This is a genomic window from Mesorhizobium sp. 2RAF45, assembly GCF_052115225.1.
Classification (GTDB): domain Bacteria; phylum Pseudomonadota; class Alphaproteobacteria; order Rhizobiales; family Rhizobiaceae; genus Mesorhizobium; species Mesorhizobium jarvisii.
The window spans coordinates 57,262-112,692 of sequence record NZ_JBFRGG010000010.1; the positions used below are offsets into that span (position 1 = coordinate 57,262).

56 protein-coding genes (2 of these 56 cut by a window edge) are annotated in these 55,431 nt (G+C 64.5%); 19 read left to right on the forward strand and 37 right to left on the reverse strand.

Annotated elements, in window-relative coordinates; genetic code table 11:
* On the reverse strand, positions 1-134 hold the beginning of the coding sequence (locus AB4Z43_RS23190; protein WP_027046570.1) for a carbohydrate ABC transporter permease. 763 nt of this gene lie to the left of the window's left edge; 134 of the gene's 897 nt are visible here — the first part of the coding sequence; the start codon lies at positions 132-134; the stop codon falls past the left edge of the window.
* 126 nt (positions 135-260) lie between these two features.
* Positions 261-1,580, reverse strand: coding sequence for an ABC transporter substrate-binding protein (locus tag AB4Z43_RS23195; protein WP_441939034.1), 1,320 nt, complete (start codon positions 1,578-1,580; stop codon positions 261-263).
* 169 nt (positions 1,581-1,749) lie between these two features.
* On the opposite strand from AB4Z43_RS23195, the gene AB4Z43_RS23200 reads away from it, so the two are divergent.
* Positions 1,750-2,535: an IclR family transcriptional regulator gene (locus tag AB4Z43_RS23200; RefSeq protein WP_019856711.1), complete on the forward strand. Its 786-nt coding sequence runs from the start codon at positions 1,750-1,752 to the stop codon at positions 2,533-2,535.
* 65 nt (positions 2,536-2,600) lie between these two features.
* On the forward strand, positions 2,601-3,440 hold the full coding sequence (locus AB4Z43_RS23205; RefSeq protein ID WP_027046571.1) for an amidohydrolase family protein: 840 nt from the start codon (positions 2,601-2,603) through the stop codon (positions 3,438-3,440).
* Between the two features lie 63 nt (positions 3,441-3,503).
* On the opposite strand, the gene AB4Z43_RS23210 is transcribed toward AB4Z43_RS23205, so the two are convergent.
* From AB4Z43_RS23210 to AB4Z43_RS23235, 6 genes are all read right to left on the reverse strand, one after another.
* Positions 3,504-4,649 carry an extracellular solute-binding protein gene (locus tag AB4Z43_RS23210; RefSeq protein ID WP_032920986.1) on the reverse strand — a complete coding sequence of 382 codons (1,146 nt, stop codon included), beginning with the start codon at positions 4,647-4,649 and terminating at the stop codon, positions 3,504-3,506.
* A gap of 14 nt (positions 4,650-4,663) precedes the next feature.
* Positions 4,664-5,824, reverse strand: a complete 1,161-nt coding sequence (locus AB4Z43_RS23215) for a CaiB/BaiF CoA transferase family protein (RefSeq protein ID WP_027046572.1) — start codon at positions 5,822-5,824, stop codon at positions 4,664-4,666.
* 2 nt (positions 5,825-5,826) lie between these two features.
* Positions 5,827-6,378: a MaoC family dehydratase gene (locus AB4Z43_RS23220; protein WP_441939035.1), complete on the reverse strand. Its 552-nt coding sequence runs from the start codon at positions 6,376-6,378 to the stop codon at positions 5,827-5,829.
* Between the two features lie 363 nt (positions 6,379-6,741).
* A complete protein-coding gene (locus AB4Z43_RS23225; protein WP_019856715.1) occupies positions 6,742-7,725 on the reverse strand; it encodes a Tim44 domain-containing protein in 984 nt (327 codons plus the stop codon).
* A 62-nt stretch (positions 7,726-7,787) separates the two neighbouring features.
* Complete coding sequence (locus AB4Z43_RS23230; RefSeq protein WP_019856716.1) at positions 7,788-8,081, reverse strand: TFIIB-type zinc ribbon-containing protein; 294 nt, start codon at positions 8,079-8,081, stop codon at positions 7,788-7,790.
* Positions 8,082-8,278: 197 nt separating this feature from the next.
* Entirely contained in the window at positions 8,279-9,268 is a 990-nt protein-coding gene (locus tag AB4Z43_RS23235; protein WP_441939036.1) for a zinc-dependent alcohol dehydrogenase family protein, read from the reverse strand.
* Between the two features lie 102 nt (positions 9,269-9,370).
* On the opposite strand from AB4Z43_RS23235, the gene AB4Z43_RS23240 reads away from it, so the two are divergent.
* Both AB4Z43_RS23240 and AB4Z43_RS23245 read left to right on the forward strand, forming a co-directional pair.
* Positions 9,371-10,273 (forward strand): LysR family transcriptional regulator, encoded by a 903-nt coding sequence (locus tag AB4Z43_RS23240; protein ID WP_441939037.1) that lies wholly within the window; start codon positions 9,371-9,373, stop codon positions 10,271-10,273.
* Between the two features lie 87 nt (positions 10,274-10,360).
* Positions 10,361-12,007: an acetolactate synthase large subunit gene (locus AB4Z43_RS23245; protein WP_019856719.1), complete on the forward strand. Its 1,647-nt coding sequence runs from the start codon at positions 10,361-10,363 to the stop codon at positions 12,005-12,007.
* A 44-nt stretch (positions 12,008-12,051) separates the two neighbouring features.
* Here the strand turns inward: AB4Z43_RS23245 and AB4Z43_RS23250 are convergent, their stop codons facing one another.
* The 8 genes from AB4Z43_RS23250 to AB4Z43_RS23285 all read right to left on the reverse strand — a co-directional run bounded on the left by AB4Z43_RS23250 (position 12,052) and on the right by AB4Z43_RS23285 (position 21,116).
* Positions 12,052-13,221, reverse strand: a complete 1,170-nt coding sequence (locus tag AB4Z43_RS23250; RefSeq protein WP_019856720.1) for a substrate-binding protein — start codon at positions 13,219-13,221, stop codon at positions 12,052-12,054.
* Positions 13,222-13,301: 80 nt separating this feature from the next.
* The gene (locus tag AB4Z43_RS23255) at positions 13,302-14,003 is read right to left on the reverse strand and encodes an ABC transporter ATP-binding protein (protein WP_441939038.1); all 702 of its coding nucleotides are present in this window, start codon (positions 14,001-14,003) and stop codon (positions 13,302-13,304) included.
* Between the two features lie 2 nt (positions 14,004-14,005).
* On the reverse strand, positions 14,006-14,710 hold the full coding sequence (locus tag AB4Z43_RS23260; RefSeq protein WP_441939039.1) for an ATP-binding cassette domain-containing protein: 705 nt from the start codon (positions 14,708-14,710) through the stop codon (positions 14,006-14,008).
* Positions 14,707-15,693 carry a branched-chain amino acid ABC transporter permease gene (locus AB4Z43_RS23265; protein WP_019856723.1) on the reverse strand — a complete coding sequence of 329 codons (987 nt, stop codon included), beginning with the start codon at positions 15,691-15,693 and terminating at the stop codon, positions 14,707-14,709. Before AB4Z43_RS23265 ends, AB4Z43_RS23260 begins: the two co-directional genes overlap by 4 nt.
* Positions 15,690-16,607, reverse strand: coding sequence for an urea ABC transporter permease subunit UrtB (gene urtB, locus AB4Z43_RS23270; RefSeq protein ID WP_244839622.1), 918 nt, complete (start codon positions 16,605-16,607; stop codon positions 15,690-15,692). The genes AB4Z43_RS23265 and urtB overlap by 4 nt, the downstream gene beginning before the upstream one ends.
* Positions 16,552-17,673: a class II histone deacetylase gene (locus AB4Z43_RS23275; RefSeq protein ID WP_441939040.1), complete on the reverse strand. Its 1,122-nt coding sequence runs from the start codon at positions 17,671-17,673 to the stop codon at positions 16,552-16,554. The genes urtB and AB4Z43_RS23275 overlap by 56 nt, the downstream gene beginning before the upstream one ends.
* Before the next feature lie 84 nt (positions 17,674-17,757).
* Complete coding sequence (locus AB4Z43_RS23280; protein WP_441939041.1) at positions 17,758-20,472, reverse strand: LuxR C-terminal-related transcriptional regulator; 2,715 nt, start codon at positions 20,470-20,472, stop codon at positions 17,758-17,760.
* Positions 20,469-21,116 carry a GNAT family N-acetyltransferase gene (locus AB4Z43_RS23285; RefSeq protein WP_167626451.1) on the reverse strand — a complete coding sequence of 216 codons (648 nt, stop codon included), beginning with the start codon at positions 21,114-21,116 and terminating at the stop codon, positions 20,469-20,471. The genes AB4Z43_RS23280 and AB4Z43_RS23285 overlap by 4 nt, the downstream gene beginning before the upstream one ends.
* Before the next feature lie 177 nt (positions 21,117-21,293).
* Here AB4Z43_RS23285 and AB4Z43_RS23290 point away from each other — a divergent pair, with 177 nt between their 5' ends.
* Genes AB4Z43_RS23290 through AB4Z43_RS23305 form a run of 4 tightly spaced genes read left to right on the forward strand, consistent with a single transcriptional unit; the run spans position 21,294 to position 25,627 of the window.
* Positions 21,294-22,595: an ArgE/DapE family deacylase gene (locus tag AB4Z43_RS23290; RefSeq protein ID WP_038645119.1), complete on the forward strand. Its 1,302-nt coding sequence runs from the start codon at positions 21,294-21,296 to the stop codon at positions 22,593-22,595.
* On the forward strand, positions 22,592-23,650 hold the full coding sequence (locus tag AB4Z43_RS23295; protein WP_069091570.1) for a phosphotransferase: 1,059 nt from the start codon (positions 22,592-22,594) through the stop codon (positions 23,648-23,650). Before AB4Z43_RS23290 ends, AB4Z43_RS23295 begins: the two co-directional genes overlap by 4 nt.
* A complete protein-coding gene (locus AB4Z43_RS23300) occupies positions 23,651-24,961 on the forward strand; it encodes an aspartate aminotransferase family protein (protein WP_069091571.1) in 1,311 nt (436 codons plus the stop codon).
* Between the two features lie 9 nt (positions 24,962-24,970).
* A complete protein-coding gene (locus AB4Z43_RS23305) occupies positions 24,971-25,627 on the forward strand; it encodes a GntR family transcriptional regulator (RefSeq protein WP_069091572.1) in 657 nt (218 codons plus the stop codon).
* A 21-nt stretch (positions 25,628-25,648) separates the two neighbouring features.
* On the opposite strand, the gene AB4Z43_RS23310 is transcribed toward AB4Z43_RS23305, so the two are convergent.
* Genes AB4Z43_RS23310 through AB4Z43_RS23330 form a run of 5 tightly spaced genes read right to left on the reverse strand, consistent with a single transcriptional unit; the run spans position 25,649 to position 30,378 of the window.
* The gene (locus tag AB4Z43_RS23310; protein WP_069091573.1) at positions 25,649-26,953 is read right to left on the reverse strand and encodes an NAD(P)/FAD-dependent oxidoreductase; all 1,305 of its coding nucleotides are present in this window, start codon (positions 26,951-26,953) and stop codon (positions 25,649-25,651) included.
* Positions 26,950-27,930: a branched-chain amino acid ABC transporter permease gene (locus tag AB4Z43_RS23315; RefSeq protein ID WP_441939042.1), complete on the reverse strand. Its 981-nt coding sequence runs from the start codon at positions 27,928-27,930 to the stop codon at positions 26,950-26,952. The genes AB4Z43_RS23310 and AB4Z43_RS23315 overlap by 4 nt, the downstream gene beginning before the upstream one ends.
* Positions 27,927-28,835 carry a branched-chain amino acid ABC transporter permease gene (locus tag AB4Z43_RS23320; RefSeq protein ID WP_019856733.1) on the reverse strand — a complete coding sequence of 303 codons (909 nt, stop codon included), beginning with the start codon at positions 28,833-28,835 and terminating at the stop codon, positions 27,927-27,929. The genes AB4Z43_RS23315 and AB4Z43_RS23320 overlap by 4 nt, the downstream gene beginning before the upstream one ends.
* Positions 28,832-29,581 carry an ABC transporter ATP-binding protein gene (locus AB4Z43_RS23325; protein ID WP_202360500.1) on the reverse strand — a complete coding sequence of 250 codons (750 nt, stop codon included), beginning with the start codon at positions 29,579-29,581 and terminating at the stop codon, positions 28,832-28,834. Before AB4Z43_RS23325 ends, AB4Z43_RS23320 begins: the two co-directional genes overlap by 4 nt.
* Complete coding sequence (locus tag AB4Z43_RS23330) at positions 29,578-30,378, reverse strand: ABC transporter ATP-binding protein (RefSeq protein WP_441939043.1); 801 nt, start codon at positions 30,376-30,378, stop codon at positions 29,578-29,580. The genes AB4Z43_RS23325 and AB4Z43_RS23330 overlap by 4 nt, the downstream gene beginning before the upstream one ends.
* Positions 30,379-30,501: 123 nt before the next feature.
* On the opposite strand from AB4Z43_RS23330, the gene AB4Z43_RS23335 reads away from it, so the two are divergent.
* The 7 genes from AB4Z43_RS23335 to AB4Z43_RS23365 all read left to right on the forward strand — a co-directional run bounded on the left by AB4Z43_RS23335 (position 30,502) and on the right by AB4Z43_RS23365 (position 36,485).
* Positions 30,502-31,236, forward strand: a complete 735-nt coding sequence (locus tag AB4Z43_RS23335; protein ID WP_441939044.1) for a GntR family transcriptional regulator — start codon at positions 30,502-30,504, stop codon at positions 31,234-31,236.
* Positions 31,233-31,721, forward strand: a complete 489-nt coding sequence (locus AB4Z43_RS23340) for a DUF3830 family protein (protein WP_441939045.1) — start codon at positions 31,233-31,235, stop codon at positions 31,719-31,721. Before AB4Z43_RS23335 ends, AB4Z43_RS23340 begins: the two co-directional genes overlap by 4 nt.
* Before the next feature lies 1 nt (position 31,722).
* On the forward strand, positions 31,723-32,076 hold the full coding sequence (locus AB4Z43_RS23345) for a TIGR04076 family protein (protein ID WP_064983332.1): 354 nt from the start codon (positions 31,723-31,725) through the stop codon (positions 32,074-32,076).
* On the forward strand, positions 32,073-33,128 hold the full coding sequence (locus AB4Z43_RS23350; protein WP_441939046.1) for an aldo/keto reductase: 1,056 nt from the start codon (positions 32,073-32,075) through the stop codon (positions 33,126-33,128). The genes AB4Z43_RS23345 and AB4Z43_RS23350 overlap by 4 nt, the downstream gene beginning before the upstream one ends.
* The gene (locus AB4Z43_RS23355; protein ID WP_441939047.1) at positions 33,125-33,556 is read left to right on the forward strand and encodes a hypothetical protein; all 432 of its coding nucleotides are present in this window, start codon (positions 33,125-33,127) and stop codon (positions 33,554-33,556) included. Before AB4Z43_RS23350 ends, AB4Z43_RS23355 begins: the two co-directional genes overlap by 4 nt.
* A gap of 51 nt (positions 33,557-33,607) precedes the next feature.
* Positions 33,608-34,867, forward strand: coding sequence for an ABC transporter substrate-binding protein (locus AB4Z43_RS23360; protein WP_064983327.1), 1,260 nt, complete (start codon positions 33,608-33,610; stop codon positions 34,865-34,867).
* Between the two features lie 214 nt (positions 34,868-35,081).
* Complete coding sequence (locus tag AB4Z43_RS23365) at positions 35,082-36,485, forward strand: FAD-binding oxidoreductase (RefSeq protein WP_441939048.1); 1,404 nt, start codon at positions 35,082-35,084, stop codon at positions 36,483-36,485.
* Between the two features lie 15 nt (positions 36,486-36,500).
* Here the strand turns inward: AB4Z43_RS23365 and AB4Z43_RS23370 are convergent, their stop codons facing one another.
* From AB4Z43_RS23370 to AB4Z43_RS23405, 8 genes are all read right to left on the reverse strand, one after another.
* Entirely contained in the window at positions 36,501-37,301 is an 801-nt protein-coding gene (locus AB4Z43_RS23370; protein WP_019856743.1) for an ABC transporter permease, read from the reverse strand.
* The gene (locus tag AB4Z43_RS23375) at positions 37,298-38,170 is read right to left on the reverse strand and encodes an ABC transporter permease (RefSeq protein ID WP_019856744.1); all 873 of its coding nucleotides are present in this window, start codon (positions 38,168-38,170) and stop codon (positions 37,298-37,300) included. Before AB4Z43_RS23375 ends, AB4Z43_RS23370 begins: the two co-directional genes overlap by 4 nt.
* Positions 38,167-39,270 (reverse strand): ABC transporter ATP-binding protein, encoded by a 1,104-nt coding sequence (locus AB4Z43_RS23380; RefSeq protein WP_441939049.1) that lies wholly within the window; start codon positions 39,268-39,270, stop codon positions 38,167-38,169. Before AB4Z43_RS23380 ends, AB4Z43_RS23375 begins: the two co-directional genes overlap by 4 nt.
* 76 nt (positions 39,271-39,346) lie before the next feature.
* Positions 39,347-40,372: an ABC transporter substrate-binding protein gene (locus AB4Z43_RS23385; RefSeq protein ID WP_069091582.1), complete on the reverse strand. Its 1,026-nt coding sequence runs from the start codon at positions 40,370-40,372 to the stop codon at positions 39,347-39,349.
* A gap of 51 nt (positions 40,373-40,423) precedes the next feature.
* Positions 40,424-41,422, reverse strand: coding sequence for an AraD1 family protein (araD1, locus tag AB4Z43_RS23390; RefSeq protein ID WP_441939050.1), 999 nt, complete (start codon positions 41,420-41,422; stop codon positions 40,424-40,426).
* Between the two features lie 32 nt (positions 41,423-41,454).
* Positions 41,455-42,231, reverse strand: a complete 777-nt coding sequence (locus AB4Z43_RS23395; RefSeq protein WP_019856748.1) for an SDR family NAD(P)-dependent oxidoreductase — start codon at positions 42,229-42,231, stop codon at positions 41,455-41,457.
* A gap of 11 nt (positions 42,232-42,242) precedes the next feature.
* A complete protein-coding gene (locus AB4Z43_RS23400) occupies positions 42,243-43,970 on the reverse strand; it encodes an IlvD/Edd family dehydratase (protein WP_038645148.1) in 1,728 nt (575 codons plus the stop codon).
* Positions 43,967-44,710 (reverse strand): FadR/GntR family transcriptional regulator, encoded by a 744-nt coding sequence (locus AB4Z43_RS23405; protein WP_080643708.1) that lies wholly within the window; start codon positions 44,708-44,710, stop codon positions 43,967-43,969. The genes AB4Z43_RS23400 and AB4Z43_RS23405 overlap by 4 nt, the downstream gene beginning before the upstream one ends.
* 109 nt (positions 44,711-44,819) lie before the next feature.
* On the opposite strand from AB4Z43_RS23405, the gene AB4Z43_RS23410 reads away from it, so the two are divergent.
* Complete coding sequence (locus AB4Z43_RS23410; protein WP_441939051.1) at positions 44,820-45,746, forward strand: aldose 1-epimerase; 927 nt, start codon at positions 44,820-44,822, stop codon at positions 45,744-45,746.
* Between the two features lie 30 nt (positions 45,747-45,776).
* Here AB4Z43_RS23410 and AB4Z43_RS23415 read toward each other — a convergent pair whose 3' ends face one another.
* The 8 genes from AB4Z43_RS23415 to pcaQ form a co-directional block, all read right to left on the reverse strand.
* Positions 45,777-47,222 (reverse strand): aldehyde dehydrogenase, encoded by a 1,446-nt coding sequence (locus AB4Z43_RS23415; protein WP_069091588.1) that lies wholly within the window; start codon positions 47,220-47,222, stop codon positions 45,777-45,779.
* Between the two features lie 33 nt (positions 47,223-47,255).
* Positions 47,256-48,041 (reverse strand): coniferyl-alcohol dehydrogenase, encoded by a 786-nt coding sequence (locus AB4Z43_RS23420; protein WP_441939091.1) that lies wholly within the window; start codon positions 48,039-48,041, stop codon positions 47,256-47,258.
* Between the two features lie 2 nt (positions 48,042-48,043).
* The gene (locus tag AB4Z43_RS23425) at positions 48,044-49,102 is read right to left on the reverse strand and encodes a branched-chain amino acid ABC transporter permease (protein ID WP_019856754.1); all 1,059 of its coding nucleotides are present in this window, start codon (positions 49,100-49,102) and stop codon (positions 48,044-48,046) included.
* Positions 49,099-49,995: a branched-chain amino acid ABC transporter permease gene (locus AB4Z43_RS23430; protein ID WP_441939052.1), complete on the reverse strand. Its 897-nt coding sequence runs from the start codon at positions 49,993-49,995 to the stop codon at positions 49,099-49,101. The genes AB4Z43_RS23425 and AB4Z43_RS23430 overlap by 4 nt, the downstream gene beginning before the upstream one ends.
* Positions 49,992-50,720, reverse strand: coding sequence for an ABC transporter ATP-binding protein (locus tag AB4Z43_RS23435; RefSeq protein WP_441939053.1), 729 nt, complete (start codon positions 50,718-50,720; stop codon positions 49,992-49,994). Before AB4Z43_RS23435 ends, AB4Z43_RS23430 begins: the two co-directional genes overlap by 4 nt.
* Complete coding sequence (locus AB4Z43_RS23440; protein ID WP_027046577.1) at positions 50,717-51,460, reverse strand: ABC transporter ATP-binding protein; 744 nt, start codon at positions 51,458-51,460, stop codon at positions 50,717-50,719. The genes AB4Z43_RS23435 and AB4Z43_RS23440 overlap by 4 nt, the downstream gene beginning before the upstream one ends.
* 21 nt (positions 51,461-51,481) lie before the next feature.
* Positions 51,482-52,798 (reverse strand): ABC transporter substrate-binding protein, encoded by a 1,317-nt coding sequence (locus AB4Z43_RS23445; RefSeq protein WP_441939054.1) that lies wholly within the window; start codon positions 52,796-52,798, stop codon positions 51,482-51,484.
* Between the two features lie 141 nt (positions 52,799-52,939).
* On the reverse strand, positions 52,940-53,857 hold the full coding sequence (pcaQ, locus tag AB4Z43_RS23450) for a pca operon transcription factor PcaQ (RefSeq protein ID WP_441939055.1): 918 nt from the start codon (positions 53,855-53,857) through the stop codon (positions 52,940-52,942).
* Between the two features lie 94 nt (positions 53,858-53,951).
* Here pcaQ and pcaD point away from each other — a divergent pair, with 94 nt between their 5' ends.
* The 3 genes in view from pcaD to pcaH are tightly spaced (each overlapping or abutting the next) and all read left to right on the forward strand, a layout consistent with a single transcriptional unit that may run on beyond the window.
* Positions 53,952-54,761 (forward strand): 3-oxoadipate enol-lactonase, encoded by an 810-nt coding sequence (gene pcaD / locus AB4Z43_RS23455; RefSeq protein WP_441939056.1) that lies wholly within the window; start codon positions 53,952-53,954, stop codon positions 54,759-54,761.
* The gene (gene pcaC / locus AB4Z43_RS23460; protein ID WP_019856760.1) at positions 54,754-55,161 is read left to right on the forward strand and encodes a 4-carboxymuconolactone decarboxylase; all 408 of its coding nucleotides are present in this window, start codon (positions 54,754-54,756) and stop codon (positions 55,159-55,161) included. The genes pcaD and pcaC overlap by 8 nt, the downstream gene beginning before the upstream one ends.
* Positions 55,151-55,431, forward strand: partial view of a protocatechuate 3,4-dioxygenase subunit beta gene (gene pcaH / locus AB4Z43_RS23465; RefSeq protein ID WP_019856761.1) — the 5' portion only. Its footprint extends 475 nt past the window's final position; the window shows 281 of its 756 coding nt (coding positions 1-281); its start codon is at positions 55,151-55,153; its stop codon lies off the right edge, out of view. Before pcaC ends, pcaH begins: the two co-directional genes overlap by 11 nt.

The window sequence follows — 55,431 nt, forward strand, 5'->3', positions numbered from 1 at the left end:
TCGGGCTTGGTCAGGCGGAACGGTGTGAAGCTGGAATAGAGCGACAGAAGCAGCGGCACGACGACGACCGCCGCCAGCACGATGAAGGCTGGAAGCAGCAGCAGGAATGGCGCCGATGGCTTGAAGCCCTTCATCAGAATCCTGTTGGGTTTTGCATTGCGTGGGCGAGGCGCCGAAAGGCGGTGTGTATCGCGGGGCCTCCGGCGAGACGCGATCGCCTCCCCCATTCATTATGGGGGAGGCGGCCTTGGGAGACGGTTCTAGAGCTTGCCGGCATCCTGCAGGATTTGCGTCGCCTTGGCGGCGGCTTCGTCCAATGCCTGCTTGGGGGTCTTGTCGCCCAGGATCGCCGCCTGAAGTTCGGGATAGACGGCGTTCGAAATCTCGATCCACTCAGGCGTCTGCGGCACGGCGAAGGCGTGCTTGGCTTCTTCCTGGAAGGCAGAGAGAACCTCCTTCTTGTAAGGATCGTTTGCGGCCTGCTTCAGGTCCCAATCCCACACGGCCGGGCGTGTCGGCAGCGGGCCTGCGGCGGCTTCCAGTTTCTGGCTGTCCTCATTGGTCAGCCACCAAACGAGCGAAGCGGCGGCGGCCTTGTTCGGGCAGTTCTCGGTCACCGAGAAACCGTGGAAACCGGACCAGCCGGTACGCTTGCCGGAAGAACCCTTCGGCGCGACCTTCACGCCGACATTGCCCGCCACCTTGGACGATTTCGGGTCGTTAAAGAAGCCGGCCCAGCCCGGCCAGTCCAGATTGATGGCCACGGTGCCCGAGGCAAAGCCCTGGCCGAGATCGTCCCAGAGATAGTTGGTCGTTCCGGCCGGCACGGCCTTGGCCTTGTACAGATTGACGAACCAGTCGAGCGCCCGGATGCCGGCCTCCGAGTTGAAGACCGGCTTGCCGTCCTTGTCGAGATACTCGCCGCCCTCGGCGACCACCATCTCGTAGAAGCGGCCATTGATCGCCTCTTCCTTGCCGGCGAACTGCGTGCCGTAGAAATTGGGCGGGTTGGCGAAGAACTCGGCCTGGTCGGTGACTTCCTTCCAGCTGTCCGGCGGCACCAGGTCATAGCCGTATTTGGCCTTGAACTTGGTCTTGTTGTCTGCGTTCTCGTAGAGGCTCTTCTGGTAGTAGAGCGCCGAGACGTCGAACTGCGCGCGCGGCAGCATCTCCAGCTTGCCGTCGATGGTTGCCGCCTTGATCGTCGACGGCACGAAGGCGTCGATCTCTTCCTTGGGCAGCAATTTACTGAGGTCTGTGTAGAGGCCGGTATATTGCGGCGCGAAGGACGAATGGTTCCAGCCGACGCACCAGTTGGTGCTGCCAGAGGCGATGTCGGACTTCAACTCCTTGTCGATGTCGAAGCCATTCTTCTTGGTCAGGATGTTGACCTTGGCGCCGGTGGCCTTTTCCCATTCGGGAATGCGCTCATAGAGCTTTTCATATTGCTGGCCGCCGATCAGTTTCACGTCGACGGTGACGCCTTCGAACTTGCCGGGCAGGTCGCCGGCAAGGGCCGTGCCTGCACCAAATGCAAGCACCAATGCGCCGGCGGAGACGCCGGAAAGCAGTCTGTTCATTGGTTTCCTCCCTGGGTGCGCCTTAGCGGCGACCGCAACTTGTCCGCGTGACAAGAAATGCTACATTCATATACAAACAAAACATTCATACGTACGTCAAGGCGAAATTTGTTTCCGCCGGGCGCATTCCTGCGTATATGAAGAATCGATTTCACTGGAGAAATGCCTCATGGATGACAGCGAAGACGAGCGCTACCGCGCGCCGGCGCTCGACAAGGGGCTCGACATTCTTGAGCTGCTGGCCGGCGTGGACGGCGGCCTTACCCAGGCCGAAATCGCCAAGAAACTTGACCGCAGCCCCAACGAATTCTACCGCATGCTCGACCGGCTGGTGCGGCGCGGCTATGTCACAAGGCTGGACGGCGACCGCTATTCACTGACGCTGAAACTTTTCGGCCTGGCGCAGCTGCACGCTCCGGTGCGGCGGCTGGTGTCCTACGCCACACCACTAATGCGCGAACTGGCCGAGACCTCGCAGCAGGCCAACCAACTCGTTGTTTTTGATCGCGGTTCTGCCGTCGTCATCGCCCAGCAGGAGGCACCGAACTACTGGGGCATCTCGATCCGCGTCGGCTCCCACATCAGCCTGTTCGACACCGGTTCGGGCCATGTGCTGCTTGCCTTCCGCTCGCAGGAAGAGCGGCAGATGATGATCTCCGAACACGTCCGCAGCACCGACAAGACGGCGCAATCGGCCGAGTTCTTCACCCGGCTCGACCAGATCCGTGACCGTGGCTACGAGATGATGGCCTCGATGCAGACCGCCGGCGTCTTCAACCTCTCGGCTCCAGTACGCAGCTCCGACGGCAAGGCCATCGCCGCCCTGTCGATCCCTTACATCACCGTGGTCAATGCGCCGTCCGCGCCAGATATCACCAGGACAATCGAACTGCTGCTGGCGACGTGCGAGAAGCTGTCGCATCTGGCTGGCTCGGCTGTAGGGTCGGCCGCATAAATTCTTATTTGAATGAAGAATTCCTCCGTGAGATAATTTGACAAAGCCAACTTGGAGGAGCTCCAGTGATCATCGATACCCATCTGCATCTCATCGATCGCTCGGCCTTGCGCTATCCCTGGCTTGCCGGGGTGCCGCCGCTCAACCGCGATTTCTCCTACGAGGAATATGCCACCGAGGCGCTGCGTGTCGGCGTCGAGCGCGTGCTGCACATGGAGGTCGATGTCGATCCCGCTGACATTGAAGCCGAGACCGCACGGGTGGAAGGTCTGTCGCGACAGGCCGGCAGCATGCTGGTCGGGGCGATCGCGTCCTGCCGGCCGGAAGATGCTGACTTCCCGGTCTATCTCGAAAGGCAGCGGGCAAATCCTTTCGTCAGGGGTTTCCGCCGTGTGCTCCATGTCGTGCCCGACGATCTGTCGGAGGGCGCGGTGTTTCGCGACAACATCAAGCGGCTTGGCGGTGCCGGCCTGACCTTCGATCTCGTCGTGCTGCCGCACCAGATTCCGAAAGCAATAGCGCTGGCCGACCTCGCACCCGACGTCCAGTTCGTTCTCGACCATTGCGGCGTTCCCGACATCAAGGGCGGCGCCGAGCATCCCTGGCGCGAGCATATGAGCGAGATCGCGCTGCGTCCGAACGTCATGGCCAAGATCTCCGGCGTCGTCGCCTATGCCGATCCCGGCAGCTGGACGGTCGGGACGCTGCGGCCCTATGTCGAGCACACCATCGCTGCGTTCGGCTGGGACCGTGTCGTCTGGGGCAGCGACTGGCCGGTCTGCACGCTCGGTGGCGGCCTGTCGACCTGGGTCGCGGCGACCCACGCGCTGCTTTCCGGCTGCAGCATCGCGGAGCGCTACAGGTTGCTGTCGGGCAATGCCCGCAAGCTCTGGCGGCTGGAATAAGTTGGATTTGCCTCGGCATCTCGCCGGGGCGTAGCCCGGACGTTCTACGCCGTCCGGTTTCGTTCAGGCTCCTCTACCGGCAGCGCCGGACACCTGCGCGGGGGCACTCTCCCGGAACAGGCTGACGAGATCGGCAACCACCTCGGCGGCCCTGTGTCCGGAAGTCATGCCGGACAGGATGCGGTCGGAAGCTGCCTGCTGGAACGCCATGTAGCCGTCATGACGCGGCCGCACCCATGCGCCCTCCAGCGTCGCGCGCGTGTCGCGATAGAAATTGCCGGTCGCGGCATTGACGGTGTGGTCTTCCCAGGCGGCAGCATGGCCTGGTTGGCCACCGGCAGCGGCATAGGCGCCGCGCTGCACGTCGCCGCTGGCGACCCAATAGGCAAAGTCGGTCGCAGCCTCCTTCGCCTTGGAAAAGGCTGACACCGCTATGCCGGTGCCGCCGAGCGCCGAACCGACAGGGCCGTTGGCGCCAACGACCGGGATGTCGGTGAAGGCCAGCCGGCGCGCGCGAAACCCTGATAGCGCATAGGAAGCGTAGCCATAGATCAGCGGCGCGCAGACGATCTGGGAATCGGCCTCCGCCATGCGTTCGGAAACCGCGATCGGATCCATCTCCAAACAGGCCGGTTCGACCAGGCCGGCGATCTCTCGCATCATTTCGAAGACTTGGCTGCCGGCCTCGCTATCGATGAGATCGCGGGACGGATCGGTCGCGCAAGCATGCCCGAGATTGCCGGCAAGCGTGTAGAACACCATCAGCACATGTGGCGGGCGCAGCGGCAAAAGCACGCGTCCTTGCCGGGCGAGGTCGAGCACCTCGCTCCAGCGCGCCGGCGGCGCATCGAGCGCGTCCGGCCGCCATGCCTGGACCTGGCTGGCCGCATCGATCGGAAAGGCCCATTGTCGCCCTTGCCAGGCGTAGCTCGGATAGGACTGGCCGACGCTTCCCGATGCAAGTGCTGCGCGCTCGACCTCGCGGCCGGCGACATCCAGCGGCGCGAGGCAGCGTTCCGCGGTGATCTGGCCGACATGCGGATGGTCGATGACAATCAGATCATAGGCGCGCGCCAGTTCCTCGACCGGGAAGGATTCGAAATCCTGCAGCGAGCGCTTGTCCCAGTCGATGGCGGCGCCGGTCTTCTGCTGCCAGAGCGACGAGCAGGCGACCATCGGATCGTAGCCGCGCGGATGGCTCCAGGTCATGCCCTTGAGCGTGGTCACAGGCCGAACTCCTCGCGGATCGCGGCACTGTGCTCGCCGATGCGCGGTGCGGCGCGATCGACCTTGGCCCTGACACCGTCGACCCTGAGCGGCGAACTGGTGGTGAGGATCGAGACATCGTCGTCGCGCGTCACCGTCTGCAGCATGTCGAGCGACTGGAAACCTTCGCTGGCCAGCATCTCCGGCCAGGTCAGCACCTTGGCGCACCAGATGTCGGCCGGCTCGAGAATGGCGAGCCATTCGTCGATGGTTTTGCTGGCGATCCGCTGCGCGATGATCGCCTTGATGTCGTCGCGCGCGGTGAACCAGGAGGCCGGTCTGTCGCGATAAGGCGCCAACTCATTGAGCGACAGCAGGTCGGCAAGTCTGGGGATCGGCGTCATGGCGATGGCGAGATAGCCGTCCTTGGCCGGATAGACGCCATAGGGCGCCGAGAGATAGGCATGCGCGCTGCGGAAATTGGAGCGGCGCGGCAGCCGGCGGCCGTCATTGAGATGCGTGGTCAGCACCTCGAACTGGAAGTCGACCAACGCTTCCAGGAGGCTGGTTTCGATATGGCTGCCCTGGCCGGTGATGCCGCGCCGCACCAGCGCCGCCAGAATGCCTTGCGCGCAGGCCGCACCCGCCAGCATGTCACCGATCGCAAGGCCGAAGGGCACCGGCCCCTGGTCCTCGTCGCCGTTCAGCCACATCACGCCGGAGCGCGATTGGGCCAGGAGATCCTGGCCGGGCCGCTTGACCCATGGGCCGTCCTCGCCATAGCCGCTGATCGACGCGTAGACGAGCCGCGGGTTGATCTTGCGGACGGCTTCGTAGTCGAGGCCGAGCCGCTCGATGACGCCGGGCCGGAAATTCTGGATAAGCACATCGGCCTTGGCCAGAAGCCCGCGCAGCGCCTCGAGATCCGCCTCGTTTTTCAGGTCGATGTCAAAACTTTCCTTGGCGCGGTTGATGGCGTGGAAGATCGTGGAATCGCCGCCGATCTCGGTGTCGCTGAGATAGAGCCGGCGCGACAGGTCGCCGCCATCCGGACGCTCGATCTTGATGACACGGGCACCGAGATCGAGCAGGCGCAGCGAGCAATAGGGGCCGGACAGGAACTGGCTCATGTCGACGACGGTGAGACCGGCAAGCGGCAATTCGGCGGCTGCCGGCATTTTCATTTCTCCGTCTTGCCGACGAAATCGGCCGGGTTGCGATACTTCACCGTCTGCAGATGCTCGCAATAGAGGACCAGCTCGCCTTCGCCCTTGAACACTTCGTAGCTGGCACGGATCAGCCCCATCTCCTTATAGCGCGGCGTCTTGTCGAGGTTGGAGCGGATCGAATAGATCGTGTCGCCAATGAAGACGGGCTTTATGAAACGGAGCTTGTCATAGCCATAGGAAAAGGCGTTGACACAGTTGGTGGCGACCAGCCCCAGCCCCGCCGAAAAGACGAAAGCACCGGCGATCAGCCGCTTGCCGAAAATGCCTTCGCTTTCGGCGAACATCTGGTCCTGCACATAGGGGTGGATGTCGAGCACCAGCGTGTTGAAGAGATGGCTGTCGCCTTCCGCCATCGTGCGTCGCAACGACCGAATTTTCTGGCCGACCGGCCAGTCCTCGTAGAACCAGTTCTCAGCGTTCCACACTGGCAGTACCGCGTGCGCCTCAGGCATGTTTTTGGGGTAGGTCGATGCGATGCCGACGGTGGGCGCGAAGTCGTTCATGGCTGGCTCCGGCAGTCTCGCTGGAGGGTTAGGTCAGCCATTTGAACACGCCTCAAAGCGCCGGACTGCATGACGTCTCCTCCCGCCAATCTTCTTTTGTAAATAGTATTTTCACATATGGGATTACGTTGCAAGCGAGGGCGGGGCGAATTTTTCCCAATCCAGCGCGCTCACGCGCGGGCAGGCGGGGGGAAATCATGAAAAAGGATTGCCTGGTCTTTGTCGGCCGCCTGAACCGGGAGGCGCCTTATTTCAGCGCGCAGGCGTGCTGACGGACATCGGACGCACCATCGAGATCGGCACGCCGATTGCGTCAGGATCGTGCGCTGAGGCGCTACCGACGCACCCGTACGATGGTCGGGCTCAGGCTTGTTGGATTGCCGAGAGCTTCCAGTTCGAGCCATTCTGACGCGTAAATGTCCACAGCTCGGTCGTCTCCGTCGGATGGTTCTCGTCGCCCTCGACAACCTTGCCGCTGGCCCGCTCGCGCATCACGTCGCGAGACTCGTAGCGCAACGCGGCCGTGGCGTAGTCGCGGTCATCCTCGCGCCAGCTTTCCGCGATGTCGGCCTGCAGCAAGGTGATATCGGAGACCTCGTTCCTGAGACCTTTCTGGGCATTGTCGGCCAGCTCTTCCGAGAGATAGGACACCATCTCAGGCGTTGTCGCCCGGCGCAGGGCGGCATGGTCTTCACGCCCGAATGCTTCCTGGACGTCGGTCAACAGCTTCTGGAATGCGTCGAGGTCGCTCTGAGCCAGTGTGATCTCCTCCGAGACGTCAGCCGGCGAGCCTCCGCCCGAACCACCGCCAAAGCCGGGAATTGTGAACGAGCTTGCCTGCTGCTGCGCCGCAGCACGGTTCTCAAATCGCGACGCCTGGGCATTGCCGGCACCGGCCAGCGCCGGGGCAGGGCCCTGCGCCGACTGCGAGCGGAAGAAGCGGATGGCCAGCATGATCGCGCCACCGATGAGCAGTGCCTGGAGCAGGAAGCCGAACATGCCGGCCAGACCGCCGAAGCCTTGGCCCAGGAGCAGGCCGATCAGGCCGCCGATCAGCAGGCCGCGCATCATCGTTCCACCGAAGCCGCTCATGAAGCCGGGCCTCTGCAGGCCGGCCTGCGGCTGCCGGGCGGCAGAGTTCACACCGGTGTTGGGTGTCATCGAACGCTCGACCGGAGCGGTCGGCGCCGGCGCCGTCCTCGTTGGCGGTGCCGACTGGAACGTGCGCGTGCCGCGACTGCCGAAACTGCCGCCACGCCGAGCCTCGGCATGATCGATCGCGACCATGGAGAATGCGAGGAACAGTCCGGCGAACAGGGCTGCAAATCGGCTGGTGCGAGACATCATCGGAGATGAACCTTTATCGGTATGGTTTTGGAAATTTTAAGCAGGTGCCGGGCGCCATGCGGTCAATCGAACAATTCTTCGAAGAAGGATTTCTTCCGCTTGGGGTAGCGGTGGCCCTGCGAGCGCGAATAATCGTCATCGCGGCCGTGTTGCGGCTGGGAGAAGGCTGCCGGCTGTGGCTGCGCCGCAGGCGACGCTTCCCTGCCGGAACGCTCGATGATCTTGTCGAGTTCGCCTCGATCAAGCCAGACGCCACGGCACTGCGGACAATAGTCGATCTCGATACCCTGGCGTTCGCTCATCACGAGCGCGACGCGGCAGGAGGGGCAAACCAAACCAAGGAGGGAAGATGTCATACGGGGCTCCAAACCGAAAGGATTGAGCCCGCTTGACCGAAAAAGGCGGAAACGGGCCCGTTAAAGCGGTCCGACATCACAATCACCAGAAGCGATCGTCAGAGGGGCCCGGCCCGCACCAGACAGTTAGGAATGCCGATCCAGGCCTTCAAGGGCGATATTGCCGGCAAGTATGATTTGTCCGCCGCTGCCGTCGCTCAAACCGTTACGACGATCTTGCCGAATTGCTCGTTCGATTCGAGATAGCGGTGCGCCTCGATGATCTGGTCGAACGCAAAGATCCTGTCGATGATCGGCCTCAGCGTACCCGCTTCCAGGCCTTCGAGGATGAATGCCTTGGCGATCTCCAGCTTTTCCGGGGCGCCGGTGATTTCGTGCACGAGATAACCACGCAACGTCAGCATCTTCCCCAACACGGCAGCCAAGGGGAACGGCGTCGGCTCGGGGCTCAACCCGCCATATTCGATGAGAATGCCGCCCTTTGACATTGCCGCCGTCAGCGGCTCGAAGATCGGACCACCGATTGCATCGAGCACGACGCGCACGCCTTGCGGCCCCGCGATCTCGCTCAGCCGTGCGGCGAGATCCTCCTCGGCCAGGACGACAACCTGCGCCGCTCCGGCATCGAGCAGGGCCTGTTTCTTTACCGATGTTCGCGTCACCGCGATCGCTGTCGCGCCAATTTTGTTGGCGATCTGGAGCGCGGCAAGCCCGACGCTGCTTGAGGCCGCGGTGATGACGACAGCGTCTCCGCTGCTCAGTTTGGCGATATCGATCAGGGCGCCATAGGCGGTGAGATATTGCATCCAGATCGCCGCCGCCGTCTGCCAGTCGAGCGACGATGGGTGCTTGACGATGAGCCTGGCGGGATAGGTGACCAGCTCGCCGTAAGCGGGCCAGCGCACCATCGATTGCGGCGGGATGACGCTGACAGCGTCGCCCGGGGCGAAATCCTTCACGCCTTCGCCTACCGTTTCGACAATGCCTGCCGCTTCCAGCCCGAGCCCGGAGGGCAGGGGCGGAGTCTCGATATAGCTGCCCGCGCGCAGCAGCGCCTCGGCACGGTTGAGTCCGAGCGCCTTGACGCGGATTTGAACCTCACCCGGACGCGGTGGAGGGAGGTCGATATCCTCGATGCGCAGAACTTCGGGACCGCCATGCTGGTGGAAGCGGACAATACGAGCCATTCGGGTTACTCCTAATTATCTGAACCGAATGAGCTATGCAGGCAGAGGCTTCATGGATAAATGGGCGTAGGGATAAAGCAGTAGAAACCAGAGGTTTCGAATATGGATAGGCTCGAGAGCATGGCCGTGTTCGTCAAGGCGGTCGACCTTGGCTCGTTCGCGGCTGCGGCGGTGGCGCTCGACCTGTCCGGGCCGATGGTGGGCAAGCATATCCGCTCTCTCGAAGAGCGGCTCGGCGTACGCCTCATCAACCGCACCACGCGCCGCCAGAGCCTGACCGATTTCGGCCGCGCCTATTACGAACGCTGCCGCATCGTGCTGGCCGAGGCGGAAGCCGCCGATGCGCTGGCCGCCGACCAGTTTTCGGAACCGAGAGGCAGACTGCGCGTGACCATGCCGGCGCATTTCGGCCGCCACTGCGTCACCCCCGTGTTGCTGAAGCTGGCGCGGCACTATCCGATGCTGGAACTCGATCTGTCGCTCAGCGACCGCTTCGCCGATCTCGCGGAGGACGGCTTTGACCTTGCCATCCGCACCGGCGATCTTGAGGACAAGGCCGGCGTGATCGCGCGCCGCGTTGCACGCCAGGGCATGGTTGTCTGTGCCGCGCCTGCCTATCTCGGAATCCATGGCGAACCGCGGCGGATCGAAGATCTCGCCGACCATCAGGCAATCGTCTATCGCCGGCTCGGCCAGGTCGTTCAGCCCTGGCTGTTTGCGCGTGAAGGGCAATCCGTACAGGAGATCATCCGCAGCGGTCGGCTGCGGCTCGACGATCTCGACGCCATCGCCGATGCAGCGGCCGAAGGCATGGGGCTGGCGTGGCTACCGTGGTGGCTGGTCCGCGAGCGCATAGAGGCCGGTGCGTTGGTCGCGCTGTTGCCGGACCAGCCGCACTATCTCTACGACTGCCATGCGCTCTGGCTGCAGACGCCGCATCTGCCGCTCAAGGTTAGGCTCGCCATCGATGCGCTGGCAGCCGCCCTGCCGAAACTGATGGGCTGATCGCCGAGAGCAGGCTTGCGCTCTTTGAGGCGCCGCTTACCAATGCCATATGAAGGCGGAACGTGCGCATTGCAGGAGAGGCGGTTCATGACCAAAGGTTCGGATCTGTTCGTGGCGGCCCTCGAGAATGAAGGGGTCGACCGGATTTTCGGCATTCCCGGCGAGGAGAATCTCGACATCGTCGAATCGATCCGCCGCTCGTCGATCCAGCTGATCTTGACCCGACATGAGCAGGCCGCTGCTTTCATGGCTGCCACTTATGGCAGGCTCACCGGCAAGGCGGGCGTGTGCATCACCACGCTTGGCCCCGGCGCGCTCAATCTGACGACCGGGGCGGCCTATGCGCTGCTCGGCGCGATGCCGATGATCATGATCACCGGCCAGAAAGGCATATTGTCATCACGGCAGGCGCGCTTCCAGATCGTCGACATCGTCGCGGCGATGAAGCCGCTGACCAAGCTGTCGCGCCAGATCGTCTCGCCCAAGATGATCCCCTCGCTGGTGCGCGAGGCCTTCCGCGTTGCCCAGGAAGAGCGGCCCGGCCCGGTGCATCTGGAACTGCCGGAAGACATCGCGGCGGCCGAGTGCGAGCCGGTGGCGCTGGTGCCGACGCATCCGGTCGAGCTGCCGCTGGCCAGCGCGGACGCGCTCGATCGCGCCGCCCGCATGATCATGGAGGCCAAGCGTCCGCTGCTGATGTTCGGCGCGGCGGCGTCGCGGCCGCGCGTGACCCCCGATGTCGCCCAGTTCGTGCTGCGCACGCAAATACCCTATTTCACCACGCAGATGGGCAAGGGCACGGTGCCCGGCGGCACCGAACTCTATATGGGAACGGCGGCACTGTCGGAGCGCGACTATGTGCACGAGGCCATCGAACAGGCCGATCTGATCATCACCATCGGCCACGACACGGTGGAGAAACCGCCCTTCATCATGGGCGCCAACGGGCCGAAGGTCATCCATGTCGGCTACCACTCGGCCGATGTCGAGCAGGTCTATTTCCCGCAGGCCGAGATCGTCGGCGACCTTGGCCCGTCGCTGGCGCTGCTGGCGGACCGTATCGAGGGCAAGATCCCCAACGCACAGGCGCTGCTGCCACTCAGGGAAGGCATTTTGAGCCGGATCGCCGCGCGCGCCACCGAAGACCGCTTCACGCCGCAGCGCATCGTGCATGATGTGCGTGCCGTAATGCCGGCGGACGGAATCCTCGCCCTCGACAACGGCATGTACAAGATCTGGTTCGCGCGCAACTACCGCACGCGCATGGCAAACACGCTGCTGCTCGACAATGCGCTGGCCACGATGGGCGCCGGCCTGCCGTCGGCGATGATGGCGTCACTGCTCTATCCCACGCGCCGTGTCATGGCCATTTGCGGCGATGGTGGCTTCATGATGAACAGCCAGGAACTGGAGACCGCCGTCAGGCTGAAGCTCAACCTCGTCATCCTGCTGCTCGAAGACCATGCCTATGGCATGATCCGCTGGAAGCAGGCGGTCGACGAATTCCCGGATTTCGGCATGACCTTCGGCAATCCCGATTTCGTCAAATACGCCGAGGCCTATGGCGCCAAGGGAACCAGGGTTATGGAGATCGCCGATTTGCGGCCGGCGCTGGAGCGGGCCTTCACCGGCGGCGGCGTGCATCTCGTCGTCGTGCCCATCGACTATTCCGAAAACACCAGGGTGCTTGTCGACGAATTACGCGAGCGGCTGCCGGCGCCGCGTACGCCGTGACGGCGGCCGAAAAGCCGCCGTCAGGACCTCTCGGGTGTAAGATCCTACACCTTGCAGTAAGGCGTGACCGGCGTGATGGCGCCGAAATCCTTAGCGATCTCGTAGCTGATGCCGTCCGCCGCCGCCTTGCCGACATAGGAATGGCAGAGCGTGTGGTTGTTGGAGGCATCGACGCGGATCTTGCCTTGCGGCGCGTCGAACTCGATGGTGGGCAATGCCTTGAGCACATCGTCATCCCTGAGTGACCCGGCCTTCTCCGCGGCCAGCGCATAGAGATGCAGGCCGTTGTAGCCGGCTTCACCGATGCCGTTGACCATCTTCTCCTGGCCGAACTTTTCGCGGAAGCTTGCGATGAACTTCTTGTTGACCGGATTGTCGAGCGCCATCCAGTAAGGCTGCGGCGCATAGGTGCCGGCGGCGACGCCGGGCGGCAGCGCGTCCTTGTTGAAAACCTCGTCGAGCGGCGCGATCAGCGGCTGCTTGATGTCGAAAGAGCGATATTGCTTGAGCTGCGTGACGGCATCGTTGCCGACCACCATCGACCAGACGACATCGGGCTTCAGCGATTTGATCTTCTGGAAAGCCGGGCCGAAATCCGTGGTGCCGAACGGATAGTAGTCGGCGCCGATGATCTTGCCGCCGGCCTTCTCATAGGCCGCCGTGATCGCCTCGGTCATCTTCTGCGGCCAGGCGTAGTCCGAGGCCATGACATAGATCGTCTTACCGAGATTCTCGGCCACCCACGGCATCATCGGGTCGACCTGCTGCATCGGGATCGGCCCGGTGGCGACGAAGTAGCGGTTGCATTCGCCGCCCTCGAAATTGGTCGGGTAGAAGAACAGCTTCTTGGCTTTCGAGGTCACCGACAGCGTCGCGCTGCGCTCGGGCGAAATGATCGTGCCCATGACCACGTCGACCTTGTCTTCGTTGATGAGCTTGCGCGCCTTGTCGATCGAGCCCTTGGTCGTCGTCTGGTTGTCCTCGATGAACAGTTCGACCTGGCGACCGCCAATGCCGTTGGCGGCATTGAGCTCGGCGGCGGCGAGCTTGTAGCAATTGAGCAGCGTCTCACCGAGGATCGCCTGCAGTCCGGTGATCGGGATCGACAGGCCGACCTTGACGGTATCGGCGGCGCGCAGGATCGACGGCGCGCCGACCATGGCGAAGGCGGCGGCTGCGCCGCCGGATTTCAGTATCGTTCTTCTGCTTATCATTGTTATGTTCCCTTCCAGTCCAGGCGCGCCCCATGCACGCCTTACAAAGTCAGCAGGTCCAGATGCGCTTCAGGCGCGCCTCATAGGGCCAACAGGTCCTTCAGCAGGCTCTCGTCGGCGAACGCCTCCGGCGTGCCCTCGTGCACGATCCTGCCCTTTTCCATCACCAGGCAGCGGTCGGCCGCCTTCAGAACGAGATCGAGATTCTGCTCGACCAGAACGATCGCGATGCCGCGCTCGCGGGCGATGCGCGGCACCAGCTCGGCGATCGACTGCACGATGTTCGGCTGGATGCCTTCCGAGGGTTCGTCGAGCAGCAGCACCGACGGCAGGCCGCATAGCGCGCGGCCGATCGCCAGCATCTGCTGCTGGCCGCCCGACAGCGTGCCGGCGATTTGCGCCTCGCGTTCGCGCAGGATCGGAAAATAGCCGAAGATGTCGTCAGGAATGCCGCCGTCGCCACGGTCCATGGCTGCGCGCGTGCCGACCTCCAAATTCTGCCGCACGGTCAGCTGGTTGAAGATGCCGCGGCCCTGCGGCACATGCGCTATGCCCGCCCGCGCCCGGCGGAAGGCCGCCGCGTCGGTAAGGTCATGATCGCCGAGAACAACCGCGCCGCCGCTCGCCTTCAGGCCACCGGCGATGACGCGCAGCAGCGTCGTCTTGCCGGCGCCATTGCGGCCAAGCAGGCCGACGACTTCACCCGGTGCCACGCTGAGATCGATGCCGTTCAGCACAGGGAGCAGGCCGTAGCCGGCCGAGACCGCGAGTGTCCGCAGCATGGTCAGCGCCTCCCCAGATAGACATCGCGGACCATTTCGTCGGCCTCGATGTCGTGGAAAGGACCGCTGCGCAGCCGGCGTCCCTGGTGCAGCACCAGCGTCTCGCAGTTCAGCGCCCGCACGAAGCGGATGTCGTGCTCGACAGCGACGATCGAGAACTCGCCCTTGAGCCGCAACAGCATCTGCGCGGTCGCCAGCGTTTCCTGCGGCGTCATGCCGGCGGTCGGCTCGTCGAGCAGCAGCAGCCTTGGCTCAATCGCCAATGCCATGCCGATCTCCAGCCATTGCTTCTGGCCGTGCGCCAGTTCGCCGGCCAGCGTGGCCGCGCGGCTGCCAAGCGCGACCAGGTCCAGCAGCTCACCGACCGGACGCACCGGCGACGAGGTGCCCCACCGTGCGACCTTGAGATTGTCCTCGACCGAGAGGCTCGGAAAGACCGACGGGATCTGGAATTTTCGGGCGATGCCGAGCCGGGCGATGCGGTGCAGCGGCAGGCCGGCAACGTCGTGGCCGAGGAAGCGCACGCTGCCGCTGGTCGGGCGAAGTGTGCCGGTCAAAAGGTTGAGGAAGGTGCTCTTGCCGGCGCCGTTCGGCCCGATGATGCAGCAGAGCTCCCTGTCGCGCACCGTCAGGTTCAACCCTTCCAGCGCTTGCAGCCCGCCAAAGCGTATGCCGACATTCTCGGCCTGAAGCAGCACGTCGCTCATTGCGCTTGCCTCCGGCCCTTGAACAGGCTCTTCAGCCGCGCATAGATCGACAGGATGCCGTCCGGCAGCACGAAGACGATGACGACGAAGACGCAGCCGAGCAAAAGCGGCCACAGGCTCGGGTTGAAGCTGCTGATCGTCTGCTGCGCGCGCTGTATGGCGATGGCGCCCAGCACCGGACCAAGCAGCGTGCCGCGCCCGCCAACCGCTACCCAGACGATGACTTCCGTCGACAGCAGCAGCCCGGACAGGTCGGGTGCCACCAACCCGGCCATGCAGACATAGAGCGCGCCCGCGAGCCCGGCGATCGCCGCGGACAGGACGAAGGTGACGAGTAGCCTCAGCGGCGCATTGTGGCCAAGGGCGGCCGCCCGGACTTCATTGTCCTGGATGGCGGTCAGCACGGTGCCCCAGCGACCTCTGCTGAGCGACCACAGCACCAGCACGACCACCGCAACGATCGCCGCGACGAAGATGTAACTCGGCAGATCCTGGCTGAGATCGACATGTATTTCGCCAAGATCGAAGGCGATCGGCGGAATGCCGATCAGGCCGCTGTCGCCACCGGTGACCGAGCTCCAGGAGACGGCGGCCTGCTGGCAGATGACGCCCATGGCAAGCGTCACGATGGTGAAGTAGCTGCCGCGGATGCCGCCGAAGAACAGGAAGTAGCCGATGATGGCGGCGACGAAGGCAGCACCCGCAATCGCGCCCAGGATGCCGAGCAGGCTGCCCAAGGGGATGGCGTCGTTGAGCGTGACCAGCGCCATGATGTAGCCACCAATGCCGAAGAAGGCGGCGTGGCCGAAACACAGGATGCCGGTGCGGCCCCAGAAGAAGTCGAGGCTCGCCGCGAACAGGCCGAAGATCAGCGCGTCGCGGATCACCGTCAGCTGGTAGCCGTCGGCGATGAACGGATAGACGACGGCGAGCGCCGCGCAGACGGCGAAGATCAGCAGCCAGTTGCGGTCGCGGGCGATCATCGCGACGCTCCGTTGAACAGGCCGTTGGGCCGCAGCCGCACGGCGACGATGGCCGCCAGCAGCACGATCGCCTGCGCCAGCGATGGCGAGATCTGGTAGTTGAGCACACTGGTCAGCCCGCCGACGAAGACACTGCCGGCGACGAGACCGCCGATCGAGCCGACGCCGCCGACAATCACGACGAAGAAGGCATTGGCGAGGTAGTTCACCCCCATCTGCGGCAGCACGATCGCCAGCGGTGCGACCAGGCCGCCGGCGAGCCCGGCGATCGCCGCGCCAAAGGTGAAGGCGATGGCGTAGGTGCGCCGCGTGTTGATGCCGACGCCTTCGGCCATTTCGCGGTTCTGGATGACGGTGCGGATGTCGAGGCCGAACGACGTCCGGCTGATCAGCAGCACGACACCGAGCAAGGTCAGCATGGCGATGGCGATCAGGATCAGCCGATAGGCGGGATAGACGGTGAAGAACAGGTCGAACGTGCCCTCGATCGGCGGCGTCACCGGCTTGGCGCCGAGGCCAAAGGTTAGTTCCAGCCCCTGCTGCAGGATCAGGCTGACGCCCCAGGTGGCAAGCACGGTCGAGACCGGCCGCGAATAGAGATGGCGGATGATGGCGAACTCCAGGATGCAGCCGACCACCGCGCCGGCGATGGGTGCGGCGGCCAGCCCCAGCCAGAACGAGCCGCCCACGCTCTGGACGAAATAGACCGCGAAGGCGCCGACAGTGACGAATTCGCCATGCGCCAGATTGGTCACGTTCATCAGGCCGAAGCTGATCGCCAGCCCGAGCCCGACCAGCATCAGGATGCTGATCAGCGTCAGCGCGTTGAGGAGCGTGGTGACGACAAAATCCATCGTGTCAGCCAGCACTTGCGAGGCGTTGGCGCAGGCCTGCGAGCAGGCCTTCGGCCGCATCGATCACCGCGGCCTGATGCGGCTGCAAGTCCTGCCCGGCCCATTCGTCGATATGGTCCGACAGCGGATCGATCACTTCGGTGCGGTGATTGGCGAGCGTCTCGATGACGGCATGGCCGCAGAACGGCACATAGCCTTCGGAATAGCCGCCTTCATGGGTCATCATCAGCCGGCCCTTCGATGTCTCGGCTGCCAGCGCCACCATGCGCGCGGCAAGGCGCCGGAAGCATTCGCTGTTAAGCATCATGCGGCCGAGCGGATCGAAGCCCGACGCGTCGAAGCCGGAGGCAACAATGACGAGATCCGGTTTGTAGGCGCGCAGCGCGGGGGCGACGATGCGGTCGAAGGTGGCTTCATAGGCGCCGGTGCCGCTGCCGGCCGGCAGCGGTATGTTGATGTTGTAGCCTTCGCCTTCGCCCTTGCCATTGTCGGCCATCGCGCCGCGCCCGGTCGGATAGAGATTGTCCTGGTGCAGGGAAATGGTCAGCACCGACGGATCGGAATAAAACACCGTCTCGGTGCCGTTGCCATGATGCACGTCCCAGTCGACTATCGCCGCGCGGCCAAGCAGGCCTTCATGCTGCAGCCGGCGCACGGCAATGCCGATGTTGGAGAACAGGCAGTTGCCCATTGCTTGGTCGGGCTCGGCATGATGGCCCGGTGGCCGCGCCAGCGCATAGGCGTTGTCGACACGGCCGGTCAGCACCGCGCGCATCGCGGCATAGGTGGTGCCGGCCGAGAGCAGGGCGATGTCGAAACTGTTGAGGCCGATCGGTGCCTGGGGGCCGGCGAAGCCGCAGCCGCGTTCGCTGAGCATGCGGATGTCGTCGACATGGCGCTGCGTGTGCACGCGCAGCAGGTCCTCGACCGTCATCGGCTCGGCAAGGATCGGCACCAGATGGCGCGCCAGGCCACTGACCTGGATAAGGTTGTTCAGCCGGCGCTTCGACCCCGGCGATTCCAGGTGCCGTCCTGGTTCCACGAAACGGCCGGGAGGCATCATGTCGGCGCTGGGGCCGGTGTCATGCCACATCAGCTGTTCGTGAAAAACGTAACCTGTCGCCATAAGCAGCGTCCTCTAAAATCTGGACGACGCTAGCAGGCTAACGATCCCATGGCCCGACCCGAAAGAGGGGGGCACGCGGGATGTCTATGCCCCTCCTTTCGGAGGGGGGCGGAGGTTTGCGGCCGCCTGCGCGGCACGCACGGCCTGGACGCGATTCGAGACCGAGAGTTTGCCGAAAATATTCTTCAAATGCCATTTCACCGTCGTTTCGCTGACCGAAAGCGCGACCGCGATATCGCGGTTGGACATGCCTTCCGACAGGCAACGCAGCAGCTCGGACTCGCGCTGGGTGAGATGTTCCTTCTCGGCTGCAGGGGCGGCCAATTTGCGCGTCGCCATGGGCATCGTCTGCGCGGCATCGATGATACGCGTCGCATAGGCCGACAGGGACGGGTCGGTTTTTGCCTGCGCCGCGCGCAATCGCATCAACGCTTCGACCACGGGCCTGCCCTCGTCGACGAAGGAACGGATGAAGCCGGAAGGCTGGGCAAGGCGTAGCGCTTCGAGGAGATGACGGTCGGCCTCGCGCTGGTCATGGCCGGCGGCCTTGGAGCGCAGGATCAGCGCCAGTATGTGGCGGCGCATGCGGCCGCTGCTTTTCGTCCGCTCAAGCAGCGCGCCGAAAAGTGCCGTGGCCGCCGCGTAGGATTTTTCGGCCGTCAGCAGCCGGCCTTCGGCGAAGAACTCGAATTCGTTGGCGACGGTAGGGGCGGTTTCAGTGCTTTCGCGGCGATGATCGTCGAGCAGGCCGCGTGCCTCGGCGACACGGTTCTGGTCGATGAGCAGCCGGATGCGATCATGCACCAGCACCGACGCGAGGCGGCGGTAGACGGAGCCGCGCACGCGCTGGTAGACGCGCTCCAGCATGTCGAGTGCCGCGTCGCCGCGACCGGTCAGCTGCAGCACGCGGGCATAGGTCGGCACGCTGGCCAGCGGATAGACGATGACCGCGGCGCCTTCGATCAGCGGCCCGAGATTCTCGACCAGCGTCAGCGCCTCGCCGGATGCGTTGGTCTCATAGGCGAGTTCGGCCAGCAGCGTTCCGGCCAGCGCCTCGGCATAGGAGTTTGCGCCGATCCGCGTCCTGGCCTCGATGATCGTGTTGCGCAGCAGCCTTTCGGCGGCGGGCAGGTGGCCGGCCGAGCGTTCGATGACCGCCATGTAGCAATTGGCGATGGTGACGCCGAGCAGGCTGCCGCTTCGCTCATGCGCCTGGCGTGCTGCGTCCGCCGCCGCCCGCGCGCCCTCGAGGTCGCCCAGCGCATAGAGATTGTAGCCGATGACATTGGCGGTCGCCCCTTCCATGAACCAGGCATCGGGCGCGATGATGCGGAGCGCGGACTGTGCGGTGTCGCGCGCGTCCTCGAACCGCTCCAGCGTGCTGTGCACGGCGGCATCGAGGACGGCGATTTCGGCCTCGATCGTGGTGCCGGTCAGCGTGCCCGGATCCTTGCCGTCGGCCGGCCCGGTCTCGATCAGCTTGCGCGCATTGGCAAGTGTCTGCTGGGCAATCTCGGGCTGGCTTGAGTGCACCGCCAGCCATAGCACGATGAGCTGCAGCCGGATGCGCTGGTCGACCAGTTTCCTCGGCAACAGCGCCAGCAATTGGCGCACATAAAGCAGCTGGCACTGGGCGATGAGCTCGAGCGCGTTGTTCTCGACGAACACCGCTGCGCGGGCCTGGTCGCCGGCGGCGAGCGCATGCCCGATCGCCTCGGTCAGCATCTTGCGTTCGCCGAACCATTCGGCGGCGGCCAGGTGCAGCGGTGCGATCATCTCCGGCTCGCGCCGCTCCATTTCGCGGCTGAGGAAGTCATGGAACAGATGATGATAGCGGAACCAGCGCCGCTCCTCATCGAGCGGCACGAGGAAAAGATTGCGGGTCTCGATCTCGGTGATATCGGCCTCGGCATCCGCCGCCCGCAGGACCGCCCGGCACGCTTCGGCGCTGAAGCGCGCGAAGATCGAACTGTGGAGCAGGAACTTCGCCAGGGCCGGCGGCAGCCCCAGGAAGACTTCGCCCATCAGGAAATCGGCGACGTTGCGGTTGGCGCCGGTGAAATTGCCGATAACGGTTTCCGGTGCATGCTCGGCGCTGAGCGACAGCGAGGCGAGTTGCAGGCCGGCGGCCCAGCCCTCGGTCCGCGAGCACAAGGCCTCGACGGTACCGCTGCTGACGCTGAGGCCCAATTTGTCATTGAAGAAGGCTTCGGCTTCGGACGAGGCGAAGCGCAGATCGTCCGGGCCGATTTCGAAAACGTCGCCAAGCACTCTGAGCTTGCCGAGCTGCAGGTCGGGCAGGTTGCGCGAGCCGATGACGAAGGCGATGTTGGCGGGCGCCTGCCGCGTCAGGCGTTCCATGAAGCGCTTCACCGCCGCCGCCTCGATGACGTGGTAGTCGTCGAAGAACAGGGTGATTTCGGCGTCGCGCGCCGCAAAACCCATCACCAGTGCCGCGAGCACCACGTCGAGCTGGGGGATAGGGCTCGACTGGAAGGCGAGGTCGAGTTCGGCCGGGTTCTGGACCAGGTGGCGCAGCGCGCCCACCAGATGCGACAGGAAGGCGCCTTCGTCATTATCCGTCGCCTCGCAGGACAGCCATGCCGTCAAACGGCCGTGGCGCGCGACCTCGGCCGCCCATTGCGCCATCGTCGTCGACTTGCCGAAGCCGGCGGGCGCCGCGAACAGCACGATGCGCGTGTCGACATGCCGCTCCAGCCTCGACAGGATGCTCTCGCGCCGCACCCACCGGCGATGGTGAGACGATGACAGGCCGGCGGGTTGCGAAGATGGTCTCATCTGGCGACGGGCACCCATTCCGTTTCGATCAACGGGATTTGCGGGGCGGCATCGCGCGGCAGGGTTCCCTTGATCCGGGGATCGTCGGTGATTTCGAAACCGGTCGCATAGGGCTTAAACCCGCAAGCCTGGTAGAAACCGATGACGCTGTGATGGTCGATGCTGCTGGTGTGCAGCCAGATGCGTCCCGGCGCGAGGCGCCATGCCTGATCGAGCGCGCCAGCCATCAGCCGTTTGCCGAGGCCACGACCGGTCAAGCCGGGGAACAGGCCGAAATAGGTGATCTCGATCTCGTTGTCGTCGGCCATGCGGAACTCGACCATGCCGACATGGCCGCCACTCTCATCACGGCCATAATAGAGATGCTGGCACGGATCGGCGAAATGCGCTGATATTTCGGCATCCGACATTTCGGCGGCGCGGTCCCACAGCCAGGGAGCACCGATCTTGAGGAAGATCGCGCGGTAGGCGGCGCTGTCGGGTTTGGCGATCCGGGTCATCGCCAGGGGCTGGGCGAAACCCGGCACCGGGGCGCGCGCCTCCATCCACGTCACCGCATTGACGATCTTGCCGGCCGGCACGCGCCGGTAGCCTGACGTGAGATCGGTGATTTCATCCGGCAATGCGCCTTCGGTGACCAGCATCTGTCCTCGAACTCTGCCAAGCGGTTTCGCCAGCATGCAGTAAGCTGATGCCAACTCTGCGCCCGCCTGCCAAGAGCTTCCCGGGTTGGGCCATAGTTTTGGCCCGACCTGTCTCCTTGCCTTTCCACGATATGGCATATGAGATATGATACACCATTCACGAGAAAGCGAAATATTATGCCTGAGCGGATTGCCGACGAAGCCATTTTGCGCGCGATCGATAACGGCTTCGCGCGGCAAGTCGCGTTCCTGGCGGACCTCGTGCGCTTTCCATCCCAGCGCGGCGAGGAACACGCCGCGCAATCCTTCATGGCGGCCGCTTATGAGGCCGATGGCTACGCTGTCGATATGTGGCGCGTCGATGTCGACGCGATCCGTAACCTGCCTGGGTTTTCACCGGTTGCGGTCTCCTACGACGATGCTTTCAATGTCGTCGCTACCCACACGCCGAGAAACGCCACCGGCCGCTCGCTGATCCTCAACGGCCATATCGATGTGGTGCCGACGGGGCCGCTCGACCGCTGGGTGCGCGACCCCTACGATCCGGCCATCGAAGACGGCTGGATGCATGGTCGCGGCGCCGGCGACATGAAAGCCGGCCTGTCGGCCTGTCTCTACGCGCTCGCCGCCTTGCGCAGCCTCGGCTATCAGCCGGCCGCGAATGTTTACCTCCAGTCGGTGGTCGAGGAAGAGTGCACCGGCAATGGCGCGCTCGCCTGCCTGCAACGCGGCTATCGCGCCGACGCCGCCTTCATTCCCGAGCCCCTGGAACCGCGCTTAATGCGGGCGCAGGTGGGGCCGATCTGGTTCAGGGTCGAGGTCGACGGCGATCCGCAGCATGCGTCGGGCGCTTTCTCGGCCGGCGCCAATGCCATCGAAAAGGCCTTTCTCATCATCCAGGCGCTGAAGCAGCTCGAAATCGTGTGGAACGCGCGCAAGGTCGATGACAAGCATTTCTGCGATCACCCGCACCCGATCCGCTTCAACCTCGGCAAGATCGAGGGCGGCGAATGGACATCGAGCGTTCCGGCACGCTGCGTCTTCGAGATGCGGGTCGCGACCTATCCCGGGCAGAAGCTCGAGGATGCCAGGGCCGAGCTCGAAGCCTGCATCGCAGATGCGGCCCGTGCCGATCCCTTCCTGGCCAATCGTCCGCCCAAGATGACCTACAACGGCTTCATGGCCGAGGGCTATGTTTTGGAGGGCGCCGACGAGATGGAAGCCGTGCTGCGCCGCAGCCATACCGCCGTGTGGGGCGAGCCGCTGACGGAGCATGTCACCTCGGCGACCACGGATGCGCGCTTCTTCGGCCTCTACGCCGACACGCCGGCGATCGTCTATGGCCCGATCTGCCGCATGCCGCATGGCTATGACGAGGCCGTCGATCTGGACTCGGTGCGCAAGGTCACCCAGACCATAGCGCTGTTCATCGCCGACTGGTGTGGTCTCGAGCCGATCGATCCGGAGATGAGCTCATGAATGCGGCTGTGCCTGACGCTTTTGGCGAAACGCTGGCGCAGGATGCGCCTGACGTTTCGATCGCCGATGCGCTTGCCATCTTGCGCCGGCACTACGGCCTCACCGGCAGAGCGCGGCCGTTGCCGGGCGAACGTGACCACAATTTCCACATCCATACCGACGGCGAGGGCGAGTTCGTCCTCAAGATTTCCCATCCGGCGGAGGAAGCCGGCTTCACCGATTTCCAGAACAAGGCGCTCGACCACATCCTTGCTGTCGACCCGACCTTGCCGGTTCCTTCGGTGCGCAAGAGCCTTGAGGGCGACGCGCAGTTCACGGTCAGCGCCGGCGGATCGGCGCCGCGCATCATCCGGCTGGTCACCTATCTGCCCGGCCAGTTGCTGTCGCGCTGCCCCACGTCGGCGGCGCAGGATCGCAATCTCGGCATTTTCCTCGCCCGGCTTGGCCGGGCTCTGCGCGGCTTCTTCCATCCGGCCGCCGGCAGCGACCTGCTCTGGGACATCCGCAAGGTCGCCAAGACGCGGCCGATGCTGGCGTTTATAGCCGATGCCGGCCACCGTGCCATGGTCGAGCGCGTCATCGATGCCTTCGAGGCGCGTGCGGCGCCGGTCATTCCCAGCCTGCGCGCCCAGATCGTCCACAACGACATGAACTCCTACAATGTGGTGATGGATGCCTCGCGGCCGGAAATGGTCAGCGGCATCCTCGATTTCGGCGACATGATTCATTCGCCGCTGATCTGCGATCTCGCCATCGGCGCCGTCTACCGCTGGCCGGCAGAAGGCCATCCGCTGGCGCCGGCCGCGCGCTTCGTCGCCGGCTACCAGTCGGTGCAGGCATTGGAGGCCGAAGAGATCGGCATCCTTTTCGATCTGATCCGTGCTCGCCTCGCGCTCATCGCCAACATCGCCAGCTGGCAGGCGGAACGGTTCCCGGCCAAGCGCGACTATGTGCTGCGCCTCATCACCGAGGTCTGGGCGTCGCTCGAGCGACTGGACGGGCTGTCGTCCGATGAGGCCCGCCGTTATTTTCTCGACCATTCCAATCCGGAGTAGATGCCCGTGTCCCAGTCTTCGCCATATCCCGCAAATACCGACTCGACAGCATCCGAGCAGGCCCTGCTCGAACGCCGCGCCAGGCTGCTTGGGCCGACCTATCGCGCCTTCTACCGCAACCCGATCCATCTGGTGCGCGGCAGCGGCGTCTGGCTCTACGATGCGACAGGTCGCAAATTCCTCGACGCCTACAACAACGTCGCCTCGGTCGGGCACTGCCATCCGCGCGTCGTCGAGGCGCTGTCGGGACAGGCCGCAACGCTCAACACCCATACCCGCTACTTGAGCGAGATCATCCTCGATTATGCGGAAAAACTGCTCGGCACAGTTCCCTCCCATCTCGGCCATGCCATGTTCACCTGCACCGGCAGCGAGGCCAACGACCTCGCCATCCGCATCGCCCAGCATTCGAGCGGCGGCACCGGCGTCATCATCACCGATTTCGCTTATCACGGCGCCACGATCGCTACCGCGCAGCTGTCGCCTGCGGCGGTCGGCGCGAAGGGCGTGCCCGCGCACCATCGGACCGTGGCCGCGCCGGACACGCTCCGCGACCACGGCCGCGCCGCGAAGGACTTCGCCAGAAATGTCGCCGCCGCCATCGAGGACATGCGTGCGCAGAATATTCGTCCGGCGGCGCTGCTGCTTGACGCCGCCTTTTCCAGCGACGGCATTTTCTTTCCCGACGCGGCTGTCCTGCGCGAGGCGGCGGATCACGTCAGGAAGGCCGGCGGCATCGTCATATCAGATGAGGTCCAGTCCGGCTTCGGCCGCCTTGGCCAGGGCATGTGGGGTTTTGCCAATTATGGCATCGAGCCCGACATCGTCACCATGGGCAAGCCGATCGGCGACGGGCATCCGATGGGTGCGGTGCTGGTGCGCCCGCGGCTTGTCTCGTCCTTCGGCTCCAACACCGGTTATTTCAACACCTTCGGCGGCAATCCGGTCGCGGCCGCCGTCGGCATCACGGTTCTGGACGTGATCGAAGGCGAGGGGCTGATCGAGAACGCGCGCAATGTCGGCGCCTATACGGCTGATCTGCTGCGGGCGCTGCAGGGCCGGCACGGCATGGTCGGTGACGTCAGGCACAACGGCCTCTATTTCGGCGTCGAGTTGACAGCGGATGGCGACGAAGCGCTGGCCGCCAGCAAGACGTCTTCTGTCGTCGAAGCCATGCGCGAGAATGGCGTGCTGATCTCGTCCTGCGGTCCGCGCGGCAATGTGCTGAAGATCAGGCCGCCGCTGCCCTTTGCCAGGGACAATGCCGAGCAACTGGCCGAGACGCTCGATCGCGCTTTGTCGAACTGGTGATCGGAACGCATGCTGAAGCTCGAACATCAAACCCTCAACGACCGCGCCTATGGCGCGCTCAAGCAGGAATTGATTTCAGGCGGTTTCAGCCCAGGCCAGACGCTGGTCATCCGCAAGCTTGCCGAGACCTTCGGCATCTCGACGACGCCGATCCGTGAGGCGCTGCAAAGGCTGGTCGCCGAGCGGCTGCTCGAGATGCAGAACAACCGCTCTGTTATCGTGCCCTTGCTGTCGGCCCCGGCCTTCGAGGAATTGACCCATATCCGCATTGCCGTCGAAGGGCTGGCGGGTGAGATGGCCGCCACGCGGATGAGCGAAAGCGGGCTGGTCGAGATACAGGCGACGCTCGCCGGCATGCAGCGCGCGATCGAGGCCGGCGACGCCAGAGGCTATCTCGCGCTGAACGAGGCGTTTCACTTCGCCATCTACCAGCATGCCGGCGCGCCGATCCTGTTGAACATGATCCGCGATCTCTGGGGCCGCGTCGGGCCTTATCTCAAGCTGCTGATGCAGGCCGACCGCTATATTCCGCAGTCGAACGACGCGCATCGCGGGATTGTCGCGGCGTTGGAGCAGCGCAATGGCCCTGCTGTCCGAGTCTCCCTTGAACAGGACATCGCCGTGGCGGCCGCGGTTCTCTCCGAAAATCTTCGCACGACGACCTGATCGGACGGCGGCTGGATCAGCCTACGCTGTCTCGTCTAGCCGGTCGCGCAGCATGCTCCAGCCAAGCAGCATGTTGGGCGCGTGCCGCAGCAGCGCGTGGAAGGGGATCGGCGCCGGCGGTGCGAACGGCAGCGGCAAATCACGCACCTCGGTTCCGGCGGCCCAGTCGGCCAGCACTTTGCCCATCGCCGTCGTCATGGCGATGCCGCGCCCGTTGCAGGCGCGGCCGGCGATCAGCCCTGGCCCCAGATCCAGGAGGTGCGGCAGGAAATCCGGCTCGACCGCGGCCATTCCTGACCAGCCATAGGCAAGCGGTGGCAGGTCCGGCAGGTCGAGATGGCTGGCCAGCCGCCGCCAGATCGTGTGCGGCACGCGTGTGTCGGCGCCGGCGCTCAGAATATGCATGCCGCCGCTGATCAGCCGATTGTCGGCATCGAAGCGGAAGGTGAAGAGATTGCGCCTGGTGTCGCCCACGCCTTGCCCGCCGGGAAGCAAACGCGTCCGCACGTCGCGCGACAAAGGCTCTGTCGCGATCTGGAAAATCTTCAGCGGAAAATAGCTTCGTTGCAGCAGCGGATTGAGCGATCCGCCATAGGCGTTGGTGGCGATCAGCACCTTGCCGGCACGCGCCGAACCCGATGGCGTTTTCAGCGACCAGCCATCGACCACGCGATCGACCGAGGTAACCGGCGTGCGCTCGAAGATCTTGGCGCCAGCCTTCTGCGCCGCACCGGCCAGTCCATTCGCGTAGGCGACCGGATTGAGCACGCCGCCCGAACGGTCCATCCAGCCGCCGACATAGCCGCGTGCGCCCGTCAGCGCCTCGACGTCTTGCCGATCCAACGTGACAGCCGGTCGGTCACGCCACGCCCATTGCCCGGCGCGCGATTTGACCTTCTCGAGGGCGGCAGGCGAATGTGCAGGTTGGATCCATCCGTTCTGCACGGCGTCGCAGTCGATGCCGTGCCGTTTGATCAGGCCGAAGACCAGGTCGGCACTGCCGGCGGCAAAGTCGATCAGGCGTTCGCCGCGCTCCGGGCCGAGATGCGCGACGATGCTGTCAGGGTCCATCTTGGCGAAGTTCGGCACGACGAAACCGGCATTCCTCCCGGTCGCGCCCCAGGCGATGATTTCGGCTTCGAGAACAGCGACCGAGATGCCTTTTTCAGCGGCGTGCAGCGCGGTCGACAGGCCGGCAAATCCACCGCCGACGATGGCCAGATCGACATCCAGCCCGCCTTGCAGCGCCGGCCGTTCCCGGCGATTGCCGCTGACGGCATGCCAGAGCGAAGCGCCACGCGCTTCCTGCCCGATCGCAGCGGTCATGATCCGGAACTGCTCTTGATCGCCGCTTTTTCTCGCTTGCCGAAGCGTGGGCGACGCGGCCTGTCGCCGAACAGACCGTTCGGCCGGATCAGCAGGATGACGCAGAGCATGACGCCGATGGCGACGATCTGCAGCGAGGCCGCACGCGCCTGCTGCTCGGGCGCGAACAGAACGCTGGTCAATGTGCCCGACCCCGCCCATATCCCCCAGACAAGGATGCTGCCGATGACGGCGCCGAGATTGCTGCCCGAGCCGCCGACGATCAGCATCACCCAGATCTGGAAGGTCAGAATCGGCAAATAATTGTCCGGTGCGATGAAGCCGGTGAAATGCGCCTGCAACGCGCCGGCCAGCGCCATGATCGCGCCGCCGACGGCAAAGGCCTGGACGCGGTAGAAGCGCGCGCTCTTGCCCAGCGAGATCGCCGCCCGCTCATCCTCGCGCAAGGCCTTCAGCACGCGTCCCCAGGGGCTGCGCGACAGATGCTCCAGAGCGAGATAGGCGATCAGCGTGACCGCGCCGACGACGGCGAGGTTGGACAGGTTGAACAGCAGCGGCGTCTCCGCAAGGCTGCCGAAGGGACGCGGAATGAAGCCGATGCCGAACGGCCCGCCGGTCAGCTTCTGCGCATTGAGCGCGACCAGTTGCACGACGACGGCGACGCCGAATGTGGTGATCGCCAGATAGTCGGATCTCAGCCGCAGTGTCGCCATGCCGGTCAGTGCAGCGGCAATGCCGCCGACGACCATGGCACCCGCCCAGCCGACAAGGATCGGCAGGCCGAAGCCACCAAGTCGCGCAGCATCGTCCGGCGTGGTCAGCAAGGCCGAGGTGTAGGCACCAATGGCGACGAAACCGGCGAGGCCGACATTGAACAGGCCGGTCAGCCCCCACTGCAGATTGAGCCCGAGCGTGACCAGCGAAAAGATCAGCGCGGTGGTCAGGAAGAAGGCGCCGTAGCCGATGAGATCGATCATCTTTCCCGAACTCCGAAAAGGCCGATCGGCCGCACGAACAGCACCGCCATCAGGATGATGAAGGAGACGGCGGCGCGCCATTCGGCGCCGATCAGCTGCACCGCGCCGGCTTCGGCGAGCCCGATGATCAGGCCGCCGAGCACCGCACCCGGAATGCTGCCGATGCCGCCGAGGATGGCGGCGGCGAACATCGGCAGCAGCATGTCGAAACCCATGAACGGGCGGATCTGCACCAGGATGCCGATCATCACGCCGGCGACGCAGGCAAGCGCGCCGCCGATGATCCAGGTGACGCGCACGACGCCGGCGACGTCGATGCCGACGATGCGGGCAAGCGCCGCATTCTGGCTGAGCGCCTGCATGGCGCGGCCGGTCTGCGTGCGCGTCATCAAAAGATGCACGCCGAGCACCAGCACCGCGGTCAGCAGCAGAAGTGCGATCTGATCGGGCGTGATGCGGATGCCGAAGCCGACCGGCATGGCGATCTGGATCGCCCTGCTGAAATAGGTCGGACGTGAGCTGAAGGTGAATTCGAGCAGGCTCCTCAGCGCCATCGAGGCGCCGAAGCTCGCCATCACCACGATGATCGCCTGGCCCTGCGAGCGCAGCCGCGAGAACAGCACTCTGTCGAGTAGCAGCGCCAGCAAGGCGGTGAAGGCCATGCCGACGACCAGCGCAACCAGGAGCGGCCAGCCGAAGGACAGCGGCGCGATGGGTGCTACCTTGCCGAAGGTGGCGCCAATGGCACTGACGACGGCCAAGGTCGCATAGGTGCCCCAGGCCATGAAGTCGCCATGAGCAAAATTGGAGAAGCGCAGGATCGAATAGGTCAGCGTCACGCCGATGGCGCCAAGGCCGATCATCGAACCCGTCAGCAATCCATCGACGACAAATTGCAGGCTCATGCCGCGCCTCCCTTGCTGGCGCGAGAGGGGCGCTGGCCGAGATAGAGTTCGGCGACGACAGGATCGTTCCACAGTTCGGAAGCGACGCCCTCGTGCCGATCCTTGCCCTCGACCAGCACATAGGCGCGGTCGCCGATCGCCAGTGCTGCCTTGGCATTTTGTTCGACCAGGAGGATGGTGACGCCGGACTTGCGGATGCCGGCCAGCATCTCGAACACCATCGACACGAATTTCGGCGACAGGCCGGCCGACGGTTCGTCGAGGACCAGCACCTTGGGATGCACGATCAGGGCGCGGGCGACCGCAAGCATTTGTCGTTGTCCGCCCGACAGATTGCCGGCGGCGGTGCGGCGCTGGCGCACGAGATCCGGGAAGGCCGCGTACATCTCGTCCATACGCGCTGGGATTTCACGCCGCTCGAGGATGCCGCAGGCGACTCTGAGATTGTCCTCGACCGACATCAGCGGAAAGATATTCTCGGTCTGCGGCACGAAGGCCAGGCCAAGCCGCACCATGGTATGGGCCGGTGCTGCGGTGATGTCCTTGCCGTCCAAGAACACCGTGCCGCCGGTGATCGGGACGAGGCCGGAGATCGCCTTGATGAAGCTCGATTTGCCGGCGCCGTTGGGACCAAGGACGACGACGATCTCGCCTTTTCTGACAGTGATCGAGGCGCCGCGCACGATCGGCACGCCAGGCTCGTAGCCGGCTTCGAGATCGCGGACATCGAGGACGGTTTCGCTCATGCGGTGCCCCCGAGATAGGCCTCGATGACGCGCGGGGCGCGGGCGACCTCTTCCGCCGTGCCTTCGCAGAGCAGTTGCCCGCTCGCCATGACCAGCACGCGGTGACAGAGCCGCGTCACCATGTCGATATTGTGCTCGATCAGCAGGAAGGTGATGCCGCGCGCATTGATGTCGCGGATGCGGTCGATGATGACTTCCAGCAGCGTCGCGTTGACGCCGGCCGCCGGCTCGTCGAGCAGGATGATTGCCGGGTCGGCCATCATGACACGGGCGAGTTCGAGCAATTTGCGCTGGCCGCCGGACAGCACGCGCGCCGGCTCATGCGCCAGATGCGCGAGGGTCACCAGTTCCAAAAGGTCGAGCGCCTTTGCCCTGGCCGCTTTTTCCTGTGCCGCCACCCGCCATGGCGTGACGAAGTTGGCCAGCAGCTTTTCGCCGGCCTGGCCCTGTGCCGCCAGCATGATGTTTTCGATCAGCGTCAGATTGGGCAGCGGGCGGGGGATCTGGAAGGTACGGCCAAGGCCACGGCCGATACGCAGATGCGCGGCTTCGCCGGAGACGCGCGCACCGTTGAGCAGGATATCGCCGCTGGAAGGCAGAATACTGCCGGCCAGCAGGTCGAACATGGTCGTCTTGCCGGCGCCATTCGGTCCGATCAGGCCAAGGATTTCGCCGGCTTTGACGTCAAACGAGACATCGTTGACGGCGACAAGGCCGCCGAACCGCCTGACGATATGCCTCGCCGTCAGAACCGGCGCACGGGTCTCCTTCCCCTGCCGTTCGGTTGCCTCGCTCATCAAACCCTCTGGCCGAAGACGATCATCGTCGTCTCCTGATTATTGATTTGTGATCACACTTGCGTTGATCACGCTATTCGGCTTTAATTTCATCTGCAAGCCGAAAACGGGGCAAAAGCCGGAATGCAGAAGGCTGCCATCGAGCGAAATAACGAAACAATCGCAGCCCAGCTTACGCCGGTCGGCCGCGAGACCGTGCAGGATCGCGTCTATTCCGAATTGCGCCGCGCCTTGATCGGCGGCCTTTTCGAACCGAACCAGGTGCTGACCATCCGCGGCCTTGCCGATGCGCTGGTCACCTCGACCATGCCGGTGCGCGAAGCGCTCGGCCGGCTGATCACCGAAAAGGCGCTGGAGGCGCTGCCCAACCGCTCGGTGCGCGTGCCGCCGATCACGCTGGAGCGTATCGACGATCTTCTGCGCGCCCGCTCACTCATCGAAGGCGAAGCGATCGCGCTTGCCGCCACGCGCATGAACCCGCGCCAGATCGCTTCGATTGAAGCCATGCTCGGCGAGTGGGACGAGATGCGGGCGCTGAAGCACAAGAAGGATATCGACCGCGAAGCGACGCTCAACCAGAGCTTCCATTTCGAGATCTACCGCTGCTGCGGTTCGGCCGTGCTGATCCCGATGATCGAAAGCCTGTGGCTGCAATCGGGGCCCTGCATCCGCGTCGCCATCTATGCCTTTTCCGATGCCGGCGAGGTCGACACCGCGCACTATCACCGCCGCATCGTCGCAGCGCTCGCCAAACAGGATGCGCAAGCGGCGCGCGAGGCACTGGTGGCCGATATCAGCCGGCCCTTTGCCTTCCTGCGCGACAAGCTTCAATCCGCCGCCGCGAAAGACCAGACATGAACAAGCCGGCCATCAGGATCACCGAACCGCGCTCGAAGCTTTCCGTGACGGCGCTGCTGCTGCCCGAAAAGGCGCCGGAAAACGCTGCCTTTCTCCAGACGTACCTCGCGACGCCACGCGTTGTTCCCGGCATCCATGCGATGTGGACGGGACCTGAGATTTCCTGCCCGGTTCCATCAGCTGATCTCGATGGCCAGGCCTATGCCAGGCCTCTACCGGCGGAGAACGCGACACTGACGCCGCAGCCCGGCGACATTGTGCTGTCCTACGTGCCGCCGCGCATGTGGGGCGGCAACCCCAATGCCATTTTCGACATCGGCCTCTACTACGGACAGGGTGCGCGGCTTCTGTTCCCGATCGGCTGGCTGGCCGGCAGCGTCGTGGCGCAGGTACGCGCTGAAGAGCGCGACCAGTTCGCCGCCTCATGTGGCGTCATCCGCCGCAACGGCGCCTGCGACGTCACCTTCAGCCTGGTGGAGGGCTGACATGGCCGACGACAGTTTCGAGCTCTTCGACCTTCGCGTCGAGGCGGTCATCCCCGAGGGCAAGCCGATCTATTGCGGCGCCAAGGCGGGCGATTATTTCGAACTCAAGGGCGAGATGCTGTCCCTGCCGGCGGGGCAGGGCTTTTCGATCTATTCGCTCGCCGCCGTGTTGCCGCTGCTGGCGGCAAAGCAGCGCCCGACCGACGCCAATGACTGGATGACCTCGGACGCCGAGATCGCCTGTCCCGATCCCAATTGCGCCAGCCGGCTCCGGATCGTCAGGACCGGCAAACGGCGGTTTAGCCATGCGCAGGCCACGGCCGTGCCGCTGCCGAAGGAGAATGACAAGGGATGACCGCCAAGACTTTCGAACTCGGCCCCGGCTACACCATCTCGCGCGTCATTCGCGGCGGCTGGCAGCTTGCCGGCGGCCATGGCGCCATCGACCGCAATCAAGCGGTGAGCGATCTGATCGCCACTTTTGATGCCGGCATCTGGACCTATGATTGCGCCGACATCTACACCGGCGTCGAGGAACTGATCGGCGCCGCGCGCCTGCGGCTGGCCAGCGAGCGCGGCCTCGACGTTGCCGCAAGAATGAAGGTGCACACAAAGCTGGTGCCCGACCTTGAACGGCTGGCCACGATCAGCCGCGACTATATCAGGGGCATCGTCGAGCAGTCGCTGCGCAGGCTGAAGACCGAGCGGCTCGATCTCGTGCAGTTCCACTGGTGGGACTATGACCAGCCTCGCTATGTCGAGGCGATGGGCTGGCTCGACGAGCTTCGGCGCGAGGGCAAGGTGCGCAATCTCGGCACCACCAATTTCGACACGCCGCGGCTGGCCGAAATCCTCGCCGCCGGCATTCCGCTGGTCAGCCAGCAACTGCAATATTCAGTGCTCGATCAGCGGCCGGCACACAGCCTCGCCGAGCTTGCCGCGAAAAATGGCGTCAGCTTCCTCTGCTATGGTTCGGTGGCCGGCGGCTTCCTCAGCGACAAATGGCTTGGGGTCGCCGAACCCACCACGCCGCTCGAAAACCGCTCGCTGGTCAAATACAAGCTGATCATCGATGATTTCGGCGGCTGGGACCTGTTCCAGCAGCTGCTCCAGGCACTGAAGGCTGTCGGCGACCGCCACTGCGTCGACATCGCCACCATCGCCAGCGCCTGGGTGCTGGAACAGCCGCGAGTCGCCGCCGTCATCGTCGGCGCCCGCAACCAGGCGCATGCGCTCGCTAATGCTGGCATTATGGATGTCGCGCTCGACGCCGATGACCGGGCGAAAATAGCGGCTGTGATCGCGCAAAGCCAAGGTCCCCTCGGCGACGTCTACACGCTGGAGCGCGACCGTCACGGCCGCCACGGCTCGATCATGCACTACAATTTGAACGCAGGCCGCACATGAGCGCCAGCAACCCGACGCTGTTTTCGCAGGCCAGCGCCGAGGTTATCGGCCTGCATCGCTTCTTCGTCGACTGGTTCGTCGCCGCGCGAGCCGACACGGTGGACTTCACGCGCTTCGAAGGCGTCATGGGCGAAGGCTTGACCATGATCGCACCGAGCGGCCAGATCCTCGGCCGTGACGCTGTGATTGATCATGTCCGCTCATGCCGCGCCACATGCGACGACGGGTTTGCCATTTCGATCGAGGATATCAGGCCCGGTTGGCAAACCGAGGACTCCATCGTCGTCCTTTACGTCGAGGCGCAGTTGCGCGGCGGCAAGCACAGCCGCCGTCAGTCGAGCGCTGTCTTCACCATCAGTTCATCGGCGCCCAACGGCGTCGAATGGCGACACCTGCATGAAACCTGGCTGCAGGTGCCGGAACGCTGAACAGGCTCCAGAGATCAAATTTTAGCGTCGAGTAACGAAAGGGGAACAACAATGAGAAAGACGATACTCCACCTCACCACCGCGCTTGCTCTCGTCACGCTGGCGGGCGCCGCGCAGGCCGCCGACTGCAAGATCACCGTCGGCCTCGTCATGGAACTGACCGGTCCGGCCGGCGAATACGGCCAGGCCGGCGCCAAGTCGGTCGAAATGGCTTTTCGCGACATCAACGAAGCCGGCGGCGTGCGCGGCTGCGAGCTGGTGACCGACACGCGCGACAGCCAGAGCCAGGGCAACATCGCCGTCGACGCCGCGACCCAGCTGGTGCAGGTCAAGAAGGTGCCGGTCATCATCGGCGGCATCATCTCGTCGGTGTCGATTCCGATCCTGACCTCTGTCACGGCACCTGCCAAGATCGTCCAGGTCTCGCCGGCGTCCTCCTCGCCGACGCTGACCGCGCTCGGCCGCGACGGCAAGACCAACGGCATCTTCTTCCGCACCATCACGTCCGATGCGCTGCAAGGTGTGGCCGCCGCCAAATACGCCATAGACAAGGGCTTCAAGAAGCTGTCGATCATCCACGTCAACAACGATTTCGGGGTCAACATGGTGGCCGAATTCTCGCGTGCCTACAAAGCGCTCGGGGGCACCATCGTTTCGGACACGCCCTACAACGAGAAGCAGTCGAGCTATGCCTCGGAAGTCACGGCGGCGATGGCCGGCGAGCCGGACGGCCTCTATCTGGTCAGCACGCCGGTCGACGGCGCGACCGTTGCCCGCACCTGGATTTCGCAAGGCGGCGTGCAGAAATTCCTGCTCAATGACGGCATGAACAGCCCTGACTTCATCGAGTCCGTCGGTGCCGACTATCTGAAGGACGCCTATGGCACGTCGTCGGGAACCAGCCCGACCGCATCGACCGAGTACTTCACCAAGAACTACAAGGCATTCTCCGGCATCGAACCCTCCAACCCGGCGGCCGATCGTTCCTATGATGCCGGCGCCATCGTCGGGCTGGCCATCGCCATTGCCGGCTCCGAGGATCCGGCCAAGATCAGGGATGCCATGTACAAGGCAGTCGATCCGGCAGGCACGCCGATCTTCGCCGGTAAGGAGGAGTTCGCCAAGGCGCTCGGCCTGATTAAGGACGGCAAGCCGATCCGCTACGAAGGCGTCATCGGTCCGGTGGCCTTCGATAAATTCGGCGACATCACCGGCCCGTTCCGGCTGTGGAAGATCATCGATGGCAAGGTGACCACCGATGGCGAAATGACCACCGATGACGTCAACGCGCTACAGGCCAAGCTTCAGTAAGCAGACACAATGGCCGCCGGCATCAATCGCGTCTTACCGTGATTGATGCCGGTGTCGCTCAGGGCAGCCGATATCGCTTGCACGACAGGCGATCCCGAATAGGATCGGCCGGCTGCAATTGAAGGATGGCGAGCGTGGCGGACGGAAATACTCATCGGCCCATGCGGTCGCGGGACGCAGACGACGCGCTTCGCCACGCCGGCGTCTGAGTCCGATGTCGCCTGAAACGCAACGGCTTCTCTCCGCCCTTGGCGATCGGCTGGGCGTGGGCGGCGTGCTTGCAGGCTCCGATGTCGACCAGCGCTATCGCGACGATCCCGACGGCAAGCTTGGCGTGCTGCCCGAAGTGGTGCTGCGTCCGCGCGATACTATCGGTGTCGCGGCGGCGCTCGCTGGCTGCAACGCTCTTGGCCAGCCGGTCGTCGTCCAGGGCGGACGCACCGGGCTGGCCGGTGGCACACGCGTCCAGCCCGGGGAGATCGTGCTGTCGCTGGAGCGCATGAGCGGCCTCGCCGCGCCGGACACTCAAGCCTCCAGTATCGTCGCCGAAGCCGGCGCGACGCTGCAAGCGGTGCAGGAGGCGGCCGACGGTGCCGGGCTGGTGTTCGGCGTCGATATCGGCGCGCGCGGCTCGGCCACGGTCGGCGGCAACATCGCCACCAATGCCGGCGGCATCCGCGTGCTGCGTTATGGCATGTACCGCGCGCAGGTGCTGGGGCTGGAGGCTGTGCTGGCCGATGGCAGCGTGCTGTCCTCGCTCAAGGGCCTGCCCAAGGACAATTCCGGCTACGACCTCGGCCAGCTCTTCATCGGCGCGGAAGGGACGCTCGGCGTCGTCACCCGCGCCGCGCTCCGGCTGCATCCGAAGCCGGCCTCCGAGGTGAACGCCTTCTGCGCGCTCGCTTCGCTCGATGCGGCGATCGCCCTGCTCGGGCTGCTGCGGCAAAAGCTCGGGCCATTGTTATCCGCCTATGAGGTCAACTTCGCGCCGCTCTATGACGTAATGGCTGCCAGCATGGCCATGCCGGCGCCATTGCCGGCGGGCTCGCCCGTCTATGTGCTGGCCGAAATCCAGGGCAGCGAGCCTGAGCGCGACAGCGAGCGCTTCGCCGAAGTCCTGATGCAGGCGGTCGAGGACGGCGTGGTCGACGATGTCGTCGTCTCGCAATCGCCGCGTGAATTCCGCGCGCTCTGGGATGTGCGGGAAGACGCCAATCGCGTCCTGTTTTCGATGAAAGGCCTGATCGGCGTCGACATCAGCATTCCGCTGGCACGGATGGGGGCGTTCCTGCAAGAAGCGGAGACCGCGATCCGCGCCTTTGACCCCGACGCCGACATCTATGTCTTCGGCCATCTCGGTGATGGCAATCTGCACTACCAGGTGCGCACTGTGGATCCGGCGGCGGCCTACGGCATCGTCTATAGCGGCGTGGCGGTGGCGGGCGGCGGCGTTTCGGCCGAGCATGGCATCGGTCTCGACAAGAAGCAGTGGTTGCATCTGGTGCGCAGCGACGCCGAGATCGCCACGATGCGGCGGCTGAAGACGGCGCTCGACCCGAAGAACATCCTCAATCGGGGGCGCGTCTTCGACCTCGATCCAGCTGCCTTCGCACGATGACGGGTGTTCGATAATTCAGCTCCGCTCCGTCGCCATCTGCCTGGGGATCAGGAAACGGGCGGCGAGCACGCAGAGCAGCACGGTGAACATCAGGATCAAGGCGACCAGCGCATTGATGTCGGGCGAGAAGCCAAGCCGCATCATCGCCCACAGCCTGACCGGCAGGGTGCTTTGCGTGCCGGTGACCAGGATGGTGATCATCGTCTCGTCGAACGACAGCGCGAAGGCCAGGATTGCGCCGCCGACCATGGCGCTCGACAGATTCGGCAGGATGATGCGCCAGAAGGTCTGCCAGCCGGTGGCGCCGAGATCGTAGGACGCTTCGACCAGTGTACGGCTCATCGACTGCAGCCGCATCAGCACGGTGCGATAGACGATCGCCAGCACGAAGACCGTATGGCCGATGACGACCGTCAGCAGAGAACGTTCGAGGCCGATCTCGCGGAAGAAGATCAGCAGCGCGAGGCCGCTGATGATCGGCGGCATCAGGAACGGCAGGAAGATGATGAACTGCAGGATCGAGCGCCCCGAGCGGCGCCCGTGATAATAGAGCGCCAGCAGCGTCCCGCTGACCACCGAGAGCACGACGGTGCACAGGCCGACGATCAGCGTGGTGCGCAAGGCTGCCAGGATGTCGTGGTTTTCGGCCAGGGCTCGGTAGGTCGAGAGGGTTGGTGACGACCAGTCGACATCGCCGTGCGAGATGGTGAAGAACGACGACACGATCGGCACGAACAGTGGGCTGTAGAGCAGCACCGCGACCAGCGTTGTGATCACGGCCAGGAAGATGGTGGAGGGTCGGGGCAGGGCGTTCATACCGACGTCCCCCGGCTGCGCCCGAACCGTTCGCCGATGAGGATGGCGCAGATCACCACGATCGCCAGCGCCACCGACAGTGCCGCGCCGAATGGCCAATTATAGGCCGTGCCGAACTGGCTGTAGAGGATGCGGCCGAAGGTGAAGCCGCTGATCCCGCCGACCATCTGCGGCGTCAGGAAATCGCCGATCGCCAGCACGAAGACGAAGCTCGCCGCCGAGGCGACGCCGGGCAGGCTGAGCGGCAAGGTGATACGCAGGAACGTCTGCAAGCCGCTCGCGCCAAGATCGTCGGAGGCACGCAGCAAGGTCTGCGGTATCCGCTCCAGCGACAGGAAGATCGGCAGGATCGCGAAGGGGATCAAAAGCAGGCTCAGCGTCAACAGGATGGCGTTCATGTTGAACACGAAAAGCGTCGACGGCTGCTGCAGGATGCCAATTGCCACCAGCGCCTTGTTGAGGAAGCCGTTGAGGCCGAGGATGCTGCGGATCGCGTAGATCTTGATGACGTAGCTCATCAGCAGCGGCACCAGAAGCAGCATCAGCAAGGCATAGCGCCACCGCCCTCTCAGCGTCGTCAGGAAATAGGCAGCGGGATAGGCAAGCAGGATGCAGATGACGGCGACCGACACGCACAGCACGATGGTGTTCCAAAACACCGGCAGGAAGATCGGATCGGTGAAGAACCGGACATAGTTGCCGAGCGTCGGCGCGTAGACGATCGTGCCCTGGTCGACGCTGAAGAAACTGTAGACCAGGAAGATCGCCAGCGGCACCAGGACGAAGATCACCGGCAGGGCGAAAGCCAGCACGGTCACCAGCAGCGACAAACGCCTTTCCGCGGGCTGTGTCGTGACGCCCGCGCTCATGCCAGCACCAGATGGCCTTCATGCGGCGCAAACGAAAGCGAAACCGTCTCGCCGGATCTCAGCGCGCTGCCGTCGATCCGGCTTGGGGTTCGCAGCCGCAGCCGCTGCGCGGCAGTGTCCGCACCGGCCGTGATCGTGGCGACGGTCGACGAGCCGGCAAAGGCCAGATCGGCGATGGTGCCGGAAAAGCGGTTGTCGCCGTCTGTGGAGTCCGCGAGATGCAAGGCCTCGGGCCGGAACGCCGCGAAGGCGCTCGCGCCGTCTGGCGCAGCCTTCAAATGCGGCTGGTCGCTGATCGAACAGATCAGTCGCCCAAGTGCGGTCTCGATCGGCCGCTGCTCGCCCTGGACGGGGCCGAGCTTTCCGGCCACCAGATTGTTCTCGCCGAAGAAGCGCGCCACGAACTCGCAATTCGGCTTGTAGTAAAGCTCGTGCGGCGTGCCGAGCTGGCGGATATGACCGGCCTGCATGACGCAGATCCGGTCGGCCATGCCGATCGCTTCTTCCTGGTCATGGGTGACGAAAAGGAAGGTGGTCTTGATCTCGCGCTGGATGGATTTCAGGAACTCCTGCATCTGCCGGCGTAGTTCGAGGTCGAGCGCGGCGAGCGGCTCGTCAAGCAGGATCAGGCGCGGCTGGCAGATCAGCGCTCGGGCGAGCGCGACGCGCTGGCGCTGGCCGCCGGAAAGCTGTGCCGGAAAGCGGTCGGCGAAGCGCCCGAGTTGCACCAGCTCCAGGGCTTCCGCGACACGGCGCGCAATCTCCTTGCGCTGGACATGGCGCACCGAGAGACCATAGCCCACATTGCCGGAAACGGTCATATGCGGAAACAGCGCATAGTCCTGGAACACGGTGTTGAACGGCCGCTTGTTGATCGGCATGCGGCTGATGTCCTGGCCGTCGAGGCGGATCTCGCCCGCGGTCAGTGGCTCCAGCCCGCCGATCAGCCGCAAGACCGTGGTTTTGCCCGAGCCCGACGGTCCAAGAACGGTCAGGAACTCGCCATCCCGGATAGAAAGGTCGATGTCGTGCAGCACGGGAACCGTGCCGTAGGATTTCGAGACGGACCGCAGCGTCAGCAGGTCGGTGTTCTGGTTCATAATATGGTCTCGCATACGCTGCGGCGGTCCGGAACGTCCGGACCGCCGGGTCCTTCTAGGTCGGGCTGCGGAAAGATCAGGGCGTCGCCTTGATTTCGTTCCACATGTCCGACCGCTTCAGCGGGTCCTCGACATTGTTGAGCCAGACCAGCTTGTCATTGCTGCCGGCGCTGCTCGACTCGACCACGGTGTTGCCGAAGCCGGTACGCTCGGAAAGCTCGCCGCTGACCTTCTTCGTCAGCATGAAGTCGATCCATTTCTCGGCCGCCGCATTGTCGCGCACGCCCTTGGAGATCACCCAATTGTCGAGCCAGGCCAGAGCGCCTTCACTCGGATTGACGTAAGCGACATGGGCGCCGATCTTCTGCAGCGCCTTGACCTGCTGCTGGCCATAATTGGCCCAGATCAGGGCAACGTCATTGTTCTGGTAGATCTGCTGCGCCTCGTCGGCGGTGGTGTAGAAACTCAGCACATTGCGCTTGAGCTCAACCAGCTTGGCCTTGACCGCCGCCATCTGCTCCGCGTCGAGATTGAACGGATCCTTGTAGCCAAGCGTCAGAGCGGTGAACGAGAAATTGTGCTCGCCATTGTCGTAGGCCAGGACCTTGCCCTTGTAGGCCGGATCCCACAGCACCGACATCGAGGTCGGCGCCGGCTTGACCTTGTCCGTGTCGTAGATCAGCCCGATGGAATCGAAGCAGAACGGAATGCCGTAGACCTTGCCGTCCTTGGTGTCGCCGCTGACCTGCGATAGATCGCGGAAGCGCGGCAGCACCTCCTTCTGGTTCGACAGCTTGGTGATGTCGATCGGCGACACCAGATCGGCCTTGATGTAGCGCTGCAGCTGGGCGGTGTTGACGGCGAAGACATCGAAATCCTGGCCTTCGCTGCCCTTGATCTTGGCCCAGATCTCGTCATCGCTGCCGATGAAGACGACATCGACGCCGATGCCGGTTGCCGCGGTGAAATCCTTCACCCAATCCGGGTCGGCATAGCCGTCCCAGGCCAGTACTCGAAGGTTCGCGGCCAAGGCCGCCGATGTCATCAGGCCGATGCCGAGCCCGATTGTCGCTAGTTTTAGAAACGCTTTCTTCAGTCCCATTTTTAATCTCCCATTGTCGTTCTGGTGGACCGTGATTTCGGACCTCTGCCGTCACAGCTGGGTGACGGTGACCAGTCCCTCGTCCGGCACCGACACCATCCGGTTGCGCAGTGGCTTGCCGAATGCCTGTGCCTGGATTTCATACTCGTCGCAGGAAGCCGTCTTGATGCCGGAGGCGTAGCTCATCACCGCCGCGCCGAAGAAATAGGCGTGCAGATCGCCCGCCCGTCGGTGCATCGGGTAGCGGAAATGGAAATGTTCGAGATTGGCGATCGAGTGTGACATGTGCGCTTCGCCCGACAGGAACTCCTGCTCCCAGATGACAGTGCCGTCGCGCAGGATGCGGGAATGGCCCCGAACTTCTTCGGGCAGGTCGCCGATCAGCAGCTCGGGTCCGATCGAACAGGAGCGCAGCTTGGAATGGGCGAGGTAGAGGTAGTTCTCGCCCTCCGTCACATGGTCGGAATATTCGTTTCCGAGCGCATAGCCGATGCGATAGGGATGGCCGTCCGGGCCGTTGAGATAAAGCCCGACGATCTCGGCTTCCTCTGCCCCGGCTTTCGCGAATGCCGGCATCGGCAGCTCAGCACCTGGCGACACAACGCAGGTGCCGACGCCTTTGAAGAACCACTCGGGCTGGATGCCGATCTTGCCAGCGCCAGGCTTGCCGCCCTCCAGCCCCATACGGAAGATTTTCAAGGAATCGGATTCCTCGGCACCGTCGCCATGGGTCAGAACATGCATCTGGTTGCGCGCGGCGGCACTTCCGGTATGGGTCAGGCCGGTTCCGGTAACCAGGAAGCGCGCCGGTTCCGGATGATCGACGGGAGCCAGCACGCGGCCATCGCGCAACAGCTCGTTGTAGTCGACCGTCGTGGTGCCCGTGCGCTTCTCGACCAGCGACGCGATGGACATGTCCTCGGCGATCGCCGCTTCGGCGAGTTCCAGAACGCTGCCAGTCTTGTCGAGCGGGTGCAAGCGATTGCCGTCTTCGGAGACGCGGCCGACCCGCCTGCTGCCATCCGGCATTCTGTACTGAACAAGACGCATGAAATACCCTTCTTCCCTTGGGGCCGTATCGGTCACACCCAGCCCGCATCGACGATGAACTGCTGGCTCGTGCACATGCGGCTGTCGTCGGCGGCGAGGAACAGCGCCATGCGCGCGATGTCGGCGGGCTGCAGCCGGTCGGGCAGGCACTGCCTTTCCGCGATCTGGCGTTCACCAGCCGGATTGAGCCACAGGCGCATCTGGCGCTCGGTCATCACCCAGCCCGGCACCATGCAGTTGACGCGGATGCGCTCGGGGCCGAGTTCGCGGGCCAGCGCCCGCGTCATTCCGTAGACAGCGGCTTTCGCGGTGACATAGGCCGGACAGTCGGGATCGCCGACCATCCAGGTGATGGAGCCGAAATTGATGATCGAGCCACCACCCTGCGCGCTCATCTGCGGTCGCACCGCCTGCGCGGCGAAGAACTGGTGGCGCAGATTGACCGCCATGCGGTCGTCCCAGTAGGCGACCGTCACGTCCTTGGTCTGATGGCGGTCATCGTTGCCGGCATTGTTGCACAGCACCTGGATCGGGCCATTGTGCTGCATTGCCTGCGCGGTTGCCGCTTGCAGCTGCTCGACATCGCGCAGATCGCACGGAATAAACAGCGGCGCTGGGTGTCCTTCGGCCGCGATCGCCTCGACCAGTTGCCTGGAAGGCTCTTCCGCCAGATCGACGAAGGCGACGCGGCTGCCTTGCGCGCAGAAATGGCGCACCAGGCTTTCGCCGATGCCGCTGCCGCCGCCGGTTATGAAGACGCTGCGGCCCTTGAGGCTTGGATAGATGGCGTAGCCGATTTCATCCGTCATCGCGCGCCTCTCTAATGGGAATGCCGGGGGATGCCGGCATCGCGCCGGCCGACGAGAAAGTCGAAATCGCAGCCCTTGTCGGCCTGCAGCACGCGTTCGACATAGAGGCTCTGATAGCCGCCTTCAGGCGGCGCCGGCGGCTTCCAGTCGCGGCGGCGGATCGCCAGCTCCTCGTCCGATACCAGCAGTTCCAACCGGCGGCCGGCGACATCGAGCTCGATGAGATCGCCGTCGCGTACCAAGGCCAGCGCGCCACCGGCCGCGGCCTCCGGCGCGACATGCAGCACCACCGTGCCATAGGCCGTGCCGCTCATGCGTGCATCCGAGATGCGCACCATGTCGGAGACGCCCTGCTTGAGCAGCTTCGCCGGCAGAGGCATGTTGCCGACCTCGGCCATGCCGGGGTAGCCGCGTGGCCCGCAATTCTTCAACACCATCACCGAGGAGGCGTCGATATCCAGCTCCGGATCGTCGATGCGGGCGTAGTAATGCTCGATGTTCTCGAACACGACCGCCTTGCCGCGATGCTGCATCAGTTCGGGCGTTGCCGCCGACGGCTTGATGACCGCGCCATTGGGCGCCAGATTGCCGCGCAGGATCGAGATGCCGCCTTGGTCGGTCAACGGTTCGCTCAGCGGCCTGATGACCTCGCGGTTGTAGTTGGGCGCGCCGTCGATCAACTCGCCGATCGTCTTGTCGCTGACGGTCATGACGTCGCGATGAAGAAGCCCCACTTCATCAAGCGACGCCATGACCGCAGCCAGCCCCCCGGCATAGTAGAAATCTTCCATCAGGAACCGGCCCGACGGCATCAGGTCGACAATGGTTGGAACGTCGCGGCCAAGGCGGTCCCAGTCTTCGAGGCTGAGATCGACACCGACCCGGTTGGCGATGGCGATCAGATGCAGCACCGCATTGGTCGAGCCGCCGATCGCGCCATTGACGCGAATGGCGTTCTCGAACGCTTGCCTTGTAAGAATGTCCGAAATTTTCACGTCCCTGCGGACTAGGTCGACGATCTGGCGTCCGGCCAGCTGGGCGAGCACGCCACGGCGCGAATCCACCGCCGGGATCGCGGCGTTGTCCGGCATGCCGATGCCGAGCGCTTCCACCATGCTGGCCATGGTCGAGGCCGTGCCCATGGTCATGCAACTGCCGGCCGACCGGCTCTGACCCTGTTCCGCGGCGAGGAAGTCGGCGACCGGCATGCGGCCGGCCTTCACTTCCTCGGCGAATTTCCAGACATGCGTACCCGAGCCGATATCCTGCCCACGGAACTTGCCGTTGAGCATTGGCCCGCCGGAAACGGTGATGGTCGGCAAATTGCACGAGGCGGCCCCCATCAAGAGCGCTGGCGTGGTCTTGTCGCAGCCCACCAGCAGGATGACGCCGTCGATGGGGTTACCGCGGATGGATTCCTCGACATCCATGCTGACCAGATTGCGAAACAGCATGGCAGTGGGGCGCATGTTGCTCTCGCCGAGCGACATGACAGGGAATTCGAGCGGCAGGCCGCCGGCCTCGTAGACGCCGCGCTTGACGTGATCGGCCAGCGCCCGCAGATGCGCATTGCACGGCGTCAGCTCCGACCAGGTGTTGCAGATGCCGATCACCGGGCGGCCGTCGAAAGCATCGGCCGGGATGCCCTGGTTCTTCATCCAGCTGCGGTGCATGAAGGCGTTCTTGCCTTCACCGCCGAACCAGGCTTCGGACCGCAGTTTGCGTTTGGTGTCGGTCACGATTGCTGGCCTCGATCCTTGCGGCGTCTGTTGCGGTTCTCGACGCTGCGGCGCACGTCATCCTCGGCATTGTCGATCAGCACCAGCAGTGCCTTTTGCGCGCCGGCGGCGTCACCGGCGGCGATCTTCTCGGCCACCTCGCGATGCAGCGGCAAGGAATGGCGCTGGCCTTCCGGATTGTCGTTGGAGAGGCGAAAGCTCATCACCAGTGCGGTTTCGACGAGTGCCGCCAGCGAGCCGATAAGCTCGTTGCCGGTCATGCGCAGGATGGTCTGGTGGAACACCAGATCGGGCTTGGCGAAGCGGTCGCCATCGTCGCTCACCGCTTCCATCTCGGCCAGTGCCGCATGGATCTCGGCGATCTGGGCAGGCGTGGCGCGCTGGGCCGCAAGTGCTGCCGACATTGGCTCGATGGCACGGCGCAGCTCGAACAGCGCCCGCACATCGTCGGCGCTGACACCGCCGGCGTAGCGCCATGACAGGACGTCCGGATCAAGGAAATTCCAGTCGGAGCGTGGGCGCACCCGTGTGCCGGTCTTCGGCCGCGATTCGACCAGCCCCTTGCCGGCCAGCACCTTGATCGCCTCGCGCAGCACCGTGCGGCTGACCCCCAGCATCTCGCTGGAATCGTCGGCATTGGGCAGCGCCTCGCCGGGCAGGAAGTCGCCCTGCACGATGCGCAGGCCGATCTGCTCGACAACGGTCGCGTGCAGTGCGGTGGAGCCGCTGGAAACCGCCACGGCAACCCGCGACGTCCGTGCCGTGCTAAAAGATTTCTTATTCTTCATACTATTCATATGATATGTCTTATCGCCATGGCGATCGGAGTCAAGGGACGGGGGAGCGCCGATGACAAAGAATTTCGCTGCGGTTGCTGCGCAGCACACGGAACTGGTCTCGATCAGCGATGGCATCGCGACGGTCGACATTGCTCCGGCCGCCGGCGGTGCGCTGGCGTCGTATCGATGGTGGCAAGATGGCGCCGTGGTGGATTGGCTGCGCCCGGCAGATCCAGCGGCGATCAGTAGCCGCGATGCTGGCGCCATGGCCTGCTTCCCGCTCGTTCCCTATTCCAATCGCATAAGGGGCGGCCGGTTCGAGTTCGCGGGACGCACCATCCGGCTTCCGACGACTGCCGACGATCCTCATCATGAACATGGCCATGGCTGGCGCCGGCCTTGGGTGGTCGTCAGGCATGAAGCCGGCACGATCGTCCTGCGCTATCGCCACGCCGCCGATTCCTGGCCATGGAGCTATGAAGCCGAGCAAGAGATAACGCTGGCTGACGGCAGGCTTTGCGTGACCATCAAGGTACGCAACCTGTCGGACGCACCGATGCCGGCTGGCTTCGGCCTCCATCCCTATTTCCCGTCGACGCCGTGGGCGCATGTCCAGGCGCCGGTGTCCGGCATGTGGGAGACGGACACGGAGGTCCTGCCCGTCCGGCATGTCCTGCCGCCGGTAGGAGCCGACCCGTCCATCGGTTTTGACGTATCGGAAGTGGACTTCGACACGGTTTTCAGCGGATGGGCGCGCCGCGCCCGGATCTCCTGGCCCGAACACGGACGGCGACTGGACATCGAGGCCGAGGCGCCGCTCGATTTCCTTGTCCTCTACACGCCGCCCGGCGAGCCGTTCTTTTGCGCCGAGCCGGTCAGCAATATTACCGATGCCTTCAACCGCACGGGCGGCCGCATCGACACTGGCTGCATCGTACTAGCGCCCGGTCTGATGCGATCCGCCAGCGTTCGCTTCACGCCGTCCCTGGCCGGTTGATCTTCATTGCCGACCGCGAGACAAGGCCGGCTAGAACGGATAGTGCTGGCCGGGATCCTCGATCGTCACCCAGCGCAGATCGGTGAACTCGGCGATCGAGGCCTTGCCGCCGAAGCGGCCATAGCCCGAGCCCTTGACGCCGCCGAACGGCATCTGCGCCTCGTCACCGACGGTCGGGCCGTTGATGTGGCAGATGCCGGCTTCGATGCGCGCGGCGACCGCCATGGCGCGCTTGATGTCGCGGCTGAACACGGCTGACGACAGGCCATACTCGGTGTCGTTGGCGACACGCACCGCCTCGTCCTCGCCCTTCACCCGGATGACCGGCTTGACCGGCCCGAAGGATTCTTCGGCATAGACGCGCATCGCCGGGGTGACATGGTCGAGCAGCGTTGCCTCGACAACCGTGCCGGTGCGCTTGCCACCGGCGACAAGCTTGGCGCCCTTGGCGACGGCGTCAGCGACAAGCTCCTCCATCTTGTCGGCCGCCTGGCTGCTGATCAGCGAGCCCAGCACGACATGGCCGCGCGGATCGCCGGCCGGCAGGCCCGACGCGCGGACGGCGAGCTTGGAAACGAATTCGTCGGCGATCCTCTCGTCGACGATCAGCCGCTCGGTCGACATGCAGATCTGGCCCTGATGCATGAAGGCGCCGAAGGTCGCCGCATTGACCGCTGCATCGATGTCGGCGTCGTCCAGAACCAGCAGCGGTGCCTTGCCGCCGAGTTCGAGCAGCGCCGGCTTCAGATGCCGCCCGGCAAGCTCGGCGATGATGCGCCCGACCTTGGTCGAGCCGGTGAAGTTGACGCGCTTGACCGAGGGATGCCCGACCAGCCCCTCGACGATTGCAGCGGCATCCCTGGGGTCGTTGGTGACGACATTGATGACGCCCTTGGGCAGGCCGGCCTCGACCAGAACCTGACCGATCAACCGGTGTGTGCCGGGGCACATTTCCGAGGCCTTCAGCACCACCGTGTTGCCGCATGCGAGCGGCATGGCGATGGCGCGGGTGCCGAGAATGACCGGCGCGTTCCATGGCGCGATGCCGAGGCACACACCGGCCGGTTGGCGGATCGCCATGGCGAGCGTCCCCGGCTTGTCGGAAGGAATGATCTCGCCCGAAATCTGCGTCGTCATCGCCGCCGCCTCGCGAAGCATGTTGGCCGCCAGCATGACATTGAAGCCGGCCCAGGGACCGGTGGCGCCGGTCTCTTCCATCATCAGCCGGGTGAATTCGCCGACCTTGGAGGCCATCACGTCGGCCGCCCTGGACAGCAAGGCGCGGCGCTCACCAGGCCCGGTCTTCGACCAGGTCGCAAAGGCGGCGGCCGCGGCTTCCACAGCCGCGTTGGCGTCGGCAACGCTGGCTGCTGCGGCGCGCGTCGCCAGCTTGCCGGTGAACGGGTCCATGCGCTCGTAGGCGGCCGCGCCGGACGCATCCCTTTTGTCGCCGTCGATCAGAAGTCCGATATCCATGATTGTCTCCCTCGCTCCGGTGGAGCTTCGCGATTAAAAGCCGAGCACTTCGGCGTTGATCGATGCTTCGAGGCCGCCGTCGACCGGTACATTGGCGCCATTGACCCACCGCGCGCCGTCCGAACACAGGAACAGCACGACAGGCGCTATATCGCCCGATGCGCCCGCTCGTCCGACCCTGGCTATGTCGCTGTCGACCCGGGCATCGCCAAGCACGGTGCGGAATTGTTTCAGGATCGGCGTCTCGACCGGTCCCGGGCTCACCGCATTGACGCGGATGCCACGGTTCTTGAACAGATCCTGATGCGCCGCGCGGAAGGTCCACAGCAGGAGCAGTTCCTTCGAGACGGGATAACCTTCCTCGTTCTTGACCGCATGGTCGGCGACGATCTTGGCGACATCCGGGAAACCCTCGATGCCGACCATCGAGGCCGCACGGTTGAGATTGGCGCGCCAGCCATAGCCGGCGATCGAGGCGACGTTGACGATGGCGCCGCCTTCGCGAATTTTTGGCGCGACGGCTTCGGACAGTGCGCGCAGGCCAAAGAAGTTGACGGCCAGCGTCGACGCCGCGCCGGTGTTGCCGGAGAGGCCGGCGACATTGCAGAGCGCGTCGATGCGCTGCGGCAGTCGCGCGACCAGTTCGTCGACGCCTGTCTTCGATGATATGTCGGCCTTGACGAAACTGCCCACCGCTGCCGCCGGCTCGCGCACATCGACGCCGATGACATCGGCGCCAAGCTGGCCGGCAAGTTCGGCTGTGCGCGCGCCGATGCCGGAGGCGACGCCGGTGATGAGGATCGTCTTGCCGAAAAGCATGGTCATGCCTTCTCCCGAGATATCGTGGATTGTTGTGGCGTCGCGTCGCCGTCGACAGCGGTTGCCGGAAGCCTGACGCGGTAGCCAACCGGCAGCAGGCGCAGCCCAAAACGCTCCTCGATCGTTCCCCAAAGGCCGCGCGGCAGGAACAGCGAGAACAGCACGGCCGTGGCGCCGAGCCCGACGAGGTACCAGACGCCGGTGCCGCCGAACCAGGTCTCGATGAGGAAGAACACCAGCGCGCCGAGGATGGCGCCCTCGAACGTGCCGATGCCGCCGACCAGCACCATGAAGATCATGTAGGCGGTCCACTGGACGTTGAAGTAGGTTTTCGGCTGGAAGGTGATGGAGGTCGCCAGCCACAGCGCCCCGGCAACGCCGATGCCGAAGGCGGCAAGCACAAACAAAAGCCGCTTGGTGCCGGTGACGCGCACACCGACCGAGGCTGCGGCATCCTCATTGTCGCGGATGGCGCGGATTGCCGCACCCGTGCTGCCGCGCAGCAGGCCGAACAGGATGGCGAGCAGCGCGGTCATCGAGGCCAGCGCCAGCCAGTAGATCGCCACCCGCCTTGTACCGGCATCGTAGACGTTGAGCGAGATCAGCGACGTGCCGGTTTCGCCTTGCACCAGCCGGTCGAGATTGACCAGGAGATGCGTCAGCGCCGCGATCACCCACATGCCGATGGCGAACTCGCCGTTCCTCAGCCGCAGCATGAACAACGAGAGCGGCCAGGAGACAACGCCGACAACGATCGCTGAAACGAAAAGCGAGGCGAAAGGGTTGAGGCCGGCATCGGCCAGCCGGATGGCGAAATAGGCGCCGAGCCCGAAGAACACCTGCTGGCCGACCGAAACCAGGCCGCCGAAGCCGGCCAGAGCGTTCCACATCGCCGCTAGGATCACATAGATGAACAATGCCGTCATGCGGTCGACCGCGCCCGCCGAGAGGAACTGCGGCGCAATAGCGAGCAGCGCGATGATGACGGCGACCGCAATCGCCGCGATCCGCGACGTCGCCGTGCCGCGCTCGATGACCGGCGAGGACGAAACCGCACTCATGATGCGCTCCGGGAAGGCAGGCGCAGCAGGCCGCGCAGGCCGAGGCCGGATGTAGACAGCCGCACGAACAGCACGACGAGGAACACGGCATGGCCGCCGATCAGAAAGCCTTGCGGGTGCACTTGCGCGCCGAGTGTCTGCGCAAGCGCCAGCACGATGCCGCCGACCAGCGTTCCCCACAGCGAACCGGCACCGCCGATCACAGCGGCTTCGAAAGCGAACAGCAGTTGCGGCGCGCCGGCATAGGGATCGAAGGTGGCGCGCATGCCGAGAAAGGCGCCGGCAAGACCAACCGTGACCATGGCGATGGAAGCGGCGATGGCATTGGCGCGACGCGCATCGACGCCGACCAGGCCGGCCGTATCAGGGTCTTCCGAAGTGGCGCGGATCGAGCGGCCAAGCCTTGTGCGGGTGAGGAACAGCTGCAGCCCTCCCAGCAGGATCACGGCGGTGGCGAACATGATCACGGCCAGCTTGCCGACATAGATGCTGCCCGGCCACTCCCAGGAATCATAGGACAGGCTGCCGATATAGGGTGCCAGCGAACGCGTGTCGGCGCCGAACTGCTCGAACAGCATGTTGTCGATGACGATGGCGAGCCCAAACGTGGTCAGGATCGGCAGAAGCGCACCGCCACGCGCGCTGCGTTCGAGCAGGAAACGCTGCAGCGTCCAGCCGATCGCCGCCATCAGCGGCAGCACGATCAGCAGGCCGACAAACGGCGGGATATGGAACCGCGAGGCCAGCCACCACAGCGCAAAGGCCGCGAACACGGCAAGGCTGCCATGGGCGAGGTTGATGATGCGCATCACCGAGAACATGAAGGACAGGCCGCAGGCGATCAGCGCGTAGTAGCCGCCGAGCAGGATGCCCTGAATGATCTGGTTGCTCATGCCGGAACGCTCCCGGGACTTATCCGGTGCAGGCCGAAATAGGCTTTCGTCACCTGGTCGCGCGAAACCGCCTTGCTCGGCCCTTCCAGCGCCACACGCCCTTCGAGCATGCAGATCACCCTGTCGGAGACAGCGAGCGCGCGGTTGAGGTCCTGCTCGACCAGGATGATGGTCGTGCCGGAAGCGATCAGCCCCTGGAGGGCCGCGTAGACACGGCCGACGATCAGCGGCGACAGGCCAAGCGAAACCTCGTCGAGCAAAAGCACTTCCGGATTGCTCATCAGCGCCCGGCCGATCGCCGTCGCCTGCTGCTCGCCGCCTGAGAGATGGCCCGTCTTGGCATGGCGGCGGGGCTTCAGATTGGGGAACATGTCGAGCACTCTGTCGACGCTCCACTCGCCCGGCCGGCCGGCGGTTCTGCCGAGCAGAAGGTTCTCCTCGACCGTCATCTGCACGAAGAGCTTTCGCCCTTCCGGCACCAGCGCGATGCCCATGCCGACGCGCCGGTGCGACGGCACGTTGGTAAGATCGGCGCCGTCCAGCAGCACGCGGCCGGCCGCCGGCTGGTGCGCGCCGGCAATTGCCCTGAGCAGCGTTGTCTTGCCGGCGCCGTTGGCGCCGACCAGCGCCAGCGTCTCGCCGCGTTCGATGCTGAAGCTGACGCCGCGCACCGCCTGCAGCAGGCCGTGGCGGACAACGAGATCCTCAACCGACAGCAGGCTCATTTCGGGCCTCCGCCGAGATAGGCGCGCACGACCTCCGGATCGGCCATAACGGCTTGCGGCTCACCGTCGGCGATGATTTTTCCCGCATCCATGCAGATCAGCCGTTCGGCCACTTGCAGCAGGATGTGGACGATGTGCTCGATCCAGACGATGCCGATCTTGCGGCGGCGCAATTCCTTGATCGTGGCGACAAGCTCGCCGGCTTCGCCGTCGGTCAGGCCGCCGCCGATCTCGTCGAGCAGCAGCAACGTCGGCCTTGCCGCCAGCGCGCGCGCCAGTTCCAGCCGCTTGCGGTCGAGCAGTCCGAGCGTCTCGGCGCGACGGTTGGCAACACCCAGCATGCCGCACAGTTTCAGCGAACCGAGGGCTTCCTCATAGGCCTCGTCGCGGCCGAGGCCGGCGCCGTGCGAGGCCGCGACGAAGACATTCTCGAAGGTGGTCATGCCGCTGAATGGTTTGGGCACCTGGTGCGTGCGCACCAGGCCGAGCCGGCAACGCTGCGTCGCCGACAGCGGCGTCACGTCGCCGCCCTTGAAGCTGACCGTGCCCGCACTCGGTGGAAAGGCGCCGGAAAGCACGCTGAGCAGTGTCGTTTTGCCGGCGCCGTTCGGGCCGACAATACCCACCGCCTCGTCGGCCGCCATGGCGAAGTCGACCGCATCCAGCACCACAAGCGCGCCGAAGCGCTTATGGATGCCGGCAGCGGTCAGAACAGCCTGTTGTTGCGGATGGGTCACCAGGCGATCCTCGTCAGCGGTCCATCAGCCGTTGTAAGGCTGAAGCTTGGCTTCGACGGGCACCTTCGGATCGGTGGCGTTCTCGGTCACGACATAGTCGAGCGGGAATTTGCTGCCTTCCTTGGCAGCCACCCACTGCGTGCCGATGATCGGACCGGGCGAGACATTGGCGACAGGGCCGCTGGTGAAATCGACCTTGCCGATCATGGTCTCGGTCTTCAGCGTGCTCAGCGCCTTGGCCACCGCCGCCTTGTCCTTGGCGTCGGAGCTGGCCTTCAGCGCTTCGAAGCCGGCGTCGAGCAGCGACATCGAGGCGCCGAGCTGCTGCGTCCACTGCTTGCCGCTCGCCGCCTCATAGCCGTCGGCGAGCTCGGTGCCCGAAACGCCGGTAAGCGGCGACTTGTAGGGGAAAGCCTTGTGCCAGTAGGCGGCGCTCGAAATCTTCATGCCGAGGTCGCCGAGCGCCTCGATGTCAGACGGGAACAGGCCGGTCTTGGCGACCTGGGCGATCTTGATCTGCTTGATCAGCCCCTGCTGTGCCGCCTGGCGCCAGAAGGCGGCAAAGTCCGGCGGGATCGGGAAGGAATTGAAGATCTCGACGCCTTCCTGCTTGAACAGCGCGATCTGCGAGGAATAGTCGGTGGTGCCGGTCTCGTAGGCGCCGGGATCGACGATGGTGAAGCCTTGCTTGGCCAGCAGCGGCGCCAGATTGGCGCGGATGGCGTTGCCGTCGGCGTCGTTGGGATACATGACGCCGACCTTCTTGTTGGTCTCGATCAGGTTCCATTGCGAGATGTAGGTCTTGAAGAACTCGCCGACGCCGAAGCCGAAATGATAGGTCCATTTGAACGGCGAGGGCGCGCCGGGCTTGGCGCCGCGGCCGAAATACCAGGCCTCCCACGGCATGACGGTCGACAGGCAGGGCACCCCCGCGGCCTCGCAGGCGTCGGCGACCGGGTTGATCACCTCGGGCGTCGACACCGCCAGCATCAGGTCGATGGCCTGGTTGTTGATCAGGTCCTTGGCGAGCTGGCCCGCACGTGACGGGTCCGACTGCGTGTCCTGGTCCAGGATTTCGACGCTGTATTTCTTGCCGCCGATATCGAGGCCGCCGGCCAGCGCCTTGCGGGCGAGGTCGAGCACATAACCGTCGGTCTGGCCGAAGCCGGCCAGCGGCCCTGTGCGCGGGCTGACGAAGCCGACCTTGAGCGTGCCGGCCGCCTGGGCGAAGGCCTTGCCGCCACCGAGCGCGAGCGCCGCGCCGCCGGCGATCGAGGTGGCAATGAACTGGCGCCGCGACACGCCACGAATACCGGATCTGCTACCGTTAGCGTAGGTCATGCATTCCTCCCTTTGTGCTCCTCCATCGGCACAGTGCACCAGCGTTTTGGTTCGGTAAAATGATATTTTGCGGTGTTTCATTAACCCTGGGGTTAGGGGATTTCCGAAGAACGCGGGGATCGGTCCGAACGGTCCGACGCCTCACTTGCCCGGCCTTGCCGCCTCGCGAATGGTCTGCAGCAGCATGGTGAAGGCCGGCGATGGCGCCGTATCGGTGCGCATCGTCAGGCCGACCGGTCCCTTGGTTTCCTCGGTGTCGACCGGCAGGGCGACGAAGGCGCCGCTGGCGATCTCGTTGGCAACCACGCCGGCCGAAATGATCCACACCGCATTGCTCTGCCGCATGAAGGAGCGGCCAAACGAATCCGAGACGGTTTCGATCTCGGTCGCCGGCGCGGTCATGCCGTTGGTGATGAACAGGCGATCGACGAAGGGGCGGATGACGGATTCCCGGGTCGGCATCAGCACCGGGAATTCGTCGAGCCTGGCGAAGATATCCGCTCCCGGTTCCAGCAGTGGATGCCCGGCGCGCACCACGAACAGCACCTGTTCGGAATAAAGATGCTCGAAGAAGAAGCCGGTCATGTTTTCGGGCGCTGCCAGCCGTCCGACGACAAGATCGAGCGCGCCGGTACGCAATTGCTCGAGCAGCACCGCGTTCTCGCCAGTGACGATCTTGATCGCCGCGCCGGTGTTTTCTCCGAGGAACAGGCTCATGGCCTTGGGCATGACCTTTGCCGACACGGTCGGCAGAGCGCCGATGCGGATCGGATGGCGGTTGATTGCGCCGTCCTGGCGAACGGAATCGACGCCGCGCTTCAACGCGGTGATCGCAGAACCGGCATGGCTGAGGAAGATCTCACCAAGCCTTGTGACCCGGATACCGCGCCCGTCACGCTCGACAACGGCGACACCGAGCGCCTCTTCCAGTTCACGCAACGTCTTGGTCACCGCCGGCGCGCTGACATGCAGGAAATCGGCGGCGCGGGCCACGCTGCCCTGCCGCGCAACCTCCAGGAAGGCCTGCAGGTGACGGAAGCGGATGCGGCTCTCGGCCATGGATTTAATAACCCCTGAGTTAATGAAATGGCGCAAAATATCATTTTACCGAACCAAATGCCTTGTGCAATGTGGGAGGTGGAGGATCGAAATCGTGTCATTCGTCACCATCGGCGGCATCACGCTGCACCATCGCCACCTCAAGGCGACCGGCAATGCGCGCGCGATCATATTCATCAATTCGCTGGGCACCGACTTCCGCATCTGGGACGACATTGTCTCGGCGCTCGATGGGGAAATGTCCTTGCTGGTCTATGACAAGCGCGGCCACGGGCTGTCCGACATAGGCGAGATCAAGTCGATCGACGATCATGTCGACGATCTCTCGGGGCTCGTCGATCATTTCGGCTTGAAGAAGGTCGTGCTGTGCGGCCTTTCGGTCGGCGGCATGATCGCGCAAGGGCTCTACGCCAGGCGCCCGGGGATCGTCGAGGCCATGATCCTGTGCGACACGGCCCACAAGATCGGCACAAATGAGAGCTGGAACACCCGCATCGCGGTCGTCGAACGCAAGGGCATCCAGGCCATTGCCGATGGCGTGCTCAAAGTGTGGTTCACTCCCGCCTTCCACACCTCACGGGTGGCCGAACTGGATGGCTATTGGAACATGATGACCCGGCAAGCACTTGCCGGCTACGTGGGAACCTGCGTTGCTATCCGCAACGCCGATTTTACTGACGCGGCACGCCGCATCGAGGTGCCGACACTCTGTGTCGTCGGTGACCAGGACGGCTCGACGCCTCCCACTCTCGTCCGCTCGCTGGCCGCTCTGATCCCCGGTTCGCGTTTCGAGATCATCCGTGACGCCGGACATATTCCCTGCGTCGAACAGCCTGAAGCGCTCACCGCGCTGATCCGCGATTTTGTCGCATCGCTTGCCCCTGGAGCAGAAAACCATGGATGAAGTCCCCGGCAACGCAGCCCGATATCGCACTGGCCTCGTGGTGCGGCGCGCGGTGCTCGGCGATCGGCATGTCGATCGGGCTGAGGTCGCCGCCACCGATTTCGATCAACCGTTCCAGGAACTGATCACCGAGGCAGCCTGGGGGACTGTGTGGGCCCGGCCGGGCCTCAGCAAGCGCGAGCGCTCGATCGTCACGCTGGCGCTGCTGGCGGCACTCGGCCATGATGAGGAGGTCGCCCTGCATGTGCGCGCCACCGCCAACACCGGTGCGACGCGCGACGATATCTGCGAGGCGTTCCTGCATGTCGCCATTTATGCCGGCGTGCCGGCCGCCAACCGTGCCTTCAGAATAGCCAAGGACGTGTTTTCGGAAATGGACGGAGCCGACAATGCCCTCTGAGTCCGGCTCGAACCGGAGACCTGAGTCCGGCGCCTTCTTCCAGCGCGACCGGACATGGCATCCGCCGGCGCTGACGCCGGGCTATAAGAGTTCGGTGCTGCGCTCGCCGCAAAAGGCGCTTTTGTCCTTCGACAACACGCTGTCGGAAATAGCCGGACCAGTCTTCGGCCATGCCATGCTCGGTGAACTCGACAACGACCTGATCCATAATTTCGCCAGGCCGGGCGAGAGCGCCATCGGCGAGCGCATCATCGTCCATGGGCGTGTGCT

Bases quoted from the DNA above. Each gene is read 5' to 3' on its own strand.
- AB4Z43_RS23215 (WP_027046572.1), bottom strand. From the start codon at position 5,824: ATGCCGGCAGCCGCCGAATTGCCGCTTGCCGGTCTCACCGTCGTCGAC.
- AB4Z43_RS23290 (WP_038645119.1), top strand. From the start codon at position 21,294: ATGCCTGAGCGGATTGCCGACGAAGCCATTTTGCGCGCGATCGATAAC.
- AB4Z43_RS23360 (WP_064983327.1), top strand. From the start codon at position 33,608: ATGAGAAAGACGATACTCCACCTCACCACCGCGCTTGCTCTCGTCACG.
- AB4Z43_RS23255 (WP_441939038.1), bottom strand. From the start codon at position 14,003: ATGCTGCGGACACTCGCGGTCTCGGCCGGCTACGGCCTGCTCCCTGTG.
- AB4Z43_RS23350 (WP_441939046.1), top strand. From the start codon at position 32,073: ATGACCGCCAAGACTTTCGAACTCGGCCCCGGCTACACCATCTCGCGC.
- AB4Z43_RS23395 (WP_019856748.1), bottom strand. From the start codon at position 42,231: ATGACGGATGAAATCGGCTACGCCATCTATCCAAGCCTCAAGGGCCGC.
- AB4Z43_RS23220 (WP_441939035.1), bottom strand. From the start codon at position 6,378: ATGAACGACTTCGCGCCCACCGTCGGCATCGCATCGACCTACCCCAAA.
- araD1 (WP_441939050.1), bottom strand. From the start codon at position 41,422: ATGCGTCTTGTTCAGTACAGAATGCCGGATGGCAGCAGGCGGGTCGGC.
- AB4Z43_RS23305 (WP_069091572.1), top strand. From the start codon at position 24,971: ATGCTGAAGCTCGAACATCAAACCCTCAACGACCGCGCCTATGGCGCG.
- AB4Z43_RS23275 (WP_441939040.1), bottom strand. From the start codon at position 17,673: ATGGCGACAGGTTACGTTTTTCACGAACAGCTGATGTGGCATGACACC.
- AB4Z43_RS23285 (WP_167626451.1), bottom strand. From the start codon at position 21,116: ATGCTGGTCACCGAAGGCGCATTGCCGGATGAAATCACCGATCTCACG.
- AB4Z43_RS23410 (WP_441939051.1), top strand. From the start codon at position 44,820: ATGACAAAGAATTTCGCTGCGGTTGCTGCGCAGCACACGGAACTGGTC.
- AB4Z43_RS23315 (WP_441939042.1), bottom strand. From the start codon at position 27,930: ATGATCGATCTCATCGGCTACGGCGCCTTCTTCCTGACCACCGCGCTG.
- AB4Z43_RS23245 (WP_019856719.1), top strand. From the start codon at position 10,361: ATGACCAAAGGTTCGGATCTGTTCGTGGCGGCCCTCGAGAATGAAGGG.
- AB4Z43_RS23445 (WP_441939054.1), bottom strand. From the start codon at position 52,798: ATGACCTACGCTAACGGTAGCAGATCCGGTATTCGTGGCGTGTCGCGG.
- AB4Z43_RS23210 (WP_032920986.1), bottom strand. From the start codon at position 4,649: ATGACCTGGAGCCATCCGCGCGGCTACGATCCGATGGTCGCCTGCTCG.
- AB4Z43_RS23225 (WP_019856715.1), bottom strand. From the start codon at position 7,725: ATGATGTCTCGCACCAGCCGATTTGCAGCCCTGTTCGCCGGACTGTTC.
- AB4Z43_RS23295 (WP_069091570.1), top strand. From the start codon at position 22,592: ATGAATGCGGCTGTGCCTGACGCTTTTGGCGAAACGCTGGCGCAGGAT.
- AB4Z43_RS23310 (WP_069091573.1), bottom strand. From the start codon at position 26,953: ATGACCGCTGCGATCGGGCAGGAAGCGCGTGGCGCTTCGCTCTGGCAT.
- AB4Z43_RS23235 (WP_441939036.1), bottom strand. From the start codon at position 9,268: ATGGCTCGTATTGTCCGCTTCCACCAGCATGGCGGTCCCGAAGTTCTG.
- AB4Z43_RS23300 (WP_069091571.1), top strand. From the start codon at position 23,651: ATGCCCGTGTCCCAGTCTTCGCCATATCCCGCAAATACCGACTCGACA.
- AB4Z43_RS23375 (WP_019856744.1), bottom strand. From the start codon at position 38,170: ATGAGCGCGGGCGTCACGACACAGCCCGCGGAAAGGCGTTTGTCGCTG.
- AB4Z43_RS23420 (WP_441939091.1), bottom strand. From the start codon at position 48,041: ATGCTTTTCGGCAAGACGATCCTCATCACCGGCGTCGCCTCCGGCATC.
- AB4Z43_RS23345 (WP_064983332.1), top strand. From the start codon at position 31,723: ATGGCCGACGACAGTTTCGAGCTCTTCGACCTTCGCGTCGAGGCGGTC.
- AB4Z43_RS23370 (WP_019856743.1), bottom strand. From the start codon at position 37,301: ATGAACGCCCTGCCCCGACCCTCCACCATCTTCCTGGCCGTGATCACA.
- AB4Z43_RS23250 (WP_019856720.1), bottom strand. From the start codon at position 13,221: ATGATAAGCAGAAGAACGATACTGAAATCCGGCGGCGCAGCCGCCGCC.
- AB4Z43_RS23415 (WP_069091588.1), bottom strand. From the start codon at position 47,222: ATGGATATCGGACTTCTGATCGACGGCGACAAAAGGGATGCGTCCGGC.
- AB4Z43_RS23330 (WP_441939043.1), bottom strand. From the start codon at position 30,378: ATGAGCGAGGCAACCGAACGGCAGGGGAAGGAGACCCGTGCGCCGGTT.
- AB4Z43_RS23230 (WP_019856716.1), bottom strand. From the start codon at position 8,081: ATGACATCTTCCCTCCTTGGTTTGGTTTGCCCCTCCTGCCGCGTCGCG.
- AB4Z43_RS23280 (WP_441939041.1), bottom strand. From the start codon at position 20,472: ATGAGACCATCTTCGCAACCCGCCGGCCTGTCATCGTCTCACCATCGC.
- AB4Z43_RS23240 (WP_441939037.1), top strand. From the start codon at position 9,371: ATGGATAGGCTCGAGAGCATGGCCGTGTTCGTCAAGGCGGTCGACCTT.
- AB4Z43_RS23385 (WP_069091582.1), bottom strand. From the start codon at position 40,372: ATGGGACTGAAGAAAGCGTTTCTAAAACTAGCGACAATCGGGCTCGGC.
- AB4Z43_RS23200 (WP_019856711.1), top strand. From the start codon at position 1,750: ATGGATGACAGCGAAGACGAGCGCTACCGCGCGCCGGCGCTCGACAAG.
- AB4Z43_RS23380 (WP_441939049.1), bottom strand. From the start codon at position 39,270: ATGAACCAGAACACCGACCTGCTGACGCTGCGGTCCGTCTCGAAATCC.
- AB4Z43_RS23325 (WP_202360500.1), bottom strand. From the start codon at position 29,581: ATGAGCGAAACCGTCCTCGATGTCCGCGATCTCGAAGCCGGCTACGAG.
- urtB (WP_244839622.1), bottom strand. From the start codon at position 16,607: ATGCGGCCGAAGGCCTGCTCGCAGGCCTGCGCCAACGCCTCGCAAGTG.
- AB4Z43_RS23425 (WP_019856754.1), bottom strand. From the start codon at position 49,102: ATGAGTGCGGTTTCGTCCTCGCCGGTCATCGAGCGCGGCACGGCGACG.
- AB4Z43_RS23435 (WP_441939053.1), bottom strand. From the start codon at position 50,720: ATGAGCCTGCTGTCGGTTGAGGATCTCGTTGTCCGCCACGGCCTGCTG.
- pcaC (WP_019856760.1), top strand. From the start codon at position 54,754: ATGGATGAAGTCCCCGGCAACGCAGCCCGATATCGCACTGGCCTCGTG.
- AB4Z43_RS23335 (WP_441939044.1), top strand. From the start codon at position 30,502: ATGCAGAAGGCTGCCATCGAGCGAAATAACGAAACAATCGCAGCCCAG.
- AB4Z43_RS23265 (WP_019856723.1), bottom strand. From the start codon at position 15,693: ATGATCGCCCGCGACCGCAACTGGCTGCTGATCTTCGCCGTCTGCGCG.
- pcaQ (WP_441939055.1), bottom strand. From the start codon at position 53,857: ATGGCCGAGAGCCGCATCCGCTTCCGTCACCTGCAGGCCTTCCTGGAG.
- AB4Z43_RS23340 (WP_441939045.1), top strand. From the start codon at position 31,233: ATGAACAAGCCGGCCATCAGGATCACCGAACCGCGCTCGAAGCTTTCC.
- AB4Z43_RS23320 (WP_019856733.1), bottom strand. From the start codon at position 28,835: ATGAGCCTGCAATTTGTCGTCGATGGATTGCTGACGGGTTCGATGATC.
- AB4Z43_RS23195 (WP_441939034.1), bottom strand. From the start codon at position 1,580: ATGAACAGACTGCTTTCCGGCGTCTCCGCCGGCGCATTGGTGCTTGCA.
- AB4Z43_RS23430 (WP_441939052.1), bottom strand. From the start codon at position 49,995: ATGAGCAACCAGATCATTCAGGGCATCCTGCTCGGCGGCTACTACGCG.
- AB4Z43_RS23365 (WP_441939048.1), top strand. From the start codon at position 35,082: ATGTCGCCTGAAACGCAACGGCTTCTCTCCGCCCTTGGCGATCGGCTG.
- AB4Z43_RS23260 (WP_441939039.1), bottom strand. From the start codon at position 14,710: ATGAGCGACGTGCTGCTTCAGGCCGAGAATGTCGGCATACGCTTTGGC.
- AB4Z43_RS23355 (WP_441939047.1), top strand. From the start codon at position 33,125: ATGAGCGCCAGCAACCCGACGCTGTTTTCGCAGGCCAGCGCCGAGGTT.